This is a genomic window from Marvinbryantia sp. (assembly GCF_047017445.1).
GTDB lineage: Bacteria > Bacillota > Clostridia > Lachnospirales > Lachnospiraceae > Marvinbryantia.
The window spans coordinates 57,672-115,342 of the sequence record NZ_JBKXTT010000011.1; the positions used below are offsets into that span (position 1 = coordinate 57,672).

51 protein-coding genes, 1 tRNA gene and 1 pseudogene (2 of these 53 cut by a window edge) are annotated in these 57,671 nt (G+C 49.5%); 40 read left to right on the plus strand and 13 right to left on the minus strand.

Annotated elements, in window-relative coordinates:
• The 7 genes from ACLU9Q_RS13230 to trmB form a co-directional block, all read left to right on the plus strand.
• Nucleotides 1–336: the 3' end of a DUF4367 domain-containing protein gene (locus ACLU9Q_RS13230; protein ID WP_296840533.1), read on the plus strand. It extends 525 nt beyond the left edge of the window; the window shows 336 of its 861 coding nt (coding positions 526–861); its start codon lies beyond the left edge, outside the window; it ends in the stop codon at nt 334–336.
• A 78-nt stretch (nt 337–414) separates the two neighbouring features.
• On the plus strand, nt 415–891 hold the full coding sequence (locus ACLU9Q_RS13235) for a DUF6147 family protein (RefSeq protein WP_296840530.1): 477 nt from the start codon (nt 415–417) through the stop codon (nt 889–891).
• Nucleotides 892–1,252: 361 nt separating this feature from the next.
• Nucleotides 1,253–2,155, plus strand: a complete 903-nt coding sequence (locus tag ACLU9Q_RS13240; protein WP_296928067.1) for a hypothetical protein — start codon at nt 1,253–1,255, stop codon at nt 2,153–2,155.
• Between the two features lie 255 nt (nt 2,156–2,410).
• On the plus strand, nt 2,411–4,015 hold the full coding sequence (locus ACLU9Q_RS13245) for an MBL fold metallo-hydrolase RNA specificity domain-containing protein (RefSeq protein WP_296832962.1): 1,605 nt from the start codon (nt 2,411–2,413) through the stop codon (nt 4,013–4,015).
• Nucleotides 4,016–4,019: 4 nt separating this feature from the next.
• Nucleotides 4,020–4,904 (plus strand): diacylglycerol/lipid kinase family protein, encoded by an 885-nt coding sequence (locus ACLU9Q_RS13250; protein WP_296832959.1) that lies wholly within the window; start codon nt 4,020–4,022, stop codon nt 4,902–4,904.
• 313 nt (nt 4,905–5,217) lie between these two features.
• A complete protein-coding gene (locus ACLU9Q_RS13255) occupies nt 5,218–7,329 on the plus strand; it encodes a glutamine synthetase III (RefSeq protein WP_296832956.1) in 2,112 nt (703 codons plus the stop codon).
• Nucleotides 7,330–7,821: 492 nt separating this feature from the next.
• Nucleotides 7,822–8,472, plus strand: a complete 651-nt coding sequence (gene trmB / locus ACLU9Q_RS13260; RefSeq protein WP_296832953.1) for a tRNA (guanosine(46)-N7)-methyltransferase TrmB — start codon at nt 7,822–7,824, stop codon at nt 8,470–8,472.
• 13 nt (nt 8,473–8,485) lie between these two features.
• On the opposite strand, the gene ACLU9Q_RS13265 is transcribed toward trmB, so the two are convergent.
• Nucleotides 8,486–9,709, minus strand: a complete 1,224-nt coding sequence (locus tag ACLU9Q_RS13265; protein ID WP_296832951.1) for an ATP-binding protein — start codon at nt 9,707–9,709, stop codon at nt 8,486–8,488.
• A 211-nt stretch (nt 9,710–9,920) separates the two neighbouring features.
• Here ACLU9Q_RS13265 and ACLU9Q_RS13270 point away from each other — a divergent pair.
• Together ACLU9Q_RS13270 and ACLU9Q_RS13275 are read left to right on the plus strand one after the other, a co-directional pair.
• Nucleotides 9,921–10,097 (plus strand): annotated as a pseudogene (locus ACLU9Q_RS13270) (MATE family efflux transporter); the annotation flags it as partial.
• A 305-nt stretch (nt 10,098–10,402) separates the two neighbouring features.
• Nucleotides 10,403–10,537: a hypothetical protein gene (locus tag ACLU9Q_RS13275; protein ID WP_296928065.1), complete on the plus strand. Its 135-nt coding sequence runs from the start codon at nt 10,403–10,405 to the stop codon at nt 10,535–10,537.
• A 12-nt stretch (nt 10,538–10,549) separates the two neighbouring features.
• On the opposite strand, the gene ACLU9Q_RS13280 is transcribed toward ACLU9Q_RS13275, so the two are convergent.
• The 5 genes from ACLU9Q_RS13280 to ACLU9Q_RS13300 all read right to left on the minus strand — a co-directional run bounded on the left by ACLU9Q_RS13280 (nt 10,550) and on the right by ACLU9Q_RS13300 (nt 16,583).
• Nucleotides 10,550–11,776 carry an AI-2E family transporter gene (locus ACLU9Q_RS13280; protein WP_296832948.1) on the minus strand — a complete coding sequence of 409 codons (1,227 nt, stop codon included), beginning with the start codon at nt 11,774–11,776 and terminating at the stop codon, nt 10,550–10,552.
• 104 nt (nt 11,777–11,880) lie between these two features.
• Nucleotides 11,881–12,468: a helix-turn-helix domain-containing protein gene (locus ACLU9Q_RS13285; protein ID WP_296832945.1), complete on the minus strand. Its 588-nt coding sequence runs from the start codon at nt 12,466–12,468 to the stop codon at nt 11,881–11,883.
• A 178-nt stretch (nt 12,469–12,646) separates the two neighbouring features.
• On the minus strand, nt 12,647–14,551 hold the full coding sequence (locus ACLU9Q_RS13290) for an ABC-ATPase domain-containing protein (RefSeq protein WP_296832943.1): 1,905 nt from the start codon (nt 14,549–14,551) through the stop codon (nt 12,647–12,649).
• Between the two features lie 170 nt (nt 14,552–14,721).
• Entirely contained in the window at nt 14,722–15,342 is a 621-nt protein-coding gene (locus ACLU9Q_RS13295; protein ID WP_296832941.1) for a response regulator transcription factor, read from the minus strand.
• A gap of 20 nt (nt 15,343–15,362) precedes the next feature.
• Nucleotides 15,363–16,583, minus strand: a complete 1,221-nt coding sequence (locus ACLU9Q_RS13300) for a sensor histidine kinase (RefSeq protein WP_296928063.1) — start codon at nt 16,581–16,583, stop codon at nt 15,363–15,365.
• A gap of 394 nt (nt 16,584–16,977) precedes the next feature.
• Here ACLU9Q_RS13300 and ACLU9Q_RS13305 point away from each other — a divergent pair, with 394 nt between their 5' ends.
• The 13 genes from ACLU9Q_RS13305 to ACLU9Q_RS13365 all read left to right on the plus strand — a co-directional run bounded on the left by ACLU9Q_RS13305 (nt 16,978) and on the right by ACLU9Q_RS13365 (nt 27,330).
• Entirely contained in the window at nt 16,978–17,253 is a 276-nt protein-coding gene (locus ACLU9Q_RS13305; protein WP_296832937.1) for a metal-sensing transcriptional repressor, read from the plus strand.
• A 290-nt stretch (nt 17,254–17,543) separates the two neighbouring features.
• Nucleotides 17,544–19,430: a heavy metal translocating P-type ATPase gene (locus ACLU9Q_RS13310; protein WP_302592640.1), complete on the plus strand. Its 1,887-nt coding sequence runs from the start codon at nt 17,544–17,546 to the stop codon at nt 19,428–19,430.
• Between the two features lie 155 nt (nt 19,431–19,585).
• Nucleotides 19,586–19,999 carry a MarR family winged helix-turn-helix transcriptional regulator gene (locus tag ACLU9Q_RS13315; RefSeq protein WP_296832932.1) on the plus strand — a complete coding sequence of 138 codons (414 nt, stop codon included), beginning with the start codon at nt 19,586–19,588 and terminating at the stop codon, nt 19,997–19,999.
• Nucleotides 20,000–20,014: 15 nt separating this feature from the next.
• The gene (locus tag ACLU9Q_RS13320; protein WP_412625394.1) at nt 20,015–20,686 is read left to right on the plus strand and encodes an MATE family efflux transporter; all 672 of its coding nucleotides are present in this window, start codon (nt 20,015–20,017) and stop codon (nt 20,684–20,686) included.
• Nucleotides 20,687–20,700: 14 nt separating this feature from the next.
• Entirely contained in the window at nt 20,701–20,940 is a 240-nt protein-coding gene (locus tag ACLU9Q_RS13325; RefSeq protein ID WP_412625396.1) for a DUF3791 domain-containing protein, read from the plus strand.
• On the plus strand, nt 20,937–21,149 hold the full coding sequence (locus ACLU9Q_RS13330; protein WP_296831351.1) for a DUF3990 domain-containing protein: 213 nt from the start codon (nt 20,937–20,939) through the stop codon (nt 21,147–21,149). Before ACLU9Q_RS13325 ends, ACLU9Q_RS13330 begins: the two co-directional genes overlap by 4 nt.
• Nucleotides 21,112–21,324, plus strand: a complete 213-nt coding sequence (locus ACLU9Q_RS13335) for a DUF3791 domain-containing protein (RefSeq protein WP_412625398.1) — start codon at nt 21,112–21,114, stop codon at nt 21,322–21,324. The genes ACLU9Q_RS13330 and ACLU9Q_RS13335 overlap by 38 nt, the downstream gene beginning before the upstream one ends.
• A 266-nt stretch (nt 21,325–21,590) precedes the next feature.
• Nucleotides 21,591–22,523 (plus strand): ATP-binding cassette domain-containing protein, encoded by a 933-nt coding sequence (locus tag ACLU9Q_RS13340; protein ID WP_412625400.1) that lies wholly within the window; start codon nt 21,591–21,593, stop codon nt 22,521–22,523.
• Between the two features lie 10 nt (nt 22,524–22,533).
• A complete protein-coding gene (locus ACLU9Q_RS13345; RefSeq protein WP_412625402.1) occupies nt 22,534–23,640 on the plus strand; it encodes an ABC transporter permease in 1,107 nt (368 codons plus the stop codon).
• Nucleotides 23,627–24,784, plus strand: a complete 1,158-nt coding sequence (locus ACLU9Q_RS13350; protein WP_412625404.1) for an ABC transporter permease — start codon at nt 23,627–23,629, stop codon at nt 24,782–24,784. The genes ACLU9Q_RS13345 and ACLU9Q_RS13350 overlap by 14 nt, the downstream gene beginning before the upstream one ends.
• A gap of 174 nt (nt 24,785–24,958) precedes the next feature.
• Entirely contained in the window at nt 24,959–25,588 is a 630-nt protein-coding gene (locus ACLU9Q_RS13355) for a TetR/AcrR family transcriptional regulator (protein ID WP_296831341.1), read from the plus strand.
• A 1-nt stretch (nt 25,589) separates the two neighbouring features.
• Complete coding sequence (locus tag ACLU9Q_RS13360; protein ID WP_296831339.1) at nt 25,590–26,474, plus strand: ATP-binding cassette domain-containing protein; 885 nt, start codon at nt 25,590–25,592, stop codon at nt 26,472–26,474.
• Nucleotides 26,475–26,544: 70 nt separating this feature from the next.
• Nucleotides 26,545–27,330, plus strand: coding sequence for an ABC transporter permease subunit (locus tag ACLU9Q_RS13365; RefSeq protein WP_296831337.1), 786 nt, complete (start codon nt 26,545–26,547; stop codon nt 27,328–27,330).
• Between the two features lie 396 nt (nt 27,331–27,726).
• On the opposite strand, the gene ybaK is transcribed toward ACLU9Q_RS13365, so the two are convergent.
• Complete coding sequence (gene ybaK, locus ACLU9Q_RS13370; RefSeq protein WP_296831335.1) at nt 27,727–28,206, minus strand: Cys-tRNA(Pro) deacylase; 480 nt, start codon at nt 28,204–28,206, stop codon at nt 27,727–27,729.
• 214 nt (nt 28,207–28,420) lie between these two features.
• On the opposite strand from ybaK, the gene ACLU9Q_RS13375 reads away from it, so the two are divergent.
• The 4 genes from ACLU9Q_RS13375 to ACLU9Q_RS13390 all read left to right on the plus strand — a co-directional run bounded on the left by ACLU9Q_RS13375 (nt 28,421) and on the right by ACLU9Q_RS13390 (nt 35,343).
• Entirely contained in the window at nt 28,421–29,125 is a 705-nt protein-coding gene (locus tag ACLU9Q_RS13375; protein ID WP_298515426.1) for an ABC transporter ATP-binding protein, read from the plus strand.
• 27 nt (nt 29,126–29,152) lie between these two features.
• Nucleotides 29,153–33,508: an ABC transporter permease gene (locus ACLU9Q_RS13380; RefSeq protein WP_296831331.1), complete on the plus strand. Its 4,356-nt coding sequence runs from the start codon at nt 29,153–29,155 to the stop codon at nt 33,506–33,508.
• A 31-nt stretch (nt 33,509–33,539) separates the two neighbouring features.
• Nucleotides 33,540–35,084 carry an RsmF rRNA methyltransferase first C-terminal domain-containing protein gene (locus tag ACLU9Q_RS13385; protein WP_412625407.1) on the plus strand — a complete coding sequence of 515 codons (1,545 nt, stop codon included), beginning with the start codon at nt 33,540–33,542 and terminating at the stop codon, nt 35,082–35,084.
• 185 nt (nt 35,085–35,269) lie between these two features.
• Nucleotides 35,270–35,343: transfer RNA gene (locus tag ACLU9Q_RS13390), tRNA-Pro, on the plus strand.
• Nucleotides 35,344–35,554: 211 nt separating this feature from the next.
• Here ACLU9Q_RS13390 and ACLU9Q_RS13395 read toward each other — a convergent pair.
• The 5 genes from ACLU9Q_RS13395 to ACLU9Q_RS13415 form a co-directional block, all read right to left on the minus strand.
• A complete protein-coding gene (locus tag ACLU9Q_RS13395; RefSeq protein WP_296831327.1) occupies nt 35,555–36,391 on the minus strand; it encodes a MerR family transcriptional regulator in 837 nt (278 codons plus the stop codon).
• 334 nt (nt 36,392–36,725) lie between these two features.
• Complete coding sequence (locus tag ACLU9Q_RS13400) at nt 36,726–37,439, minus strand: ZinT/AdcA family metal-binding protein (protein WP_296831325.1); 714 nt, start codon at nt 37,437–37,439, stop codon at nt 36,726–36,728.
• Nucleotides 37,440–37,932: 493 nt separating this feature from the next.
• Nucleotides 37,933–38,313: a TetR/AcrR family transcriptional regulator gene (locus tag ACLU9Q_RS13405; protein ID WP_296831323.1), complete on the minus strand. Its 381-nt coding sequence runs from the start codon at nt 38,311–38,313 to the stop codon at nt 37,933–37,935.
• A 268-nt stretch (nt 38,314–38,581) separates the two neighbouring features.
• Nucleotides 38,582–39,004: a DUF2115 family protein gene (locus tag ACLU9Q_RS13410; RefSeq protein ID WP_296831322.1), complete on the minus strand. Its 423-nt coding sequence runs from the start codon at nt 39,002–39,004 to the stop codon at nt 38,582–38,584.
• Nucleotides 38,979–39,557: a DUF2284 domain-containing protein gene (locus ACLU9Q_RS13415; RefSeq protein ID WP_296831320.1), complete on the minus strand. Its 579-nt coding sequence runs from the start codon at nt 39,555–39,557 to the stop codon at nt 38,979–38,981. The genes ACLU9Q_RS13410 and ACLU9Q_RS13415 overlap by 26 nt, the downstream gene beginning before the upstream one ends.
• Nucleotides 39,558–40,341: 784 nt before the next feature.
• Here ACLU9Q_RS13415 and ACLU9Q_RS13420 point away from each other — a divergent pair.
• From ACLU9Q_RS13420 to ACLU9Q_RS13480, 13 genes are all read left to right on the plus strand, one after another.
• Nucleotides 40,342–41,235 (plus strand): fumarylacetoacetate hydrolase family protein, encoded by an 894-nt coding sequence (locus tag ACLU9Q_RS13420; protein WP_296906158.1) that lies wholly within the window; start codon nt 40,342–40,344, stop codon nt 41,233–41,235.
• A 243-nt stretch (nt 41,236–41,478) separates the two neighbouring features.
• Nucleotides 41,479–41,847, plus strand: coding sequence for a YbaN family protein (locus ACLU9Q_RS13425; RefSeq protein WP_296831316.1), 369 nt, complete (start codon nt 41,479–41,481; stop codon nt 41,845–41,847).
• Between the two features lie 223 nt (nt 41,848–42,070).
• Nucleotides 42,071–42,955, plus strand: a complete 885-nt coding sequence (locus ACLU9Q_RS13430) for a metallophosphoesterase family protein (protein WP_308593822.1) — start codon at nt 42,071–42,073, stop codon at nt 42,953–42,955.
• Nucleotides 42,956–43,020: 65 nt separating this feature from the next.
• Nucleotides 43,021–43,731, plus strand: coding sequence for a class I SAM-dependent DNA methyltransferase (locus ACLU9Q_RS13435; protein ID WP_296831314.1), 711 nt, complete (start codon nt 43,021–43,023; stop codon nt 43,729–43,731).
• Nucleotides 43,691–44,875 (plus strand): ComEC/Rec2 family competence protein, encoded by a 1,185-nt coding sequence (locus tag ACLU9Q_RS13440; RefSeq protein WP_296906162.1) that lies wholly within the window; start codon nt 43,691–43,693, stop codon nt 44,873–44,875. The genes ACLU9Q_RS13435 and ACLU9Q_RS13440 overlap by 41 nt, the downstream gene beginning before the upstream one ends.
• A gap of 264 nt (nt 44,876–45,139) precedes the next feature.
• Nucleotides 45,140–46,885 (plus strand): hypothetical protein, encoded by a 1,746-nt coding sequence (locus ACLU9Q_RS13445; RefSeq protein WP_412625409.1) that lies wholly within the window; start codon nt 45,140–45,142, stop codon nt 46,883–46,885.
• A gap of 478 nt (nt 46,886–47,363) precedes the next feature.
• Nucleotides 47,364–47,645: a DUF6110 family protein gene (locus tag ACLU9Q_RS13450; RefSeq protein ID WP_296831308.1), complete on the plus strand. Its 282-nt coding sequence runs from the start codon at nt 47,364–47,366 to the stop codon at nt 47,643–47,645.
• Nucleotides 47,646–49,727 carry a heavy metal translocating P-type ATPase gene (locus tag ACLU9Q_RS13455; protein ID WP_296906165.1) on the plus strand — a complete coding sequence of 694 codons (2,082 nt, stop codon included), beginning with the start codon at nt 47,646–47,648 and terminating at the stop codon, nt 49,725–49,727.
• A gap of 367 nt (nt 49,728–50,094) precedes the next feature.
• The gene (locus tag ACLU9Q_RS13460; RefSeq protein ID WP_296831304.1) at nt 50,095–50,382 is read left to right on the plus strand and encodes a DUF2325 domain-containing protein; all 288 of its coding nucleotides are present in this window, start codon (nt 50,095–50,097) and stop codon (nt 50,380–50,382) included.
• Nucleotides 50,383–50,402: 20 nt separating this feature from the next.
• Nucleotides 50,403–50,954 (plus strand): DUF3793 family protein, encoded by a 552-nt coding sequence (locus ACLU9Q_RS13465; RefSeq protein WP_296831302.1) that lies wholly within the window; start codon nt 50,403–50,405, stop codon nt 50,952–50,954.
• A 62-nt stretch (nt 50,955–51,016) separates the two neighbouring features.
• Complete coding sequence (locus ACLU9Q_RS13470) at nt 51,017–51,439, plus strand: flavodoxin (protein ID WP_296831299.1); 423 nt, start codon at nt 51,017–51,019, stop codon at nt 51,437–51,439.
• A gap of 170 nt (nt 51,440–51,609) precedes the next feature.
• The gene (locus ACLU9Q_RS13475; RefSeq protein WP_296831298.1) at nt 51,610–53,220 is read left to right on the plus strand and encodes an Ig-like domain-containing protein; all 1,611 of its coding nucleotides are present in this window, start codon (nt 51,610–51,612) and stop codon (nt 53,218–53,220) included.
• 6 nt (nt 53,221–53,226) lie between these two features.
• Entirely contained in the window at nt 53,227–55,653 is a 2,427-nt protein-coding gene (locus ACLU9Q_RS13480; RefSeq protein WP_296906168.1) for a glycoside hydrolase family 3 protein, read from the plus strand.
• Here the strand turns inward: ACLU9Q_RS13480 and ACLU9Q_RS13485 are convergent, their stop codons facing one another.
• Complete coding sequence (locus tag ACLU9Q_RS13485; protein WP_296831294.1) at nt 55,654–57,252, minus strand: DEAD/DEAH box helicase; 1,599 nt, start codon at nt 57,250–57,252, stop codon at nt 55,654–55,656.
• A gap of 217 nt (nt 57,253–57,469) precedes the next feature.
• Here ACLU9Q_RS13485 and ACLU9Q_RS13490 point away from each other — a divergent pair, with 217 nt between their 5' ends.
• Nucleotides 57,470–57,671 carry the 5' portion of a hypothetical protein gene (locus tag ACLU9Q_RS13490; protein WP_296906174.1) on the plus strand. 566 nt of this gene lie beyond the right edge of the window, so 202 of the gene's 768 nt are visible here — the first part of the coding sequence; it begins with the start codon at nt 57,470–57,472; its stop codon lies beyond the right edge, outside the window.

Consider the following 57,671-nt stretch of genomic DNA (forward strand, 5'->3'; position numbering starts at 1 on the left):
TATGTTCCGAAAGGAATGCAATTCACTAATTATGTAGTAAATGAGACATTAAAGAGCGCAAAGATATTTTATCAATATGAAGATACTCTGGTTACGATTAGCATGGAAAAAGAATCGGAAACAACGAAAATCGGTAAAATTTTTGATGGAGAAGTAACAGATAGTTTTGAAACAGAAACAAAATTTGGTCCAGTAGAAATAAAAAAGATCATGACGCCAGAAGGGGAAGAAGACTACGTAGCTCAGATTGCATATGATAATTGCCAATATGTGATTTACGGTGTACTTCCACAAAATGAATTTAAACAAATGATACAAATGATAAATTTTTATTAATTATGCGTCACATTGATTTTTGGGTTTCGTATATATAAATGTAGTGTAAAATACCAGTGAAGAAGAAGGGAGGGACTAATGATAGGAAAGAGAAAAATTCGCATTGCATTAATTGCATGCTTAATGTTGAGCTTATACTTTGGAAATTCAGCTCTGGCAGTATGTATTCCTTTTGATGTACATACATCGTTGGAGCCGATTCAGATAAAGTCGGGAGAGAGTGGAATCCAGCCATATGGAACTTATCTTGCAGAGGGCACATGCACAATTACAGAAATCGGCACAGGCATGGTTCGTATTAGCGCAGAGACATCTTGCTATAGAGTATCTGACGTAGTTACTGCGGATGTGTATTTGGAAAGCAAGGAAGGCGGATCGTGGTGGACGCTCACGTATAAGCAGGGAACTGGATATAATACAAACTATGTGTGTACCTCGAAGGATTATGCGGTTGCAAGAGGGCAGTATTACCGGGTTGAAGGCTCTCATACAGCTCAGAAAGGTAGCGCGATAGAGACGGCAGTAAGCTTATCTGGCAACATGTACATTGACTAGCACCAAATTTTTTACGGTTTTCTATTCTTATATTCAAGCTATACCAGTATAAACTAATGCCCGCCCAGGCTTTTGTCTATGTTTTATTATGCCCGTCAGGGCAGCGATACAGTTTAATAATGCCCGCCAAGGCGAACACGAGAAGAATAGAAAAAAGATAAAGGCAGGTTTGCGGCTCGGCGAATCTGCAAATTGGCGGCACCGCCAGTCGGTAAATGTCAGATTTATATAGAAAATAAAAATCCGGATATTTTACATTACCTTTTACCGGCTGTGCGGCTTGCCGTCACAGAAGCTTCGGCGGGGAGCCGGAGAAATTTTATTTTAGTTTATTAATTACAAGATAAGGGGGAGACCAGAAATGAACGCAAAATATTATCGTGTTCTTTATCATCCTGTGTCAGAGGGAGTATGCTTCAGCGCAAGTGTAGGCGCAGAAAAAGGAAAGGACGGCGCGCAGATCCTGTATCTGAGTGCTGACGGAGAGGGCGCAGATGGGGAATTGTGCCCGGCATCCGCAAAAACAGAGCATTTGCAGCTTTTGATACTCGCAGATTTAAAACCGCTTACCATAAAGAGGGCAGAGGATATCTGCAAAACGGCAGCCGTGGATACGGTTCTGATGCCGTCTGGCAAAGAGCGCACAACGTTGTCGGAGGCGCTGCTGCAGAAGGCGGATATTTACGAGGTGGACGAAAGGTTTGAGACAAGCCTTGCCGGATTTACCGTGAAGGTGTTTGCTGTCGGCGAAGAAGGGGCGCGTGTGCTTCTGATGTACCTTGGCAGCAAAGGCATAAAGCCGCAGACAGACGAATGCGTGATGAACGTTAAGCGGTGCCTGTCGGAGCTTCCATGCCGTCTTACAGTGGACGCGGCGAACTTAAACTGCGAGATGCACTGTATGCTCTGCAGCGATTTTACACAGTGCAAGAAGCATAATCGAAGGGACGAAACATATTTTGTTGACGGACATCTGCTGCTTGCAGCGGCTAAGCTGTCTGAATATATGCCGGAGCTAAAAGAATATCTGGCAGAAGAGTGGAAACGCATACGTTTTATCGGACTGCCGCGGGAAATTGACGATGCCCAGCTTGGGGAGCTGTCCGGCATCGGCACGCCGGGGCATCAGCGATATTATATCGGCTGCGCAGACACAGCAGCTTCCGTTGTAAAGGCGGCGGAGTGTGAGGATCCGTTTGGAACGTTCATATCTGTATGCGGCAGAGCCGGACTATGCGTATCCGGCTGCTACGCCAAAAGATGAAAAATTTATAAACTGTCACAAAATACTGTCATAACAGTGGAAGATGGGGTATACTAAGAAAAAGTATGCCCCGTTTTCTATTTTGATAGGATTGCGGGAGCGCTGTAAGCGCGGAGCAATTCGTGGGCTCCCATGTGTGGTGGGGAGTCTGCGCCAGCAGGCCAATTTGCGAATATTGGCGGCGCAGCGGGGATGCACAAAACATATTTCATGCTCTGGAAATAAATATTCGGGCAAAAGGGGGATGTGTAAATTTTGAAGCTTACATTTATCGGCGCTACCCATGAGGTTACCGGGAGCTGTTTTTTTCTGGAAGCCTGTGGGAAAAATATACTGATTGACTGCGGCATGGAGCAGGGGACAAATTATTTCGAAAATGTTCCGCTGCCGGTCGCTGAGGCGGATATTGACATGGTGTTTCTGACACACGCGCATATTGACCACTCCGGGAAGCTGCCGCTTCTTTACAAAAACGGGTTCCGCGGGCAGATTTTTTCTACCTGTGCGACGGAACGCCTGTGCGAGATCATGTTGCGTGACAGCGCAAACATCCAGATGTTTGAGGCGGAGTGGCGCAACCGTAAGGCAAAGCGCGCCGGAAAAGCAGAGTATATCCCGCTGTACACCGTGGAGGACGCGGAGGGCGTTTTGAAATGCTTTGTCGGGCACGAATACGAGGAGATCATACATGTGGCGGACGGCATAACCATTCGGTTTGTGGACGCCGGACATCTGCTCGGTTCCTCGTCGGTGGAGATCTGGATTTCCGAGGCGGGTATTGACAAAAAGCTTGTATTCTCCGGCGATATCGGAAATGTGAACCAGCCGATCATCCGCGATCCGCATTACATCAAAGAGGCCGACTACGTGGTGATGGAATCCACCTACGGGGATCGCAGCCACGGACCGCGCCCCGATTATATTTCTGATCTGGCGGCGATCATCCAGCGGACGTTCGACCGCGGCGGAAACGTGGTCATCCCGGCGTTTGCCGTCGGCAGAACGCAGGAGATGCTTTATTTCATCCGCCAGATCAAAGAAGAAAAGCGTGTAAAAAATCACGATAATTTTGAGGTTTACGTGGACAGTCCGCTTGCTGTGGAGGCGACAAAGATATTCATGGAACGGATGCACGAGGACTTTGACGAGGAGGCTTCCGAGCTGATCGACAGGGGCGTCAATCCCATCAGTTTCCCGGGGCTGAAAACGGCGGTTACGAGTGACGACTCCAAAGCGATCAATTTTAATGAGAGACCAAAGGTGATTATTTCCGCCAGCGGCATGTGTGATGCCGGGCGTATTAAACATCACTTAAAGCATAATCTCTGGCGGCCGGAAAGCACCATTTTGTTTGTAGGCTATCAGTCTGTGGGCACGCTGGGGCGCGCGCTTGTGGAGGGCGCGCAGAAGGTGAAGCTGTTTGGAGAGGAAATTGAGGTGCGCGCGGAAATCCGTGTGCTTGCCGGGGTGAGCGGTCACGCTGATAAGGACAGTCTGCTTACCTGGATCTCCGCGTTTGAACAGAAGCCGCGGCAGGTGTTTGTCGTACATGGGGAGGATTCGTCGTGTACGTTATTTTCCGAGCGCGTCAAAAAAGAGCTTGGCATCGAGGCGATGGCGCCCTACAGCGGCACGGTTTATGATCTTGCCTCCGGCAGACTTCTCAGGGAAGCGCCGCCGGTGCGGATACAGAAGAAGGCTGCTGCGTCCGGAAGCCGTCAGAATACGGTATTCGACCGGCTGCTTGCGGCGGGACAGCGTCTGCTTGCGGTTATCCGGCACAATGAGGGCGGAGCAAATAAAGATCTGGCGAAATTTGCCGATCAGATTGATGCATTATGTGATAAATGGGAGAGATAAGCTTATGACAAGACTTTTGTTGATTATAAATCCGAAATCCGGAAAGGGAACGATCCGCAGCAGCCTTTTAGAGATAACAGATGTCTTTATCAAGGAAGGCTATGACGTGACCATTTATATTTCACAGAAGGTCGGAGACGCCAGAGAAAAGGTAAAAAAAGCGGCAAGGTACTACGATCTGGTGATCTGCAGCGGCGGCGACGGCACGCTCGACGAGGTAGTCAGCGGCATGATGGAATCGGAGCGGAAATGTCCGATCGGCTATATTCCGGCAGGGAGTACAAACGACTTTGCGGACAGTCTGAAATTGCCGAAGGATATGGTGGCAGCCGCGAAACGGATCACCGAATTTAACGAATTCCCCTGCGATATCGGATGCTTTAACGACGACTATTTTGTTTATGTTGCGGCGTTTGGGCTGTTTACTGATGTCTCATATGAGACGAGTCAGGATCTGAAAAATGCGCTTGGCCACATGGCGTACCTGCTGGAGGGCGCGAAAAAGCTGACCAATATTAAGTCATATCACATGACGGCCAGGGTCGACGATGAGCTGGAGGTCAGTGGGGAGTACATCTATGGAATGGTCACAAATTCCACGTCCGTAGGCGGTTTCAAAAATATTACCGGAAAAGACGTCAAGCTGGACGACGGCATGTTTGAGCTGACGCTTGTGAAGATGCCGAAAAATCTTGTGGAGCTGCAGGCGATCATAGGCGCGATGCTGACGCAGACGCCGGACGACAAATATTTCTTCCAGACACGCGGGCGTGAAATCGAGCTGATATCGGAAGAGCCGGTTCCATGGGCGCTCGACGGGGAATACGGCGGCGAGCACACGGATATATTCGTCCGGGACGTGGAAAAAGCACTGACGCTGCTTGTTTAAGACACAGCAGGAAAGCCGGAGTATGGTTAGTGTTTACTTCGTTCACGGCAACGGAGTTTGCTCCGTCTGACATGGCAACGGGGATTGCATTCGAAAAATTGATAAGACGTATGTATTAATTCCATAAACAAATCATAAAAAACCTCTTGCATTTTTTGCGGAAGTAGAGTAAGGTTATGGTGTTCTAAATAAAACGGATCGAGGACAAGGGCGTTCACAGAAGATGTGGACGCCTTTTTTATGTTGCGGGACATTTCCTGTTACATAAAGTGTTCCGCGGGATATGTTTTCTGGAAATGAGGAGGATATGATTATGAGTGAAGTGACAAATGTAGCTGCAATTTTCGGCGAAGATGTCTTCAACGACAAGGTGATGCAGGAGCGTCTGCCGAAGAAGGTTTACAAAGAACTGAAAAAGACAATTATGGAAGGGAAAGCGCTTGATCCGACGGTTGCGGATGTGATCGCCGAGGCAATGAAGAACTGGGCGGTAGAAAAAGGCGCGACCCATTACACCCATATTTTCCAGCCGCTCACCGGTGTGACGGCGGAGAAGCACGATTCCTTCATCACTGCTCCGAGAGAGGACGGCACGGTGCTGATGGAGTTTTCCGGCAAGGAGCTGATCCAGGGCGAGCCGGATGCATCTTCTTTCCCGTCGGGCGGTCTGCGCGCCACCTTTGAGGCGAGAGGCTATACAGCATGGGACTGCACGTCTCCGGCTTATGTGAGAAAGGATGCGGCTGGTGCGATTCTGTGCATCCCGACCGCGTTCTGCTCCTACACGGGCGAAGCGCTTGATAAAAAGACACCGCTGCTGCGCTCCATGCAGGCGATCAATGAGCAGTCACTCAGACTTCTCCGTCTGTTCGGCAATACGACCTCAAAGAAAGTAACGCCGTCGGTTGGACCGGAGCAGGAATATTTCCTGGTTGATAAGCAGAAATATTTAAAGAGAAAAGACCTGATTTTTACCGGCCGTACCCTGTTTGGCGCGATGCCGCCGAAGGGACAGGAGCTGGATGACCATTATTTCGGAACGATCCGTCAGAGAATCGCCGCTTTCATGAAGGATGTAAACGAGGAGCTGTGGAAGCTGGGCGTAACGGCGAAAACGCAGCACAACGAGGTTGCTCCGGCACAGCACGAGCTGGCGGCGATCTACTCCGAGGCAAATATTGCGGTAGATCACAATCAGATGATTATGAAGACGCTGAAAAAGGTAGCGTGCCAGCACGGTCTGCAGTGCCTGCTTCACGAGAAGCCGTTTGCAGGCGTGAATGGTTCCGGTAAGCATAATAACTGGTCGATCACCACGGACGACGGCATTAACCTGCTCGACCCTGGCAAAACACCGCACGAGAATATCCAGTTCCTGTTGGTACTGACCTGTATTCTGAAGGCGGTTGACGAGCATGCAGATCTGCTGCGCGAATCGGCTGCCGACGTTGGAAACGACCACAGACTTGGTGCAAACGAGGCGCCGCCTGCAATCATCTCCATCTTCCTTGGCGATCAGCTTGAGGATGTGATCGAGCAGCTTGTAAATACAGGAAGCGCAACGCACAGCAAGACGGGCGATAAGCTGAGCACCGGTGTAAAGACTTTGCCGGAGTTCTCCCGCGATGCGACAGACAGAAACAGAACGTCACCGTTTGCGTTTACCGGAAATAAATTTGAGTTCCGTATGGTTGGATCCAGAGACTCCATCGCATCCCCGAACATCGTGCTGAACACGATCGTTGCGGAGGCATTCTCCGACGCATGCGACGAGCTGGAGAAAGCGGAGGATTTCGATACCTGCGTACATGATCTGATCAAGAAATATGCGACCGAGCACCAGAGAATCATTTTCAACGGCAACGGCTACTCCGACGAGTGGGTAGAAGAGGCGGCAAAGAGAGGTCTGCCGAATCTGAAATCCATGGTGGATGCAATTCCGGCGCTGGTTACGGACAAAGCAATCGGCATGTTCGGCAAGTTTGGCGTGTACAGTGAGGTCGAGCTGCGGGCGCGCGCTGAAATTCAGTATGAGACATATGCGAAGGCAATCAACATCGAGGCAAAGACTATGATCGACATTGCCGGAAAGCAGATCATTCCGGCGGTGATCGGATACACGAAGAGCCTGGCAGATACCATCAACGCAGTTACCGCTGCAGGCGGCAAGGCAAAGGTACAGGTCGGACTGCTTGACGAAGTGAGCGATCTTCTGGAAGAGGCAAAGGCAGCGCTTGGCAGGCTGATCGAGGCGGACAAAGCCGCAGAATCCGTGGAAGAGGGCGAGAAGCTCGCAAGATACTTCCATGATACCGTTGTTCCGGCAATGGCAGAGCTGAGAGCGCCGGTGGATAAGCTGGAAATGATCGTGGATAAAGAGGTATGGCCGATGCCGTCCTACGGCGATCTGCTGTTCGAAGTATAAGAGAACCTGGCGGCGTATCCGCCGCGCGGGTAATCCGTTTGAGACGGTTACTTCATTAGTAACACAATGTTCATATATCCTTAAATCCGGGAGACTCCCTGCAAAGGGAGTCTCTCAAATTTTACAGAATTATGTCACTCGACAAAATGAACAAAATTTGTCGAACCGTGTATTTTTTTGCGTACACCGGGAGAAGAGTTATCCCAAGTTATCCACATTTGCCTGGATGAAAAATCCATTAAAATGGACTTATACACGAAGTTATCCACGTTATCCACATAAATCACGGTGGATTGTGTGGTTTACATAGTTTTTTTCAAGAACAAACGTTTTGGACAGGTCTAACAAAAATCACATTTTGCGGGCTTTCGCGGACATGCGGATGTGACATTACTCGTCAAGGCATGGATGTCACACAGTTGACAAAAGTTACAATTTATTATAGAATTGTTACAAATATGTGACTGCTGGCGCGGAAAGGAACGAAATCATATGAGACTTAGAAATATACCGAGGGCGGGTGAGGTAATTGCGAACAGTCCGCTGGTAGTGCAGGAGCCGAAAGAGTGCCGCGGAAGGTGGCAGGAGCTTTTCGGGAACGATCATCCCGTCCACATCGAGGTGGGGATGGGAAAAGGGCAGTTTTTGACACAGCTTGCCAGACTGCACCCGGAGATCAATTACGTGGGGATCGAGCGCTACACGAGCGTGCTCCTTCGCGCGGTGGAAAAGCTGGAGCGACAGGAGGAAAAGCCGGAAAATCTTCTGTTTATCTGCATGGATGCGCGGGAGCTGCCGGAGGTGTTCGCGGAGAGTGAGGTTGCAAAGCTTTATCTGAATTTCTCCGATCCGTGGCCGAAGGACCGCCATGCAAACCGCAGACTCACGTCCAGACAGTTTCTAGAGCGGTACGAAAAGATCCTGACAGCGGACGGCAGGGTGGAGTTTAAGACAGACAACCGCGGCCTATTCGATTTCTCTTTGGGGGAGATCGAGCCTGCAGGCTGGAAGCTGGAGCTATCCACATACGATCTGCATGCGGATGCAAAACTGATGCAGGGGAATGTAATGACGGAATACGAGGAAAAATTCTCCGCAAAGGGAAATCCGATCTGCAAAATGGTGATATATAAGGAACGATAAAAAGCGGCAGCTTCTATGAATGGGAAGCTGCCGTATTTTTCTCTTCTTGCAATAACCAATCAACGATATTATAAATCTCAATACCCTCATAACTATATTTCGGGTGCCTGGTTCGAGCAATAATTTTTTTGGGATAAGCATCCCGGATTTGCAGTAATGGCAAACATTCTCTTTCAAGAGTATTCTGATCCATAATATTGTCGCTAACCTGGATATAGATTTTCTCGCTCCCTTTTTGCGCTACAAAATCAATTTCCTTCTGATATAGCTTCCCGACATACACATCATATCCCCGGCGGAGCAGTTCAATACAGACCATATTCTCATATATTCTGCCGTAATCCATATTCCTGCTTCCCAGAATGGCATATCGAATACCTGTATCACATAAATAGAATTTCTCAGAGCTTTCCAAATACTTTTTTCCGCGAATATCATAGCGTTTTATGTCGTAAAAAACAAAGGCATTGCACAAATATTTAATATACCTGCCAACTGTCACATGATTGGTTACTGTCTTGTTCTCTGTCAAAAGCTGGCTGACCTTGTTCGGAGAAGTAAGATTGCTGATGTTATCCATAAGGAATTCGCTTAATCTCTGTAAGACCAGCGTATCCGGCAAAGAATATTTCTGCACAAGATCTCTTGCAACAATCGTTTCATAAACTTCCTTAATATAATTTATTCTATCTATTTCCGTTCTGTAGACGTAAGAACCTGCCAGTCCTCCCTTTATGGAATATTCATCAAAGAGCTTTTCCTTGTCGACGGTCTCTTCATAATACTGGCAGTATTCCTGAAAACTGAATGGGAACACATGAATCTCTATATAACGTCCGGTAAAAAGAGTCGCCAGATCAGCGCTCAATAAAAAGGCATTGGAGCCTGTGATATAAATATCATATTTTCCTTTGGAGTAAAGACTGTTGATTGCCAATTCAAATTTTGGACACATCTGAACTTCATCCACAAAAAGATAGTTTGTTTTTTCCTCTTGATAATGTTCCTCTACATAAGCATGAAGCGCATGATATTCTTTGAGTTCTTCATATGCAAGATCCATAAAATCAATAAAAATAATATTGATATTTTTATAATTACTTTTCAGATACGCAATGTATGACTGCATTAATTTTGACTTTCCTGAACGACGAATGCCTGTAATGATTTTGATATCAGGGGTTTGGTTCAACGCGATTATCCTATTCAGATACTTTGTTCTTGTTATTGTCTTCATATAATCACTCGCTTTCAAAAAATAAATTTTTTTACTTTTTTGAAACTGCATTACAATCCTATTATATCAATATAAAATAGTATATGCAAGGGATCGGTTTCAAAACATAAAAATATTTATTTTTTTGAAAGCATCTGTTTATGGCAGTGATATTCCTCTTGACTACGTAGGTGTCATTTCTAAAGTGAATGTTTTGTTCATGGTATTTGTTTTAGGAATTGCGATGTCTCTGACACGCCAGATTATTTTTCTCCTGCCCCTGATTTTGATTTTACCTGTATTCTGGGGAATTGATGGGGTGATGTATGCCGGTCCGATTGCCGACGCTGCGGCGGTAGTTCTGACCGCTTACTTTGCATGGCATGAAATGAAGAAAATGCAGAATTAAAAGAATTGTGCTATTTTTTTGGAGAAACGGGCAAGCAGAAACGTGTTCTTAATGCAATAATATTCTTGAACAATCATATATGGGTTTGCGGTATCTGGAAGGATAAGCTCTTTTTGACAATAACAATAGATATCAATATATGGTATTGCTGTCGTGGTTTTCTCATTAAGGCGCAAATACGGTTTAATAGTGGTATGTAAATTTTGAATTTTATTTATCATGGTAATTTGATCCTTTAAATGGCTTTGCTGCATATACTAAAGTATGATGTCAGGGACAAAAATCAGAAACAGGAGAGCCTGCGTATGAAATCAAGAATAAAACGAAGCCTGGGTGTGTTTTTATACGACAGACAGATTGGCAGCAAACAACTGAACAATTTTCGGAAATCTTTTCAGGAAGTGTCGAAAACATTACAGGGAGAGCGGAGGAAAAAGTAACCTCCGCTCGAATTATATGGTTATGTGACGTTTTTCAAGCCGGTATTCGAGGTACAGGTTCAGCAGATAACGCAGAACCGCGACCACCGGAACGCTGAGAAACATGCCGAGCACTCCTGCCACACTGCCGCCGACAGTGATGGAAACGATGATCCAAAGGGGTTTCAGACCGACCGTGTCGCCGAGAATCTTCGGACCAAGATACAGACCGTCAAACTGCTGCAGCAGAAAGATCAGTACCACAAAGCCGAGCGCCGTCAGCGGATCAATGATCAGCAGGATAATAGCGCCGGGCACAGCTCCGATAAACGGTCCGAAATACGGGATCATATTTGTGATGCCGACGATCACACTGATCAGCAGTGCGTACGGCATACTGAAAATGTTCATCAGTATAAAACAGAGAACGCCGATAATGGTCGAGTCAATCGCTTTTCCCACAATAAAGTTTGTAAAAATACTGTTGCACTCGGAAAGAATCTCCAGCGTCTTATCGATGTAATCTACCGGCACAAAGCAGTACAGCATCCGTGTCATGGAGCGCTGCAGATCCTTTTTGTCCGTCAGCATATAAACAGAAACAATAATGGCAATTACAAAATTTACCAGACCCTTTGCAATGGAAACGGACATATTGTAAACGGCAGGAACCAGGCCGCTGACAAAGTTTTTCAGGGTATTGACGAAATCCGGCAGGATATCGTCGACGATTTTCTGAAGCTCGGAAACATCCGCGTTCGGAAAGCGGTCCTGCAGATTATCAAAAAAATCGTATGTCATTTCATAGAGCTTCGGAATATTGGCAACAATTTCTGTGAGACTGACAAGGACCTGCGGAACAATATAAAGAATGCAGACTACGATAACGCCAAGCACCAGCAGATAGGCAAGGATGATGGCGGTAAATTTGCATACCTTCTGACTTTTGATCCGGCATGGACCGGAAAGTATTTTAACCATCCATTTAATCAGCGGATTCAGAATAAATGCAATCAGAATACCCAGAAGAAACGGCATCAGAATATTTACAATGTCGTTTACGGTGCTCGACACCGCGTGCGGCGTCATGACGACGCGGACAATCAGCGCGCTGACTGCCACAACAACAAGCGCGTAAATACATATCGTAAAATACTGGTCGTTCGCCAGGAATTTTTTCTGCTTTCCGCCAGTCTTCTTCGAAACCCCGTCGCTTACCGGTTTTTCCGGCGCCGGACTCCCTTCAAATGAATCTTTCATGAAACACCTCCAGACCACAATACATTCAGTATAAAAGGTTTTGGAAATACTTTCAAGACGTTCTGCCAATCTTCACAGAAAATTTAGAAACAGAAGCACGTATTTTAGCCCGCCAGTGGAGCGAGAAAATGCATCATAAGATAGACAACTACAAAAGCGGCAAGAGCGACTGAAATCACCAGAATGACTTTCTGATAAGGATATTTTGCCTTTTCGCAGCGTTTTTCCAGCTCGCTCAGACCGCGCCCTTCTGAAAACGCGACAATCTCCTTGTAGGTTTGGATATCATGGGCTTTTTTCTGCTTCTCAATCCGGTGTGCATAGAACATGGTAACGGCATAGATGCCTGCCCAGATGACAATACCGGCAATGTGCAGGAACAGAAACAGCGGGGCTATGGACAATACGGTTATAAAAAGCAGAACGGCATAAATTTTTCCATCATTGTTCAGCCTCCGGATATCCTCCTCATTAATTTTTTCTTTCATTTCTTCTATATCTCCCTTCACAAGAATGTCCAGAGAAATGTTGAAGAGAGAACTCAGCAGTAAGAGACTTTTTACATCGGGGTAGTTTCTGCCGTTTTCCCAGTTGGAGATAGTCTGGCGCGTGACATATATTTTTTCCGCCAGCTCCTCCTGGGACAGTTCCGATGCCAGTCTGTATTTTTTGATTTGCGTGCCGATTTCCATTTCACATTCCTCCTGGCCGCATTCTATAATACGGAGCATATAAATTCTATCAAAAGTGTTTTCCATTGCCGCTTTTGCGCTGTCAAAACTGTTTTGCATGGTGTATCAGCAGGGGTTCTGACGGCTTTGCGCCGTCGATTGTGGAGAAAACGCGCCGTCAGCGTCCGGAGATACGTATTTATCCACGGAAGCGGTTGAAGCACGCAAAGAGCTCCTGCGCCCGCGGAACGGCAAGACCGCAGGGGATATAGGAGCTGCAAAATGCCGACCAGCCCTTTTCCCGAAGCGTGTCCATGATAAGCTGTACGGTTTCCTGCACGGTTTTCCTGCCGCTCTGAATCTGCTCAAGACCGAACCGCATCAGATAGGCGAGCGCCGTTACCTGCTCGTTGTCGGTGAGCTGCTCAAGATAGCGCACGTTTACCGTTTCCTTGTCAAGCGAGAAGGATTCCAGCCCGGAGGACTTTACTTTCATGTGCTCGTATTTTCCGGCGAAGGAATTGCCGTGTCCTGCGTTTCCGTGTCCTGCATTTCCGCGTCCGCTGCGCTGCGAATGATCCGAACGGCGGTATTCCGGGAGAACACGATTGAAGCGGATCTGCGGGAGCGTGCCTGTCTGCTCTGCATTCGAGGCACCGCCGTTATTGACATTTGCCGCCTGGGCAGTTAGTGTGCCGGCAGTATGAGCATCATCGGAGCGTGCGCCTGCGGAAACAGCAGTCTGCGTACCGGCGCTCAGGCACAGGGCTTCCGGGAAATGGGGAGCCTGTGTTTCCGGCGCTTTGCGCTGCGCGCAGAGCGCCTTTACGGACGCCGTGATATCGCGGGTATGGTAGCAGTCCATCTGCAGAATGTGATCTGCAACATAAAAAAATGCGCCCGAACTGCCCGCGACCATAATGGTAGAAACACCGGTCTTTTTATAAAGGTCGCCCACCCGTTCAATAAACGGTGTGATCGGCTCTTTTTTCCGGCTGATAACCTGCTGCATAAAATCGTCGCGCACCATGAAATTGGTGGCGGAGGTATCCTCATCGATCAAAAAGAGACGTGCACCTGCTTCAATGCTTTCCACGACGGCAGCAGCCTGCGAGGTACTCCCGCTGGCATCCTCTGTGGAAAATACAGTTGTGTCTTTGCCGTTTGGCAGATCGTTGATAAATAGAGAAATATCGACATTCCGCACGCAGCGTCCGTCTTCGGCGCGCAGCTTTACGGCAGTGTCGTCGGTGATTACATATTCTCTTCCGTCACCGGCAATGTGGTTGTAAATGCCGGACTGGATTGCTTCTAAGAGCGTAGATTTTCCGTGATAACCGCCTCCCACAATCAGTGTGATGCCCTGCGGGATTGCCATGCCGCTAATGCTTCCGTGATGCGGGAGCTGAAGCGTCTGCCGCATGGATTCCGGTGAGGTAAACGGCACGCAGTCCTTCATCGGAAGCTCGGAAATGCCGCTTTTACGTGGAAGGACAGAGCCGTTTGCAAGGAAGGCAACCAGATTTTTCTCTCTTAAAAGCCTGCGGATTTCCGCCTGGTCCTCCGCGAGAAATACCGTCTGCTGCACCTTCTGTTTGTCCAGCTTTTGATAAAAAAGGCTGTTTTCCATGCAGCGGGGCAGAAATTCGAACAGGATTTTTTCCAGCTCTCCGGCGTTGATGGTTCGTCCGAAAGCCGGGAAACCGACATGGAAGCGCACGATCAGCTTATCTGCTGTTATCTGGCAGGCACTGCGTTCCAAGACCTCCTGTCCGCAGCGGCTGATGGATAAAAGACCACTTTTGCCGGAACCCTTCGCCTTGAAATTATAGGTCTCAAATTGTTTTGCAAGCTGCCGGGTGAGAAAATCCTGCAGCGCAATACGCATGCAATCCTTTTTATAGTATGCTTCGGGAAATCCTGCGCGTGCCAGCGGGATTTCTGTGTGCAGAGCGGACGGCGATGCGAAAGGATCGCCCTGCACGTGGTCGATGACAAGCGTATAAAGCGGAAACTGCCAGCTTCCGCCAAGTGATTTATACGCCGGGTAGCTTTTGTGATCAACTGAGCGCAGCAAAGTGCGCAGATCATTTGAAGATTTCATGTGATATTCCTCCTGTTAATATGAGTAATGTTGCTTTTCAGGCAGTGTGAGTGGACAAAGCGTTTATTTCCGCGGGCAACGAGCCGGGCGGACATGCTTGCATCGGGGTATTTGACTCGAGCGGGCAACGATCCAGGTCATGCCTGTGGTTTGCTGCGGGGTATTTGACTTTATATGTGTCGGTAATAGAATATGGCGAGCTGTGTGCGGTCGCGCAGACCCAGCTTGTCAAGAATAACGCTTAAATAGTTGCGTACGGTACCCTCGCTCAGAAACAGGGCGTCTGCGATTTCCCGGTTGGAGCAGCCGTTGGCGACCGCTTTGATGATTTCAAATTCTTTTGGCAGAATCCCGTATTTCTCATAATCGAAGGGATTTTTACGCTGCAGAAGATCCGGGATCCGGTGGATGATCTCGCTGCCGAAAACGGTCTGCCCATTGCAGACCGCACGGATCGCCGGAAGAATGCTTGCGTAGTCCTGCTTCAGAAGATACCCTTTTGTGCCGGTTTTTAAGGCGCGAATGATGTATTCGTCGTCGGAAAAGGTGGTAAGGAGCAGGATTTTTGCCTGCGGAAAGTTACTTAATATTTTCGCGGAAGCGTCAAGCCCGTCCATATCCTTCATGCGGATATCCATCAGAAGAAGATCGGGCTGCAGCCGGGCATACAGCGCAATTGCTTCCTGTCCGCTGCTTCCTGTTCCGATAACTTTTATTTCCTCGTCTGTTTCCAGAATCGTTTTTAATGCTGCAGTGACGAGTGCATCATCGTCGATCAATAAAATATCCATTTTTTGTCAGATCCTTTTTGTTACTTATTATATTGGGAAATCGGAATCGTAATAAAAACACAAAAACCATGATCCCGAAAAATCTGCATGGTTCCCTTTAGGGACGCCACACGGTTCTGCATATTAAAAAGCCCGATGCCGCCGCGAACGGAAGTGTCACCGATGTTTCCACGGAAAAAAGAATTCCCCCTGCTAAATTCGCTGTCAGAAGATGAGAAGCTTACGCCGCCTGCCCCGGTTCCATTATCGGAAATGGAGAGCCGGTAGAAAGCCGGGTGTTCCTGTGCCGTAATACTGGCTCTGGTCGCATTGCTGTGCCGCGAAATATTCACCAGCGCCTCTTTGACAACGGCGATAAAGCAGTATTTTATATCTGCCGGAACGTTGGCGGACATATCATATTCAAGCGAGACGGGGCAGAATGTGAAATCATCTGCCAGGGCGCGCAGCGAGCTTTCCAGATTTACGGAGCGGTCATGAAGGTCGTGAACGCTCTCGCGAATGCTGTTCATTGCCAGATTTAGTGTTTCGTCAAGCTGGCAGATCGATTCGGATAACGCAGCGTCTTTGTTGACTGCTTTCAGCGCTCCGACCATTAAAATGGAGCGTGTCAGCATATGACCGACATTGTCGTGGATTTCCCGCGCGATGCGGTTGCGTTCCCCAAGGGTTGCCGCATAGATCTCATAATTCTGTTTTTCCAGAAGAGACTGGTTTTTCTCCTGCAGAAGCAGCTTTATCTCCGTGTCGTCGTCGTGGGTTTTTCGGTAGGTAGCGGACAGCGTTTCGTAGGAATCCGTTTTCTGACGCAGCAGGACGGAGAGAATACAGCCCGTGCAAATGAAAAACAATACCTGTGGTTTGCGGGCAGGATCCGTCTGGAATAAAAGTCCTGCAATAGCAGTCAATCCGGGGAGGTATGCCGCCGCTGCCGCAAACATACCGGAGAAGCGATCTGCACGCCAAATAGAAAGACCGACGTGTGGTTTTTCCTGCCACGGAAAGTAAAAGGAATACAATACCAGCGGCAAAAACAGCACAAGCGGCGAAAAGAAAAAGAGTGCCGCTGCAAACCCTATGGTGACGGCGCACCGCACCCAGGGATCGGGATATACATATAAAAACATACTGACGCTGATCGCCAGAAAAAAGGCGGACACAAAGGCTGTTTCCAGTGGAAGAAAAAGCAGGCTGCACAGACAGTACAGCAGCAGAATACAGCGGTCGGTCAGATATTTCATGTGATGTTCCTTTCTGCGGATACCCCGTATGCTTGCGTCGGGGTATTTGACTTTACCGGGAGAAATACGGTACAGCAGGATAAAGTTCTGCAGAGCTGTGCGGGTAAGCCGTGCGGATATCCTGCTCTCAAAGTGTAGCACATTTTACAGCAAAATGTAAACCGTCATTCAGGAGAAGGGCAAAATAACACGAGGAGAAAACGAAGCGCATAAAAAGCAGGCAGGGACGGATGGAGCCGGATATTCTTAATGCCGAGATGAAGCAGGGGCAGTATTCCTTCAAGGAATTGTCTATATACAACGAAAATCAAGAGAAGTTATAATTGACAGGAAACCGGGCGGCAAATATAATATCCATATACTCCTTTGGGTATAAGCACGGAGGTAAAAAATTATGAGACAATGTATGGATTCAGATAATCTGCATCGCAGACTGAAAAAAATTATAGGACAGGTGCAGGCGATTGACAGAATGATCGATGAAGATGTTCCCTGTGAAGATATTCTGTCACAGATCAATGCCGCAAAATCAGCCTTGCATGGCTGCGGTAAAGTTGTCTTAGAAGGACATATCAAACACTGTGTAAGGGAAGGAATCGAACACGGTGATGCAGATAAAACGATTGACAATTTTACAAAGGCTGTGGAACGGTTCGCAAATATGACGTAACTGTTCAAAAAGGCGGGAAAACAGGCGAAGAAGCTGTGTCAGGCTTGCCTGTAAACAGTCACAATATAATCTGGCTTAACGAATCTATCAGAAAAATAAGAAGCTCATGTATGGCAGTTTGCCGCGCATGAGCTTCTTATTTTTTGCCGCGAGGAGGCTTGGTACCGCTTCACGCGGAGTTAAGATTTCTTATATGCATGAAGTTTCTACTTGACAAACATATACCCCCATAGGTATAATGAGCGCAAACAATACATATACCCCGTATGGTATAAGGAAGGAGCGTTTTTATGAAAAGCTTTATTGGAAAAGTAGAAGATGCATTGGAGTTTGGAGGCGTCAAAAAAGATATTGCCCTGTTGGTCATTTCCGGCATCGCTTTGATTATCAGCCTGTTTGATTTACTGCCGCTGCCCTTCCATGCGGCATGGGTGGCGATCATCCTTTGCGGAGTTCCCATTATTTTAGAGGCCGTGATCGGGCTTGTAACTGCCTTTGATATTAAGGCCGACGTACTGGTGTCCCTGGCGCTTGTCGCTTCCGTTTGTATCGGGGAGGATTTTGCAGCCGGGGAAATTGCATTCATTATGCAGCTTGGCGCACTTCTGGAGGACCTTACGGTTGCGAAAGCCCGCGCCGGAATTGAAAAACTGGTGCATTTAACGCCGCAGACAGCAAGAGTGATCAATGACGGAGAGGAAAAAATGATCGCTGCAAAGCGGGTGCAGGTTGGTGATCTGCTGCGCGTACTCCCCGGTGAAACGGTGCCGGTGGACGGAACGATCACATCAGGGCAGACTTCCGTTAATCAGGCAGTTATGACCGGTGAATCTCTGCCGGTGGATAAAGGTGTCGGCGACACCGTTTCCTCCGGTACGGTCAATCAGTTTGGTATTTTTGAGATGGAGGCGACAAAGGTTGGCGAGGACAGTTCTATCCAGAGAATGATCCGGCTGGTACAGTCGGCTGACGCGGGCAAGGCAAAAATTGTAGGTCTTGCTGACCGGTGGGCCACATGGATCGTCGTAACCGCTCTGGCAGCTGCTGCGCTTACCTGGCTGATTTCAGGGGAGATTATTCGTGCCGTTACCATTCTTGTCGTATTTTGCCCCTGCGCTCTGGTCTTAGCAACTCCTACGGCGATCATGGCTGCCATTGGAAATGCGACCAAACACGGGTTCCTTGTCCGGGAGGGGGACGCCCTGGAGCGTCTGGCGAAGGTATCGAAGATCACATTTGATAAAACAGGTACGCTTACCTTTGGAACGCCGAAGGTCATTGCGGTAGAAAGCGTATCTGCTTTCGGAAAAGACGATATTTTTGCATTGACGGCTGCTGCGGAGCAATTTTCAGAACATCCTCTTGGAAAAGCGATTGTGAAATGCTATGGCAGGAAACTGCAGGCCGCAGCGGAATTTCGCATGATTCCCGGTGAAGGAGTTACCGCAAAAGCAGACGGTAAACGGATAAAAGCCGGAAATCTGAGGATGATTACCGGAAACGGGGACATTTCTTTTTCTCCTTCTCTTGTTTCCGGGACCGAAAGATATCTGAACGAAGGAAGCACGGTAATCTATGTAGCGGTGGATGAGGAACTTGCGGGATATATTGTACTTTCTGATACGGTCAGGGAAGAAAGTGCGTCGATGATCGAAGCGCTGGGGAAAATCGGCGTGGAGCCGGTTCTTCTTACCGGGGACAATCAAAATGCCGCTTCTGCCATTGCCGGGCAGCTGCATATCGAGAAGGTTCACGCAAACTGCCTGCCGGAAGATAAACTGAAATGGATTCGCTTTTATCAGGAAAAGAAAGAAGCTGTCTGCATGATCGGGGATGGCGTAAATGATGCGCCCGCACTGAAAATGGCGGATGTGGGAATTGCCATGGGCGGCGTTGGGAGCGATATTGCTGTGGATACGGCAGACATTGCACTGGTAGATGATGAGGTAAAAGAAATTCCTCATCTGCTGGCGCTCTCCAAACGGATGATGGCAACGATCAAATGGAATCTTACCTTTTCCATGGCACTTAATTTTCTTGCGATTGCCCTTGCCATTACCGGTATTCTGAACCCTGTGATCGGCGCACTTGTACACAATGCGGGTTCCGTTTTTGTGATTATCAACTCGTCATTGCTGCTGGGATGGAAAGGAAAAAGCGCGGCAGCTCGGCTATAATGCAATTCGTCTGGATACATGGGAGGGTAACCACCCGGCAGCTTCCATGTATGAATGCTCATGTACGTTAAAGAGGTATAAACAAAATTACTCTTGACAATTTATGCGGTCTTCTATATAGTATGTATAACATATTATATAGGAGGTCGTGCTTCGTGTACTCAATAAAAGAGACGATTTGTTTTAAGCTTATGCGTGCCCGTGACAGGGTTCACGAGTATACCAAACCATATTTCCAGGAAATCGGTATAACCTATGGAAATTATGTGACGCTATTGTTTTTGTATGAGAATCCGGGAATTACACAAATAAGGCTTGCGGAACTCAATCACAAAGACAGGAATGTTATGGTTCAAACGATTGACAAGTTTGAAAAAAAGAATTATGTGAAACGTATACGCTCGGAAAATGACAGACGTGCCTATACTTTGTATTTAACGGAACAAGGGGAAGAAATTGTCAGGAAATATTGGGACATCGTGATTGATGCTGAAAAATTTTTGTTTAAAGATATCTCTGATGCGGAACTGGCGATTTTTCAATCTATCCTTGACAGAGTGTGTGATTAAAGGAGGAGGCACTGTATGGAAAACCAAAAAGTGATTTCAGAAAACCCAATGGGCTATAAGCCTGTTTCTAAACTTTTATTTTCCCTTGCCGTACCTGCGGTTATTGCAAATATAGTAAATGCGCTTTATAACATTGTTGACCAGATTTTTATCGGGCAGGGGGTCGGCTATTTAGGAAATGCTGCTACGAACATAGCTTTTCCGATCACTACAGTTTGTATGGCGATCGGGCTTATGACAGGCTTGGGTTCTGCCGCGACATTCAATCTGGAATTGGGGCGCAATAATTCTGATAATGCAAAAAAGAGTGCCGGTACCGCCGTTACGATGCTTATCGCATGCGGACTTTTTATCTGTATTATTGTAAGAAGCTGTTTGAAGCCTCTTATGATTGCTTTTGGAGCAACTGACCGGATTCTCGATTATTCTATGGAATATGCCGATATTACATCCTTTGGCATTCCATTTCTTCTGCTCTCTACAGGTATAAACCCTTTGGTACGGGCAGATGGAAACGCAGCGTATTCCATGATGGCAGTTATAACGGGAGCTGTTTTGAATACGATTCTGGACCCTTTGTTCATTTTTGTGTTTCACATGGGGATTTCCGGCGCGGCATGCCCTAAAGGACCAGCCCTTGCAGGGCGTCGCAGGCATGTCCGCATGGCTTGTTGCTCGCGGGAATAAAGGAGGGACTGCTTATGATGCCGGACAAGAAAATTAAAAATTTCAGAGAGCTTGAATTTGCTGTGTTCTGCATTGAAAATGTGGCCGCAAAACTTGGTGTAGGTGCAGAGCGTGTCTATCAGGCATTTACTGAAAAAAGTGATATTCTGAACGGCTACATCGTGCCGGAGTATGAAGTGCTGCACACTCAGAGCCGGGAATATATCGTAGACGACATCCTTGCTGTGATGAAAGAAAGGGGTGTGGAAGTATGATCCTCTATCATGGTTCCTATCTGCAAATCGGGGAACCGGACTTGATTCATTCCCGACCCAATGTGGATTTTGGTCGTGGATTCTATGTCACGCCGCTGTATGAGCAGGCGGTGAAGTGGTGCGGCAAGTTTAAACGTCGGGGCTTCTGCGTTTTGAAGGGAGTGAACAGGTATGAATGCAAACCCGATTTTGCTTCAAAAAAAATATAGTCGTGTGATCGAGTATTTTGCAAAACAGCAAGGGATCTCGTTGGATGCTGCACTGGACTTTTTTTACCATTCCGAAGTCTATCAGCTAATCCGGGACGGGGTATCGGATATGCACTGTATGAGCGATGCGTACCTGGCAGAAGAACTGGAACAGGAATACAGCCAGAAAGAATAACGCCAATGGCGTTAATGCTGCAGGAAAAGCCTGCAAAATCGAGGGCACAGAAAAAGTCTGATTCTATGCAAAAAGAATCAGGCTTTTTGAATTTACGACAGAATTTATGACAAATGTCATGCGGATTGCTGACGCAAGACACTTTTGCGGTGCCAGGGATAAGGGTATAATCAGAGATGTAAAAGGTATTTTGGGGCTGTCAGTTCAATGAGAAGATGCATAGCATCTTTAGGCAAAGAACAGGGGGCGCAGCAAGGGAGGCAAACATGATACACATTGAAAATCTGGTAAAACGATATGGGGATCTGGTGGCGCTGGATCATTTTAACCTGGATATCCGCGAGGGCGAAGTGTTTGGCCTGCTGGGACCGAATGGCTCCGGCAAGACGACGGCGATCAACTGCCTGCTGGCGCTGCTGAAATATGACAAGGGGACTGTCACCGTGTTTGGAGAAGAGATGCATCCGGATAGCTACGAGCTCAAACGGCAGATCGGGGTGGTCCCGCAGCATGTTGCTGTGTTTGAACAGATGACGGTCTGGGAAAATATTGACTATTTCTGCGGGCTGTATGTGAAGGATAAGATGGAGCGGAAGCGCCTGACGGAAGAGGCAATCGCGTTTGTCGGTCTGGAGGATTATCGGAAAATGTTTCCGAGAAAGCTCTCCGGCGGTCTGCTGCGCAGGCTGAACATTGCCTGCGGGATCGCGCACCAGCCGCGTCTTATCATCATGGATGAGCCGACGGTGGCGGTAGATCCGCAGAGCCGCAACAGAATCCTGGAGGGGATCCTGGAACTGAACAAAAAAGGCGCGACGATTATCTACACCTCTCATTATATGGAAGAGGTGGAGCAGATCTGCAGCAGGATCATGATTATGGATCACGGGCGCAGCATCGCGGCGGGGACGTCCGAGGAACTGAAGCGCATGATTAAGACGGGAGAAACGATCATAATAGAAGGGATTGTGCTGACGGAGGCGCAGCTTAAAGAGATTGCAGAGCTGCCGCATGTGTTTGCAACAGATTATAATGAGGAGCGCACATTAAAAGTGAAATGCACCAGCGCAAAGCATAATCTTGTGAGACTTCTTAATTATCTGCAGGAGCAGGAGGTGGCGTTTGGCAGAGTGCTTTCGGAACTGCCGACTTTGAACGACGTATTTCTGGAAATTACCGGAAAGGAACTGAGGGACTAGGAGGATGGATATGGGACGATTATATATCAGCAGTCTGAAACGGAATATCCGCAGCAAAGAGGAAATTTTCTGGTCGATCCTGTTTCCACTAATTATGGCAACATTTTTTTATGTGACATTTGGCAGCGGAATTGATGTTGAGCAGATGCAGAAAATTCCGGTAGCGCTTGTCTCAGAAAATAATACTGCGTTTGAGACATTTCTTGACGCGCTGGACGGCGACATGCTTGTTCTCACGCAAATGGAGAGCGCGCAGGCGGAGGAAGCGCTGAAAAACGGCGTGGTGAAGGGAATTTTTTACAGCAGAAAGGAGCCGGAGCTGACGGTCTCCGCTTCCAATATGAATGAGAGCATTCTGGAGGCGCTGCTGGAGGGGTATCTGGAAAATGAGCAGATGCTGACAGATATCGGGAAAAATAATCCTCTGAAGCTTCCGGCGGCGGTTGCGGCAATGACGGATTACCGGGAAATGACTCAGTCTGTGAACATGCTTGGGGAGACGACGGACGATAATATAGCATACTTTTTTGCGCTGGTCGGAATGACCTGCCTGTTTGGAGGTTTTCTGGGAATGGTGGCCGCTATCGATATGCGCGCGGACCAGTCGCCGCTGGCGGCAAGAAGAAGCGCTGCTCCGACGGACCGCCTGCAAATGCTTCTGGCGGAGACGCTGGCATGTTTTACGGTACAGTTTTTCTGTGTCTGCATTCTGCTTCTGTATATGTATGCACTTGGCATTTCCTTCGGGAAAAAATGGATGCTTCTGCTGCCGGTCTGCGTGCTGGGGAGTCTGACCGGAGTGGCGTACGGAATGTTTCTCGGCGGAAGACGTATGGCGGAGGGCTTTAAGATTGCGATTCTGGTGGTTTCCTCTTTGCTGATGAGTTTTCTTGCCGGGCTGATGATGGGAAACATGAAGGATATCGTGGAGCATCACTGCCCTGTTATAAACCGCATCAATCCGGCGGCGTTGATTGCGGATGCGTTTTACAGCGTGTCGGTGTACGACAACCCGGCGAGGTACCGCACGAATCTGCTGCTTCTGGCGGCAATCACTGTGCTTCTGCTGGCGGCGGCATGGCTGACACTGAGGAGGGAACGCTATGAGAGTATTTAAGGGGTATGGAAATATCATAAAGCGCAATATCGGCATCATGGTAATGTATGTCTGCATTTTTATAGGCATTTCCGTAGCGATTCAGAAAAGTCTCGGCGATACGGGCGTGACGGGGAATTTTGCGGCGGTAAAGCTGGCGGTGGCGGTAATTGACCGCGAGGGCGGCGCCCTGGGGGACACATTAAAAAGTTACATTCAGCGGGAGCAGAAGCTGGTGGAGATTGCGGATGATGAGCAGACGATACAGGAGGAGCTGTTTTACCGCAACATCAGTTATGTGCTGATTGTGCCGCAGGGAACGCAGGCGGCGTTTGAAAATGGTGAGGCTGAAGTACAGACAATAAAGGTGCCCGGATCTTCTGCAGGATTTTATCTGGATGCCAAAATCAATTCCCTGCTGAACCAGATACGGGTTTACCAGACGGGTGGATTTTCCTTTGAAGAATCCTGCGAAAAGGCGCTGGCACTTTCGGAAAAGAAAGGACAGGTAACGCTGCTTGACATTAACGGAAACGGCGGGCAGCGTGCGGACTATAATTATTATTTTGCTTATCTTCCGTATGCAATGCTTACCGGAATTATTATGTGTTTAAGCTCTGTGGTCATGACGTTTAAGAAGAAAGAAATAAGGCGCCGCATGACCTGTTCGTCAGTGTCGCTGCTCAGACAGAATATGGCGGCAACCGCGTCCTTCCTGCTGGTGGGAATGGCAGTGTGGGGGATCTGCGTGGCGGTGCAGGCGGCTCTGTACCGGGGCGGCGCATTCACCTCGCCGAACTGCTTCTGGTATCTGCTGAACAGCTTTGCCTGCATGGTAGTGGCGATGACGCTGGCGTATCTCTGCGGAACGGTGGTAAACTCGGTAAACGCACTAAACGGTATCAATAATGTGGTATCTCTGGGACTCTGCTTTATCGGAGGAATCTTTGTTCCGATTGAAATGCTTGGCAATGGGGTGAAAATGGCTGCCGGTTTCACGCCGACATACTGGTACTCCAGGATTAACGGCATTCTGGGAGATTATGAGCATCTGACCGCAGAAATGCGGCAGAATATCCTGCAGGGGCTTGCAATTCAGCTTTTGTTTGCTGCGGCGTGCTTCTGCGTGACGCTGGCGGTCAGCAAAGCAAGGCAGCGGGAGTGATATTTCACATATTGTGCCCGGCAGCGGTCGGGAAGGGCATGCCCTTAGACGTCTGCCTTCCGGGAGACTGGGGAAAATCTTTCCGCGGAAATTTCGGGAAAGGTCTTCCCCAAAACGGTCAATACTGTTAGAATGACAGCAGAGAACGGAAGGAGAAACGCAGAGGGCAGGACGATGAATGAAAAATTTTATATGCTTTCCGAAGAAAAACAGCAGAGGATCATTCGTGCCGGATGGAAGGTTTTTTCGCGGGATATCTACCGAAAATGCGCGGTGGGCGAGATTGCGAAGGAAGCGGATATCAGCAAGTCTCTGCTGTTCCATTATTTTAAAAATAAGAAGGAACTGTATCTGTTTCTGCTTGGGGAAGCGATGCGCGCCGCGCAGGAAATGATCGACGTGCAGAAGGTGCTGCAGAAAAAGGATTTTTTTGAAATTCTGGAGAGCGGGATGGAGCTGAAGCTGAGAATGATGAAGGAGCAGCCGGAGCTTTCGGGCTTTGTCCTTCTTGCGTATTATGAGAAGGATGAGGAAGTGGCGAAGGATGTGCAGGAATGGGCGCAGAAGGTTCTGGAGCAGTATAATGAACCACTGTTTGCCGGGATTGACATTGCACAGTTTGCACCGGGGCTGGATCTTGAAATGATGTACCTGGAGATGTTCTGGGCATCGGACGGATGTGTGCGCGCGATGCTGCAGGCAGGGGAGGTCGACCTGGACAGGGCGCAGCTGGTTTTCCGGAAGCTGGTTGATTTCTGGAGAAGCGTATACCAGCGGAAGGATTATTGTGGAAAGAGGGATTGAGATGGGTGAAATCATAAGGCTCTGTAATCTGACGAAATATTATGGGAAGCACCGGGGGATTGAGAATCTGTCTTTAGAGGTGCACGAGGGAGAAATATTCGGCTTTATCGGTCCGAACGGCGCCGGGAAGAGCACGACCATCCGCACCATGCTGGGACTTTTAAAGCCCGATAGCGGAACGGCGGAGCTGTTTGGAAAATCCATACAGACAAATAAGATTGAGATTTTGCGCCGGGTTGGTTATCTGCCGTCGGAGCCTGCCTTTTACAATGGGATGAAGGTGCGCGAGGCGCTGCAGTTTGCCGCTTCTTTTTATGGAGAGGACTGCCGGAGTGCGGCGGAGGCGCTTTGCGAGAGGTTTAAGCTGGATACCGAAAAGCGTGTGCAGGAGCTTTCCCTGGGAAACCGGAAAAAGGTGAGCATTGTGTGCGCATTCCAGCATGCGGCGGCGCTCTACATACTTGACGAGCCGACCAGCGGACTTGACCCGCTGATGCAGAAGGAATTTTTTGCGCTGCTGCAGGAGAAGAACCGGGAGGGTGCTTCTATTTTTCTGTCGTCGCATGTGCTCAGTGAGATACAGAGATACTGCAGCCGGGCGGCGGTGATCCGGGACGGCAGCCTGGTGGTGTGCGATGATGTGACAAATATCTGCAGCTCGGCATTTAAGCGGGTGACGATACATGGCGTGGACGAGATAAAGGAGCTTGCGGTGCGGAACCTGCAGAAAACCGGGGACGGCGTTTCGTTCCTCTACAGCGGTTCGGCGCAGGAGCTGATCGCGGCTCTTCAGGGGCTGCCGGTGACGGATCTGACGATCACGGAGCCGCCGCTGGAGGATGTTTTTCTGCATTTTTATGATGCAAAGAATACTGCATCGGTGTGAAAAAGATGGAATATCCGGCAGGCATTTTTGCTTTTGTAAGAGCGAAAGTGTCGGAGAGGGAGGTTGGCATATGTTTTTGTTGAAACACGAATTGAAACAGGGATGGAAGGCAATGCTGCTCTGGAGCTTTGCGGTGGGAATCATGATTGTTTTCTGCCTGATGCTGTTTCCGGAGCTGAAAACGCAGATGGCACCGATTCAGGCGATGATGCAGGGGCTTGGCGGGCTCGCCGCCGCATTTGGAATGGACCGGCTGAACTACGGGGAACTTATAGGATTTTATGGGATATATGCAGGGTTTATGCTTGGCATCGGCGGGATGTTTTATGCGGCAATTCTGGGATGTGGAATGCTTTCCAAAGAAGAGGCGCAGCACACGGCAGAGACACTGCTTACGTATCCGGTTGGCAGAGGCAGCATATGCATCTGGAAGCTTGGGGCGGCGGCTGCGCTGCTGCTTTGCTTTAATGTGCTTGTTGTGCTATTTTCCCTGGCGGCGTTTGCTATCATCGGGGAATTTCCCCAGTGGAAACCCTTTGCGCTCTATCATCTGGCACAGCTTACCATGCAGCTTGAAATTGCCGGAATCTGCTTCGGAATATCTGCATTTTTAAGGAAAGGGAGCGGAACCATTGGGATGGCAATCGCATTTGTGCTGTATTTTCTCGGCATAGCCGGAAATATTACAGAAAAAGCAGGTTTTGTCAGATACATCACACCGTATGCCTATGCAGATGGGGCATCTATCATTTCCAAAGGCGCGCTGGACGGCGGACTGGTTGCACTGGGGATAGTATATATGGTCGTGGGAATTATTGCCGGATTCTGGAAATATAAAAAGAAAGATATATTATAGAAGGAAATAGATTCTAAAAACACAAAAAGACAAGCGTACTATGTAAATATTGCAACAAAATAATTTTATAAAACACTTGAAAAAGCAGAAAAATGTGTTATAATAATTATGACATGAAGAAATGTGGTTAAGAACTCTATAGAATTCCAAACGAAAAACCGGAGAGTGGCGGCTCTCCGGTTTTTCTGTTACTTAGGCCGGTTACCGTTAATTTTGCCATCCAGCCATTTGCAGATGAGGTGACATGTCACACCTGCCGCAACAGCAATTATGAAGGTAATTAAGAACCCCATATGAATTCCCTCCTTCCTGTTGCCAGTATAGGGACGGTAACAAAGCCATTATAGAATGATTTCATATAATTTGAAACATTTATTTTGCGAAAACAATGAAAAATTATAATGAGATGAAATCTGCATATTCCGCCCGCGTTACTTTCACAAAATCCTGCGGCGCAAGCTTTATGGTTGCGCCGATTTTTCCGCCGCTCACATAAATCTGGTCGAAATTTTGGGCGCATTCCTGCAGGAATACAGGAAACTGTTTTTTCATGCCGATAGCGGTGCAGCCGCCGCGCACATATCCGGTGATCGGTGTGATGTCCTTTACGTGGATCATCTCCATAGATTTTTCGCCGGCCGCTTTTGCCGCTTTCTTTAAATCGACTTCCTCTGCGATTGGCAGGACAAAGACGTAGTACGCCCTGCTTTTTCCCTGGGCGACAAGCGTCTTAAAGGAAGCTTCCACCGGAGCGCCGGTCAGAGCAGCCGAGTGCAGACCGTCGATAAATTCGTCGCACTCATAGGTGAGCAGCTCGTAGGGGATTTTATTTTTTTCAAGAATGCGCATTGCATTCGTCTTTACTTCTTTTGCCATAATGATTCCTCCTGGCTTTTTATTATATACCCAATTTGCGGGACTGTCATTATTTTCTAAAGAAAAGACGTCGAACAATTTAAAATTCATCAATTTTTTAGAGAAATTAGTACAAAAGTATGATAAGATATTTTCAGATATTCCGGTGATTCTGTCAGTCGGCAGGCGTCGGGAAAATGATGGAAGAACTGAAATGGCGGAAAGGAACCGGGGCATGGAGAATTTTGTACAGTTAAAAAACGTATCGAAGGTCTACAAAATGGGCGAGGTGGAGATCCGTGCGGTGGACGGCATAGAGTTTTCCATTTCCAAAGGGGAATTTGTCGTTATCGTCGGACCGAGCGGCGCCGGGAAAACCACGGTTCTGAACATTCTCGGCGGTATGGACACCGCGACGAAGGGACAGGTGCTGGTGGACGGCGACGACATTGCAAAATACTCGCCGCGCAAGCTGACGGGGTACAGGCGGGATGACATCGGCTTCGTGTTCCAGTTTTACAACCTGATCCCGAATCTTACCGCGCTGGAAAACGTGGAGCTTGCACTGCAGATCTGCAAGCATCCCTTAAAGGCGCAGGACGTGCTGGAGGAGGTCGGGCTTGGAAACCGTCTGAAAAACTTTCCGGCGCAGCTTTCCGGCGGCGAGCAGCAGCGTGTGTCGATCGCGCGCGCACTGGCGAAGAATCCAAAGCTTCTGCTCTGCGACGAGCCGACCGGCGCTCTGGATTACCAGACCGGAAAGGCGATCCTGAAATTATTGCAGGATATGTGCAGGGAAAAGGGCATGACGGTCATTGTCATCACGCACAACTCGGCGATCGCGCCGATGGCGGACCGCGTGATACATATTAAAAATGGAAAAGTGGCACAGATGAAGATGAATGAAACCCCGATGTCTGTGGCGGATATTGAGTGGTAGGATAAGGACGGCAGGACGGAAGATTTTATGAAGAAAAGGGCACTGAGAAAAGATTTTTATATGGAAATCCGCAAGAGTCTCAACCGCTTTCTCTCAATCCTGCTCATTGTAGCGCTTGGCGTGGCGTTTTATTCCGGGATCCAGTCGGCAGCGCCCGACATGCGGTACTCCGGCGATGAGTATTTTGACGAGCACAAGCTGATGGATCTGAAGGTGATCGGAACGCTGGGACTGACGGATAGCGATATAGAGGCATTGTCACAAATTGAGGGCATTGCCAAGGCGGAGCCAGGCTATCTGGCGGACGTGCTCTGCGGTGAGGAGACGCAGAAGGTGCTGCGCCTGGAGTCTGTCACGCCGACCTTAAATAAGCTTACACCGACGGAGGGACGGCTTCCGGAAAAATCCGGGGAGTGTTTTGTGGACGTGGAGTTTCTGGACTCCTCCGAATACGAGATCGGCGACACCATCACATTTTATCTGACGGATGAGGATGACGAGCTGCCGCTGAAAAGAGATACCTTTACCATTGTGGGCGCAGGCAGCAGTCCGCTTTATATCGCCTTCAGCCGTGGAAATACAACGCTTGGAAACGGAGAGCTTTCCGGCGCAGGTTACATTTTGCCGGAGGACTTTGATTACGAGGTCTACACACAGGCTTACCTGGAGGTGAGCGGCGCGCGTGATTTGACAGCGTACACTGACGCCTACGACACGCTGATCGCGAAGGTGATGGACCGTGTTGAGGAAATTGAGGGAGCGCGCTGCGAAATCCGTTATCAGGAAGTAATGGACGAGGCAGAGGAAGCGCTTGCGGACGCTAAAAAGGAATTAGAGGACGGAAGAAAAGAGGGCGAGAGCGAGCTTGCCGAGGCGGAGAGCGAGATCGCGGACGGGGAAAAAGAGCTTGCCGACGGCAAGAAGGAACTGGAGGAAGCAAAAAAGGAACTTGCGGACGGCGAGAAAGAGATTGCGGACGGCGAAAAGGAGCTTTCAGACAGCAGGGCGACGCTTGCGGAAAAGGAACAGGAGCTTGCGGATGCAAAGGCACAGCTTGCCGACGGATGGTCGCAGCTTGAAAGCGGAAAACAGGAGCTTGCTTCTCAGGAAGCTTCCTTTAATAAACAGTATAAATCTGCGATGAAGGAGATTACGTCCGGCGAACAGCAGCTTGCAGATGCAAAGACGCAGCTCGCTTCCGGCAGGGAGGAGTACGAAGCCGGGCTTGCACAATACGAGGCTGGAAAGCAGGAGTATGAAAGCGGTGAGCAGCAGTATGCGCAGGGACTCTCCGAGCTGGAGGCACAGGAGGCGGCATGGCCGGCGCAGAAGCAGGAGCTGGAGGCACAGAGGGCGGAGCTTGCCGAGAATCAGACCGCGCTGGAAGCGGCGCTGCCGCAGATGGACGCGAAGCTGACAGAATTGCAGACGCAGCAATCTGAGGCGCAGGCGCAGCGCGATTCTCTCGGGACGCAGCAGGCGGAAGCACAGGCGCAGCGGGACAGTCTGCAGGCGCAGCTTGATGAGCTGAATGGACAGATTACGTCGCTGCAGCAGGCGGAGGCGGGGCTTCAGGCGGAGCAGAGCGGACTGCAGGATAGCATTGGATCGCTGAACAGTCAGATCGAGAGCTGTAATGTAAAGGTCAGCGAGCTGAATGCAAAAGTCAGCTCACTGGATGGGGAGATTTCCACCCTGAACAGCCAGATCGATTCGTTAAACGCGCAGATCGCGGCGGAAAAAGCGCAGGAGACGCCGGATACGGAGAAAATCAAGGCGTGGGAGACAGAGCTGGCGGGAGTGCAGAGCACTCTTGACGGCAAAAACGCGGAGCGCGCAAATGCAAAGGGCGAGCTGGATAGCGCGAATGCAGAGCTGGCGGGAGCGCAGAGCAGCCTTTCCGATGCACAGAACCGCCTGAACGCAATACCGGGAGAGCTTGCGGCAGCGCAGGAAATGCTTGCGCAGTGTCAGGCAGGTGTGGAGCCGCTTGCGGGCGGCATTGCACAGGCGGATGCGGGGCTTTCGCAGTTAAAGGATGGCATTGCGCAGGCGGATGCGGGTCTGTCACAGTTAAAGGACGGCATTGCGGCTCTGCAGGCGGAGATCACTACGCAGACCGGCAACCTGGAACAGGTAAAGGCGGGCATTTCCCAGATCGACAGCGGTATTGCGCAGGCGGAGGATGGCTTTGCGGCAGGAAAACAGCAGCTTTCGGAGAGCCGCGCACAGCTTGACGCGGCAAAGAAGCAGCTCGATGAGACGCTTCCGCAGCTCAATGCAGCGAAAGCGGAGCTGGAATCCGGAGAAAAGGAAATTGCTGCGAATGAACAGAAGTTAAAAAGCGCACGCAAACAGCTTGCGGACGGAAAAGCGCAGATTGCCAGCGCAAAGCAGACGATCGCGGAAAATGAACAGACTCTGATCGATTCGCAGGCGCAGCTCGCGGACGGCGAAAGTCAGCTTGCCGACGGGAAGCAGCAGCTTGCGGACGCGGAAAAAGAGCTTGCCGATGCGAAGCAGGAGATAGAAGACGGGAAAAAGGAAATCGCAGACGCCGAAAAAGAAATTGAAGATGCGGAAAAAGAGCTTGCCGACGGCAAAAAGGAGTATGAGGACGGCAAGAAGGAATTTGAGGGGGAGATCGCCGACGCGGAGCAGAAAATAGCCGATGCGGAGGCAGATATTGCCGATATTGAGATGCCGGAGTGGACCATCAGCGACCGCAGTGATCTGCCGGACAACATCGGATACGGCGAAAATGCGGATCGTATGCGCAATATCGGGCAGGTGTTCCCGGTGCTGTTTTTCCTGGTGGCGGCGCTCATCAGTCTGACGACCATGACGCGCATGGTCGAGGAGGAACGCACGCAGATCGGTACCTTAAAGGCGCTCGGTTATGGAAAAATGGCGATTGCGTCCAAGTATCTCGGCTATGCGCTGATCGCAACGCTCGTGGGCAGCGTGCTCGGCGTATTGCTTGGCGAAAAATTCCTGCCGTATGTCATTGTGATGGCATATAAGATCATGTATCATCATATGCCGAACGTGGTGCTTCCTTATAATATGAAATATGCGCTGATCGCGACAGGTGCGGCGCTGTTTTCCACGCTGTTCGCAACCTTCGCGTCCTGCTATCGGGCGCTTGCGGATGCTCCGGCGGTGCTGATGCGCCCGCCTGCACCGAAGGAAGGAAAGCGCGTGCTGCTGGAGCGTATCCCGTTTTTGTGGAAGCATCTCAGCTTTTCCTGGAAGTCTACCGTGCGTAATCTTTTCCGCTACAAGAAGCGCTTCCTTATGACGATTTTCGGCATTGGCGGCTGTATGGCGCTGATGATCGTGGGGTTTGGTCTGCGCGATTCGATCATGGATATTGCCACACTGCAGTTTAAGGAGCTGCAGGTTTACGATGGTATGGTGATCCTGGATACGGACGAACCGCAGGAAGAGCAGGAGGCGCTTGAGACGGCGGTTATGCAGGATGCGCGGGTGGAGGATTACACGAAGGCAATGATGCGCAAGGATATCGTGCAGATCGGCAAGAAGCGCTGGGATCTGTATCTGATGGTGCCGGAGAATCTGGAAAGCTTCCGTGAGTTTGTGAACTTCCGTGACCGCACCTCCGGTGAGGAATATGAGCTGACGGACGAGGGCGCGATCATTACAGAAAAGATCGCGAAGGAGATGGATCTGAAGCCGGGCGACACGGTTGCGATTGAAAATGAGGATTACGGGACGGTGGAGGTGCCGGTGGCGGCGATCACAGAGAACTATCTGCACCATTATATTTACCTCACACCGGCACTGTATGAGCAGTGCTACGGGGAAGAGCCGCAGTATGACCAGATCCTCTACCGTGCAAAAGAAGGAAATATCGAGAATATCATGGAGATCGGCGAGGACTTTATGACGTATAAGGCGGCGCTGAGCATCAGCTACACGCAGACGATGATGGATCAGCTTGACTATATGCTGTCGGCGCTTGATTCGGTAATTATCGTACTGATCACCTCGGCGGGACTGCTGGCGTTTGTAGTGCTGTACAATCTGAACAATATTAACATCAACGAACGCAAGCGAGAGCTTGCCACCATCAAGGTGCTCGGTTTCTATGACGGCGAGGTGGATGCCTATGTGTACCGCGAAAATATCCTGCTGACCATCATCGGCGTCTTCGTGGGCGTCGCGCTTGGAATCGTGCTGCACCGCTTTGTCATCGTCACCGTTGAAGTGGATTACTGTATGTTCGGGCGCAACATCAACCTGCCGAGCTTCCTGATCGCGGCGGCATTTACGGCGGTGTTCTCGATTTTCGTGAACTTTGTAATGCATTTTAAGCTAAAGAAAATTGATATGGTGGAAAGTCTGAAGAGTGTGGAGTAGGAGCAACACCTGAATCCGGACAGGAGATTATATGGCGAAGTTACCACAGGAATTTCTGGAGAAAATGAAAAAGCTGCTCGGCAAACAGTATGAGGCATTTCTTGCCTCATACGAACAGCCGCGCCAGTTCGGGCTGCGTGTAAATACGGCCCAAATATCTACGGAGGAGTTTGAGCGGCTTGTGCCGTTTCATTTGAAAAAAATTCCCTGGGTGGAGAACGGTTATTTTTATGAGGAGCAGGACGCTCCGGCGAGACATCCGTTTTACTATGCGGGGTTATATTATCTGCAGGAGCCGAGTGCAATGACTCCGGCTTCGATCCTGCCAGTCAGGCCGGGCGACCGGGTGCTGGATCTCTGTGCGGCGCCGGGCGGAAAGGCAACGGAGCTTGGAGCGCGGCTTCGCGGCGAAGGACTTCTGGCAGCGAACGACATCAGTGCTTCCCGTGCAAAGGCGCTTTTGAAAAATATCGAGGTATTCGGCATTCCCAATGCTTTTGTGACAAATGAGGTCCCCGCGAAGCTGGCGGAGCAGTTTCCGGAATTTTTTGATAAGATTCTCGTGGATGCCCCCTGCTCCGGGGAAGGTATGTTCCGCAAGGATCCTGCTGCGGCTAGGGCGTGGGACGCCCGGAAGCCTTTTGCGTGCGCAAAGCAGCAGAAAGAAATCATTACCCGCGCCGCGCAGATGCTTGCGCCGGGCGGACAGCTTTTGTATTCCACCTGCACATTTTCGCCGGAGGAAAACGAGCAGGTCATCGCTTATCTTCTGGATACGCAGGACGATATGGAGCTGCTGGAGATCCCGCAGTATGAGGGCTTTTCATCGGGCATACCGACTGTGGCAGAAGAGGATTGGATGGAGGCTGCCAGAGCGGGCAAAGGGGAAAGATCGGCAGCATCCGGCAAGCGGGACGAAAAATATACGGATTTGAGAAAATGTGTGCGTATCTTTCCGCACAAGATGCCCGGCGAGGGGCATTTTCTGGCGCTGCTGCGTAAAAAGAAGCCGACGGACGCTTTGGATGGCGGCCAGGACGGGGCGGCGAAACGGATAGAGGACCGGACCATCTGTTTAAATAGCGAAAGACGTGCGGAATACCGGAAATCTGTGCCGGGCGGACTGCAGGGAAAAGCGGCTGCATCAAAAGCGGAGATGGAAATATTGCAGGAATTTCTGCGGGACGTTTCCATGCCGATGGATATATCACGTTTGGAAATCCGCAAGGGGCAGGCGTATTATGTGCCAAAAGAGACAAAAGAAAACCGGGGTCTTGTTTTTCTGCGCAACGGGCTTTATCTTGGAGAGGTGAAAAAAGACCGCTTCGAGCCGAGCCAGTCCTTTGCAATGGCGCTGAAAAAGGAAGAATACGCCGCTGCGATCGATTTAAGCTGCGGCGATGAACGTGTGGTAAAATATTTGAAGGGCGAAACGATAGAAGTGGACGACCTCGCGGAAGCAAAAGGAAAGGGCTGGCAGCTTGTCTGCGTGAACGGTTATCCACTGGGCTGGGGGAAACTGGCGAACGGTACGCTGAAAAATAAATATCATCCCGGCTGGAGGATGAAATATTGACGCTGAAAATGCCGGAAACAGGACACCGGCATTTTGATGTATTAATGGCGATAGTATGATAATGCTAACACAAAGAATAAAAAGATTAAAAAAATTAAAGATCAAAAAATCAAAAAAAATTAAAAAAACACTTGATTTTGTAAAAAGAAAATGCTATACTTACAAAGCTTGATTGAGAAAGCAATCGATGCGTGGCTCAGCTTGGTAGAGCGCTGCGTTCGGGACGCAGAGGTCGCAGGTTCAAATCCTGTCGCATCGACTCTTGGCAGGGGCGCCGGAAATACTGATAAATACAGTATTTCCGGTATTTTTTTGTTTTTAACAAATGCTCCTAAATGGAGCGCCAGGTTCCAATTTTTCGTTTGTTCTAACACTTATTCTAACACTTTAATAATTTTTTAAAATCCGTCAATAACGCGATTCTCGATCAAGCATACGAAAAACCTTGAATTTAAAGGTATTTCAGACGATTAGAATATCAAAGAATCCATTTTAGTGATCCCGACAATCAATGTGCCAATAAGTACAACTGTGTCTATAAGCAGAACGCTTACGATACTTTTAACCAAATCATATACAAACAGTATAGAAAATAACTCAACGGACAACGCAATAAAACATAGATAGTTTGTCAGATATTCTGTTATGAGTTCCCCATGAAGGTAATTCATCAGTAGCCTTGCATGTATAACCGGCCGTAAAAAAAGGCGGATAATAATGCAGGCTAATGGATAGGTGAAAATAAAAGCTTTATCTACAAGCGAAGTTGCATTTCCGTTACTCCACTGAACAGGGATTTCCGGCGGCAGTTTCGTATATGATACGAATCCGATTATCAAACATAGTGAAGCGATAATTGTCCATGTAATAAAGCTTCCCCATATATACAGAAAGCTGACCGAATCCAGTTTGATAACAGTTTTATTATCATTCCAATAAGTCTGTAAATCTGTCACATATTTTTCCACTTGCATTTCATCAAAGCTGATATTTCCGGCAGCAAGCATTTTTTCGCACATAATCTTTGCTTTGTTTAAGTCCGCGATCTGTGTTTGAAGCGTCGCTGTCTGCTTTTCTATCACGTCCATTAAAGGTACTTTATTGGACATGATGTACCGAATATCTTCAATGGAGATTTCCAATGTACGCAGATAAGCAATTTTCTTGATATTTTCAATATCTCGTTCGGAATAATCCCTATATCCGTTTTTATCATTCCTCGCTGGCTCAATAAGCTTTTCCTTTTCATAAAAACGTATATTGGAACGTGCTAATCCTGTTCTTTCTTCAACCTCTTTTATTGTCATATATCGTGCCCTCCTGCTGTAAATAATAAGGTATCAACAAGGTTTACAGTCAAGTCTTTTTTCAAATTTTTTAAAACAAGAGCTTCTGATGATTGTAAAACGAAATCAGATAGAAAAATGATGGATATGTCGATAGTAAGGATGAGATCACTGGATTAGCCGCATGTAATGGATGCTGCAGGTTATAGATGTGTGAGCGGAATGCGGTGATAGATGCACATTCCGCTCTTAGGGGAGGGACGGTCAGTAAGCCCGTCCGAACCGATGCCGCCGCTGCTCATGTGTAAGGTTAGCCTGAAGCGGAGCGCTATGGACACTCCCACTGCAGTTTAAATTATCGATTCGGCTCCTGTGCGCCGTACACCACGCGGATTGTATAATCCACATCCTCTATCGGAGCATCAGCATCGATCACAACGCCTGCGCTGCCTTCATAAGTATCTGTCGCTAAAGCCTCATAATCATCTGCGGCATGACGAATGTTAAAGCTCTGGATAACGCCGCCTTCCTCTGTTGCTATATTAGGAAGCGTCAGGCAGAGATATGTGAATTCCTCTGCACCAGCATTGTCCGTCTTGTAGATATACGCATTTTCGCCCTCAATGGCATTTTCAATGGTTTCTACAAAACTGTACTGATAAGAGAATACCTTGTCGCCCTCGCTGTCCAGTGCAGTCATGGAATCGTCTGTGAATGTGAAAGAGGAAATATCATCCTCAAATCCTGCCGCCTGGATTTGCAGGGCTTTCAGGCCCTCACCGTCCAGATCATCCATGCCGATCGCAGGGCCAAAGGCTTCCGCCGCCGCTTCATAGGCATCATCCAAATCCGGATTTTGTGTAAAGGTGTAAAAGGCCGTCCAACCAGCGTCATTTTTCCAGTCAGCAAGCGTTTCTCCGGTTGCTTCTTCTTGAGAGGTTTCTTCCTGCTGAGATGTTTCGCTTTCCGCAGCGACGAAGCTATTTTCGCTGTTGTCTGCGGAAATTCCGTAACCGCCAAGAGAAAGTGACAGCATAGCCGCCAGGATAAGTGATAAAAGTTTTTTCATGAGTATAGATCTCCTTTTAATTTATTTTCTAACCCTCGGTGGATGTCTGCAAATTCCATAGCTTTGCATATAGTCCATTTTGGGTAAGAAGCTGTTTATGGGTTCCTTCTCTACGATCTGTCCTTCATCCAGAACAAGGATGGTATCTGTGCCTGCAACGTTTTTTGACCGGTGAGCGATCACGACAACTGTACGCTGGCTTTCTTCTTACAGACAGAATTCGTTCTGTACCCCTAAAACGCCGCAACGGAAATGCCCCTTGCGGAACATTCCCGTTGTGTTTGTTATATATGAAATTATCTGCACGCTATGGCGAATAGAATAGTTGGTCGGTGATTTCCAATATGTTCTTCAGATCATAAGAATCACCGTTCCCGGTAAACTTGCTGTTATAAATCATGCCCCATGCTCCATACAGCACAAAAGTAGCGAAGGCTTCTGCATTGTCCTCCGTGATATGGAAACGATTGTTAAGCCGTTTTTCCCGGATGCCTTACAAAATAAACCTGGAATAGGGAACAACCATGCAGTCTAACATATGTACCAGATCATAGAGCTTGTAGGAAGTATCGGAGATGGATGCGTCACAGCGCGGCGCAAAATTTTCCATATAGCCCTGTATATCTTCCTCAACCATGCTGCGAAATATCGGCAATTTTTCTTCAAAAGAAACTGCCTCATCCTCAAGAATCCTGCATTTTCGTTTTAAACGCTTTGCAATATATTGTTCCATAGAGGCAAGGTAGATGTCCTGCTTAGACTTGAAATAGTAGTAGAACATCCCTGGTGCTCCGTTTACTACATTCAAAATATCCCGGACGGAAACCGCTTCATAACCTTTTTCAGCGAAAAGAGCAGATGCAGCATCGATCAATTCCTGCCGTCTGACCTCCGGCTTTTTACTGTTCTTTTTCAGATCATGCACCTCCTTGTTACTAGTTAGAACAAACTAACCCGCTATTCTAATAAACGCCCGTCCGTTTACAGAACGAGCGTCTATCTAAATAATACTCAGCAGCTTACCGCTTGTCAAGAGATAAACACCAATTCGGACAAAATTTCCTGTGGATCTCTTGTGGAGAAATTCCAAGATGGCAATGCCCTTTTGGCACAGGACTTTGCTAATTCCCGGTAAACAGGACTTAACTACTTGCAGCGCTATGGCAAACACAGTAGGAACAAACACTATTTGCCTCTGTATCCTTACATGGGCAGACATATTCCGGTTTTTCAGAAACAGAAAGGCATTTCCAGTGTGTTGCCTGCTGTGGGTGCATAGGACGTTTCTGCACAAAAGCGAGGTAAATACTTGCAAGAATAATCCATTTATGCCCTATGGAGCAGTCTGCCATATAGATATCCAGGTATCGCTGAAGTGCTTCGTATAAATTACGGACAGATTTTGTATCTATCTCAAAATTTTCAACAGGCGTATTTCTCATAGAGAGCAAAACGTCTCTGTTAAAAGAGCTGATTACCAGAGACGGATCAGCGTGTTCCAGTCTGTCCCATTCATCGGCGGTTATAGCTTCGATTAGTTTATTCAGTAATTCCTGTACCTGCATTTTTTGCTCCCTTCTTTCCAAAAAGCAATCCACCGAAAAATGTTACCGTATTTTCGCCATTGTTGTACTGTATCCCGGCGGCTTTTGCAAGTTCATAAATATTAAAACCATAACCTTCTATGGAGTGATGTAAATACTCTGGAAAGCGGCAGGGAGAATCAGGGTAAGTGCATTTGGTACATTTTCCGCACCCTTCATTGGAAAGCAATAAGTAATCCAATAAAAACACCTTGAGTTTTTCATCGAAAATATCCACGCTGCCCTTAAAGCAAAGCAAGGCATTATGCATACCCTCAATATCAAACGAATGCTCCAAGTCATATTTTATAGAGAACAAGAGCATTTTCTCGTATTGCAGGACTCGCTTTTTACATTCATCTATCTTGCCGATTGCAGGCGGACAAGCCCAGGTCGCGCCGTAATTGTGGCAAGAATTTTCTTTACAGATTTCCCGTATCACCGGGTAAAACAACAAATCCTTTGTATTGATAAAATCTGCTTGCCATATACCACTCTGTATGGCAGTCTCTTTGATTTTTTCGCAAATATCCATTTTTACATCCCCTGCATTTCCCTAAATTATAAATGTTAGGATTCTTAAAATCTATTTCAATACTTCTTGCAAATATTTTATTTTCCCGCCTGCTCAAGCATCTTTTTCACCAACTGCTGAAATTGTTCGCTGGTTTCATTGTCCGGCGGCAAGATCTTTTTAATCTGTTCCGCAGCTAACGTTGTCCACATCATCAATGGGATATGATTCCGGCTTTGACTCCTGCGCGGCGATCATTCCCGTCACAGGTTCCTGAATCCCCTGACTTGCTCCCTCGGACACCCCGGTTCCTTTTGCGGGATATGCCGCCCGCTGCAAAGGGCCAAAATCCGCTGTCCGGGAGTTCCGGGTAAAGCCCTGGATACGCACATTTTCCGTATGTTTTCATTATACAGAATAATTGCAGAAATGCAATTTCAAAAGAAGGAATATCCAGGCGGGAAAAGCACTGCAGCGAGCCAACCTCAGGACAAAATGTCCCAAAGTCCGGGGAGCGTGTTCGTCTCAAAATCTTATGAGACGATTCCCAACTCCGCCTTCAGGAAATCTCGGGAAATTATTTCGTCAAATGTCGGAAAATATTTGTAAAATACAGGAATATGACGTATGATATAGACAATGTAAGCGCAAACGAGGTGTTTTGAATGCAAAACCGCCCCAAAATTGCAGATGACATTCTAAAACGTAAATTTGGAAGGCAAAGGAGCGGTTTGGTTTTGATTACGGGACTTAAGCAGTGCGGAAAAACCACAACCGCCGAACAGTACGAGAAGGAGTGTATCATATGAAATTAGTGACATTTACAATAAGTGAAAAAGAACAGGTCGGCATTTTAAATTCTGCCGAAACCCATATCTACCCGGTTTCGGCTTTCCATCTTCCCTATGAAACAATGAACGAGCTAATTCAAAGGCTTTCCCCGGAGGAAAAGGAAATTCTTGCATCTTCCGCTGCGAAAGCGCCGGAGGAGGTGGCTGGCGCGGTTGAGAAAAGCAGCGTCCGTCTGCTGGCGCCGATCCCCTGCCCGATGCAGGATGTGATATGTCTCGGGATCAATTATATGGCGCATGCGGAGGAATCCGCCCGTTATAAGAAGGAAGCGTTTGGCGGCGAGCGTCCCTACGCGATTTATTTCTCCAAGCGGGTGAACCGGGCGGTGGCGAACGGGGAGCCGATCCTTGCGCACGCCGATCTGGTAGACAGCCTTGACTATGAAGCGGAGCTGGCGGTGATCATCGGCAGGGATGCAAAGGACGTGGCAGAGGAAGATGCGGAAAAGTATGTGTTTGGCTATACGGTACTTAATGACGTGAGTGCCCGGAACGTTCAGACGCGCCATAAACAGTGGTATTTTGGAAAGAGCCTCGATGGTTTCACGCCGATGGGACCGTGCATTTTGACGGCGGACGAGGTTGCATTTCCGCCAAGGCTGAACATCCGGTCGCGGGTAAACGGCGAGCTGCGCCAGAACAGCAATACGGACCTGCTTATCTTTGGAATTCCACATATTATCAGTGAGCTTTCCCAGGGAATGACTCTGAAAGCGGGAACGATTATCGCCACCGGCACGCCGGCCGGAGTCGGCATGGGCTTTCAGCCTCCGGTGTTCTTAAAAGACGGAGACGTTGTGGAATGCAGCATTGAAGGAATCGGAAGCATTACGAACCCGGTGCGGTAATGTGTGATATCAGGCAAGATGAGCCTGGTCTATTTTCTGTTTTGAAAACCATTCAAATCATTTTCCGAAGCTGCGGACTATCAGGTAAGCGAAGAAGGCGGGGACAATGACGATTATTTTTCTTGACAAAGAGATAACGTATGTTGTATAGTAAGACAAGTTAGCGGCTTCTAACAAAGGCTGCTTTTCTTGTGACAATTGGTTAGCAATAGCTAACTAAACAATAAGTGATGGGAGGCAAACATGAAAAAGACTTTATATGTGATTTTGGGATGTGTTGGCTTAGTACTTGGCGCGGTGGGAGCCGTTCTGCCGCTTATCCCTTCGGTTCCGTTTCTGCTTCTTGCAGCATATTGTTTTGCAAAAAGCTCGGAGCGTCTGCATAACTGGTTTATCGGAACAAAGCTGTACAAGGACAATCTGGAGAGCTACGTGGCGGGAAAAGGAATGACAAAGAAAACAAAGATTCGGATTATGGCTACGGTGACAATCCTGATGGCGATCGGATTTATTATGATGCATCAGGTTCCGGTGGGACGGATCGTGCTCGCCTGCGTGTGGGTATTTCACATAGTATATTTTGTGATGGGCGTGAAGACAATTCCGCAGTAAACAGGTTACTTTCCACTGCGTTCACGGCAGGTGTTTGGGGCTGGCGTGAACAGCAACGTAAACAGAACGTCCTGAATATAAATTTTATTTTACGCGTTGCGCACTCATTGTTAATGTATTATGATGAGTATGCAGCGCGTATTTTTTGCGGGCGAGAGAGCGTTTATCCGCGAACTGCTATAGAAAAAGAAATCAGGATGACAAGAGGCAGGTGAAAGGCATTATGGAGGGAAAACATCGGATCGGGGTGCTGTCGGATACCCACGGACTTTTGCGGCCGGAGGTGCTGGAGTATCTGCAGGGATGCGAGGTGATTCTTCACGGCGGAGATATTAATCGGCAGGAAATTCTGGACAGGCTGGCGGAGATTGCTCCTGTTTATGTGGTGCGTGGAAACAATGATAAGGAGTGGGCGGAAAAGCTGCCGGAGACGCTGCGGCTGGAGCTTTACGGTGTGAGGATTTTTATGATTCACAACAAAAAGCAGGCGCCGAAGAATCTGGACGATGTGGATGTGATGATTTACGGTCACTCTCATAAATATGAGGAAAAGCGGGAGGGTGGACGGCTATTGCTGAATCCGGGAAGCTGCGGACCGAGACGGTTTTCGCAGCCGATTACCATGGCGGTGCTGGAGATTGCGGATAATGGAGAGGTTTTCGCAGAGCGGTATGATATCCCGCACAGAACGGAAGCCGGAAATGACACGAAAAGAATGAGTGATGCTAAAAACGGCGTGGCAGGAAATGCCTTGAAAGAAACTGGTGATTCCGGGAATGGTATGCAGAGAAATGCCGCAAAAGAAACTGGCGATTCCGGAAATGGTATGCAAGGAAATGCTGCGAAAGAAACTGGTGATTCCGGGAATGACATGCAGAGAAATGCCGCAAAAGAAAATGTGATGTTTCGGAAAGCAGCAGCCGGGGAAGTCAGCGATCTGCGCCGGGTGATCGAGATAATCATGAGAGACACGCAAAGGGGCAGGTCGGTGCAGGAAATGTCACATAAGCTTCAGATTTCGGAAGAACTGGCGGAGCAGATCTGCCGCCTGTATCTGACACATCCGGGCGTGGATGCGGACGGGATCATGACAAAAATGGGACTATGATGCAGATAGGATTTTACGCCGAGAATATGACAAAAATGGGGCTATGAAGCGGAGGGATGCTATCTATGTACAGTGATGCATTTTGTAAGGTATATAATGAATTTGGCTGGAATTATTTCCCGGAGGCGTTTGGGGAACAGCTCCTTGAGTGGATAAGGCAAAAGGGTGTGAAGGTGGAGAAAAGTCTGGATCTTGCCTGCGGTACCGGAGTGCTGTGCGAGATTCTTTATCAGCAGGGAATCGCGGCGCATGGCATGGATTTTTCAGAGGGGATGATCGAAATTGCCAGGAAAAACAATCCACATATTATATATGAGGTGGCGGACATGATTCAGTACCGCCCGTCAGCGAGCTTTGATCTTGTCACCTGTACCGGGGACGCTTTAAATCATATTCTTAATATAAGAGACGTGGAGCAGATTTTCCGCAACGTTTATGGCTATCTGCGCGAGGGCGGCTTTTTTATTTTTGATATCCTCAATGAGCGTGAAGTGTCGCCTGGCGAACCGATCTGGCTGGATTTCAGTGACGAGGTGAAGGCACAGTTTACGATCTCACGCGATGCACAGGGGATTATAACATTAAAGACGACGGTATTTGAAAACGGGGAGCAGACGTTTGAGGAAAGGATTACCGAAAAGGTTCATGAACCTCAAATGATATGTGATCTTTTGCGCAGGACAGGATTTCAGAATGTGACATGTTCAGATCGGCTGCTGGAGAATGCTGAAAATCATGGGACAACGTGGTTTGTGGTCGCGCAGAAGCGGGGGTGAGAAGCAGATGAAAAAATACTGCAGAAAACTGCGGTTCCGGGAAATAGCAATATTTTTTGTAACATTATTTTTTATGATGCTTCCCGGTATGCCTGCAAAAGCAGGGGAAGCTCCTTTTGCATTTCATATGCTGGATGTCGGGCAGGGGCAGAGCGTGCTGGTGGAGGCGGATGGACATTACATGCTGATTGATGGCGGAGGAAGGTCTTCTTCTTCTTTTGTGGTGAGTTATCTGCAGCAGCAGGGTGTGGAGAAGCTGGATTATATTGTGGCGTCACATTATGATGAGGATCATATCAGCGGCATTGTCGGCGCGCTGCATGTTTTTGAATGCGAAACGATACTTGCGCCGGATTATTATGCCGATACCGAAATTTATGCGTCGTATCTGACTGCAGCGGAGGCGTCCGGGGCGGAAATTATCTATCCGCAGCAGGGAGAGACATACGCGCTTGGCGATGCGGTTATCACGGTGGTCGGTCCGGCCTCTTATGAAAATACACTGGAAAATGATCGCTCTGTGGCAGTGCGGATTACTTACGGTATCACCAGCTATCTCATCTGTGGGGATGCGCAGGCGCAGGAGGAAGAGGATATTTTAAATTCCGGTCTGGAGCTGGCGTCGGATGTTTATGTTGTAAACCATCACGGAAGCGCGGAGTCCAGCGGGCTATATTTTTTGAATCAGATTCAGCCGATTTATGCACTGATCAGTTGTTCTGCGGACAACGCCTACGGGCATCCGTCAGCAGAGACAATGCAGCGATTAGATAACGAGGGTGTTTCTCTATACCGGACAGACAGGCAGGGAACGGTGACGGCGTACTCAGATGGCACCGGGCTGTGGTTTGACCAGGAGCCGTGCGATGATTTTTCTTCGCGGCAGGTGGATGGACAAGGCGCTGTGAATTCCGATATTTCCGGGCAGAATGAATCAGGGCAGAATGAATTGGGACAGCAGGAGGCTTCTGACTCCGGAAACCGGGGAACAACGTATGTGTGCAATCTGAATACAAAAAAATTTCATTATACTTATTGCGACAGTGTAAATAAAATGAAGGAGTCGAACAAGAAATTTACGGACGAGAGCAGAGAAAGCCTGATTGCGCAGGGGTATGATCCGTGTAAGAATTGTAATCCTTAACCTGTTTTGTCCATATTCCATATGATTGTGTGCATGGACGGTTTTTGTGATGAAATTATATAATGATGCCAGGATTTTCGGATACCGGATATGCCGCCTGCGGATGGCGGGCGCGGGAACATGCGAATCCTGGCATCATGTGATTTTTCACATACATAAAGGTTTCCCACATAAATCATACTTTATCCCCAGAGTGTTCACATAGACGACATATATAGGAGGTATACTGCCTGTGAATCGATAAAGGAACACGGAGGGTAAATAATGATGAGAGGAAAGTATTTTGCGATGATGATGGGTATGACGCTTGCGGCAGCGTCGGTGACGGCACAGGCGGAAGCGGCGGCAAATATGAGCAGAGGAATCACGGCAGCGGCGGCGTCAGTGAAGGAGCAGACGACGGAGAGCACAGAGACAGCGGATGAAGAAACGACGGATGGAGAGGAGCCGCCGGAAAAGCCGGACGGAGAAGCAATGAGTGACGGAGGGCAGCCGTCGGCAAAACAGGACAGAGAAACAATGAGTGACGGAGAGCAGCCGCCGGAAAAACCAGACGGAGAAACAATGAGTGATGGAGAGGAGCCGCCGGAAAAAGCGGACGGAGAAACAATGAGTGACGGAGGGCAGCCGCCGGAAAAGCCGGACGGAGAAGCAATGGGAGACGGTGGAGCGCCGGGTGGACAGGGCGATCCCGGAGGCATGGGGCAGCAGGGCGTTGAGAGCTACGACGCGGTAAACACCTATGAGGAAGCCGTGACTGTTTCCGGCGAGACGATCGAATCCACGGGAATCGATGAAAATGCGGTGCATGTGACGAACGGGGCGACGGTCACGCTGGATAATGTGACGGTAAACCGCACGTCGGCGGACAGCACGGGCGGCGACAATTCTAGTTTTTACGGTGTCGGCGCGGCGATCCTTGCCACAGACGGCACGGCGGTTGTCAAAAACAGCAGCATTACCACGGACGCGGCGGGCGGAGCGGGGGTGTTTGCCTACGGTGACGGCGTGACTTATGTGGAGGATACGACGATCGAAACGCAGCAGGATACGTCGGGCGGACTTCATGTGGCAGGCGGCGGTACCCTGTATGCGTGGGACGTCACAGCGGTGACGAACGGCGGCTCGGCAGCGGCGGTCCGCAGCGACCGGGGCGGAGGTACCATGGTGATCGACGGCGGCTCCTACACCTCAAACGGGTTTGGCTCCCCGGCTGTTTACTGCACGGCGGATATTTCCATTAATAACGCACAGCTCACGGCGACCGGCTCAGAGGCAGTGTGCATCGAGGGCTTAAATACGCTGCGCCTGTATGACAGCGAGCTGTCCGGCAGCATGATCGACGATGATCAGAATGATAATACCTGGACGGTGATCGTGTACCAGAGTATGTCCGGGGATTCCGAGGTGGGCAACGGCACCTTCCAGATGACGGGCGGTTCCTTAACCTCCGGCAATGGCGGTATATTTTACACGACAAACACGGAATCCACGATCACGCTGGAGGATGTGGAAATAAATTATGCGGACGACAGTGAATTTTTCCTGCAGTGCACAGGAAACAGCAATGCGCGCGGCTGGGGCAACGCCGGCGATAACGGCGCGGACTGTCTCTTTACCGGAATCGCCCAGCAGATGCAGGGAGATGTGATCTGGGACAGCATCAGCGAGCTTGATTTCTATATGACCGGTGGAAGCGTGCTCGCCGGCGCGATCGTGCAGGATGAAACCTGGGCGGGTGAGGGCGGCGACGGCTACTGCAATGTCGTTGTCAGCGATGATTCGGAGTGGATCGTTACCGGAGACAGCCGGGTGAGCGCGCTGTCCGCGGGCGGCAGCATTATTGATGAAACCGGAGCAACAGTTACCATCCAGGGAGCAGACGGTACCGTTTATGTGGAGGGCGACAGCGCCTACACCATCACCGTCGACAGCTACAGCGATACGGCGGACACCTCCGCGGCAGGAACCGTGGACGGTTGGGAAGCACATGCGGCAGAGAGGGTGTAACGAAGGAAAACACGTTGTATTTTCTGGATGAGCCGAAAAACAAACTAACACGTTACTGCTTGCGCCGGCCTCAAACACCGGCTGCGATGCGAAGCGAGTCCTGTGGGTTTGAGGCGTGAGAACGTGATTCAGGCGTGAGCATATCCCATTCGCGGAGCGAATTTTAAATGGATTTGCGGAGGCTGCTGTGAACGGAGCGAACAGTAAAAAAACACCGGCGGAAATTATTCTGCCGGTGTTGCGTTATGAAAAAAAATAGCGTATACTATTAACCGTTAGGGATTTCTAACTGCACGCGGATAAGCAAAGCGGGAAGAGGCGGATACAAAATCCGCCGGAACGGTGGCAGAACTGCCGGAAGGGGAGGTGATTTCCATGAAGCAGCACAGATTTTGGGCATGTGCGATGGTTGTATGCCTCGTAATGCTATTCTACACCGGAAAAAAACACAAATAAAGAATCAAGGGAGGAAATGAAAATGGATATTTTTAAATTAAAAAATCTTGGAATTTTTGCAGGCGGCGTTTTATTTGGAACAGCAGGGATCAAGCTGCTCTCCGGGCGCGACGCGAAAAAATGTTACACAAACTGCACGGCGGCGGTCCTGCGCATGAAGGATAGTGTTATGAAGACTGCGGCTACCGTACAGGAGAATGCGGAGGATATTCTTGCGGAAGCAAAGCAGATCAATGAGCAGCGCGCCGCTGAGGAGGAAGCCGCAGAGGTAAGCGGGGAAGAGAGCCAGGAAGAAGGGGCATAAGTGAATTTTGTAATTAAACATGAAATTCCGGGGAGAATCCGCGTGCACATGAAGCAGAAGCATATGAGCTGCCTGGAGGCGGACACGCTTCTGTATTATCTGAACAATCTGCAGGGCGTCACGCAGGCGAAGGTATATGAAAGAACGGCGGACGCCAGCATATGCTATACCGGGGGACGGGCGGAGCTGATAGCGGCGCTGAAGAAATTCTGCTACGCTTCTGTTGAGCTGCCGGATACGGTACGGGAAAATTCCGGAAGGGAGCTTAGCCGTACCTATCAGGAAAAGCTGGCGTTCCGGGTTATCCGGCACTATGCGGGAAAGCTGTTTCTGCCGTTTCCGGTGCGCGCCGCCTGGATTGCGGTAAGCTCTCTGAAATACATCAAAAAAGGTCTGCAAAGCCTGGCGGAAAGAAAGCTGGAGGTTTCCGTGCTGGATGCGGCGGCGGTCGGCGTATCCGTGCTGCGCGGGGATTTTGATACGGCGGGTTCCGTTATCTTCCTGCTCGGAATCGGGGAGACGCTGGAGGAGTGGACACATAAAAAATCGGTCGGCGATCTTGCGCGCAGCATGTCCCTGAATAACAGCAGGGTGTGGCTGCAGGCGGACGGACAGGAGGTCCTGGTGGACGCCCGTACCATTAAAAAGGATGACCATGTGGTTGTCTATATGGGCAGCGTGATTCCGTTTGACGGCGTGGTAGTGTCCGGCGACGGAATGGTAAATCAGTCATCTCTCACCGGGGAACCGCTTCCGGTGCATCGCAAAGCAAACGAGTATGTATATGCGGGCAGCGTGCTGGAGGAGGGCGGACTGACGATCGCCGTAAAAAATGTTTCCGGTTCTTCACGCTATGAGAAGATCGTAACGATGATCGAGGAATCAGAAAAGCTGAAATCCTCTGTGGAAGGCAAGGCGGAGCGGCTGGCGGACAGGCTGGTTCCGGTGACGCTGGCAGGAACGGCGGGCGTATGGCTTCTCACACGGAATGTCACAAAAGCGTTGTCTGTGCTGATGGTTGACTTTTCCTGTGCGCTGAAGCTTTCGATGCCGATTGCCGTGCTTTCCGCTATCCGCGAGGCGGGCAATTACCGCATCACGGTGAAGGGCGGAAAGTACCTGGAGGCGGTCGCGGAGGCGGAGACGATTGTCTTCGACAAGACCGGTACGCTCACAAAGGCAAAGCCGGTGGTGAAGCAGGTGGTGCCGTTCTGCAATATGCCGGAGGCGGAGCTTCTGCGCCTGGCGGCATGTCTGGAGGAGCATTTTCCGCATTCGATGGCGAAAGCGGTGGTGAACGCTGCAAAGAAGCGCGGACTGGACCATGAGGAAATGCACACAAAGGTGGAATATATCGTCGCCCACGGCATTTCGTCCACGGTTTCCGAAAAAAAAGTAATTATCGGAAGCTATCATTTTGTGTTTGACGATGAAAAGAGCACGGTTCCGGAGGCGTACCGGCAGCAGTTTGAGACATTGCCGGAGGAATACTCGCACCTGTATATGGCGGTGGACAATGTGCTTGCGGCGGTCATCTGCATAGAAGACCCGCTGCGACCGGAAAGCGCGGAGGTGATAACAGAGCTGCGCAGGGCGGGCTTTTCCAAGATCGTGATGATGACCGGGGACAGCGAGCGCACGGCGGCAGCGGTTGCGGCGCACGTTGGCGTGGACGAGTATTACGCGGAAGTGCTGCCGGAGGATAAGGCAAAGTTTGTGAAGCAGGAAAAGCAGGCGGGACATCGGGTTCTGATGGTGGGAGACGGGATCAACGATTCTCCGGCGCTGTCGGAGGCGGATGCAGGAATCGCCGTGAGCGACGGCTCGGAGCTGGCGCGCGAGATTGCGGATATCACGATTGCAGCGGACGACCTTTATGAGATAGTACGCCTGAAATATTTAAGCAGGGCACTGATGAAGCGGATTCATGGCAACTATGCCAAAATCGTCAGCTTCAACACCGGACTGATTCTTTGCGGCGTGAGCGGAATCCTGCAGCCGCCGACATCGGCGCTGCTGCACAATCTTTCCACGCTGTTCATTAGCCTGCAGAGCATGAAAAATCTGTTGGATGAAAAGTAAAAGCTTCTTTATGATGCTTTCTGCGTCCTGCCCGGAGCATGGGTTGCTGTAAACGGAGCAAACAGCAATCCCGGCTCCGGGGAATTTTTATAACATAATTTTTATAACCAATCAAATTTTATAAATTTTTATAACCAATCAAATTTTATCTTGACATCTTTATACAGATATGGTATTTTATAAATGGTTAGTCAAACCTAACCAAAGAAGGAACAGTGCAGTCTATGCGGCTGTATTTTTTAAAACAAGTAGTTAGATGAAACTAACTAAAAGCATCTCAGGCATATGGTTATTCTGTGATTTTCCGTATTCGTAAACTTCGAAAACCACAGAAACTGATGTATATTTTCCAGGGAAAGGAGACAAAATGAGCGTAGTAATCATTGGCGGAAACGAGAGAATGGAATGTCAGTATTCGGATATTTGCAGGCGTTACGGCTGTAAGGCGAAGATTTTTACCAAGGAAAGCGGATCGATCAGGAAAAAGCTGGGCTGTCCGGATCTGCTGATTTTGTTTACCAACACCGTTTCACACAAAATGGTGATCAGTGCGTCGCAGGAGGCAAAGCGCAATAATATTCCGATCGCGCGCACGCATACGAGCAGTGCGACGGCGCTGCACGGGATATTATCCGAGCATTTCGGGGCAAGATAATTTTGGAAGGAATGAAAAGAATGCTGGAAAAATATTTGATCGAGCATTGCTCGCCCACTTTAGCGTCACTGAAAACGGCGAATTTGTTTACTTACGCGTATTCTTCGGATGAGGAGCTGACGCGCGACGTATTCCGGTGGAACAACCAGCTCGCGGATAAGGGAATAGAGCTGATCGTTCTGCGAAAAATGAAGAGTACGGCGTTGGTCTATGTCTGTCGCACTTCTCATCTGAAGCGGGATTTAAGTCAGCCCGGGGTCGCATATTTTTTGCGGAAATATGGATACCGGAGTGTTGAACCGGCGTATGCGCTGCTGCAGCTGCGCCAAAGGCTGGCGGAAAGCGAAGAATTTCCGCACGAGATCGGCGTTTTCCTCGGATATCCGTTGGGTGATGTGATCGGATTTATTGAGAACGCTGGCAGAAGCAGCAAATGCAGCGGATGCTGGAAGGTATACTGCAACGAATGCGAGGCGGTAAAAACCTTTGCGAAATACAAAAAATGCCGGGAAATTTATGTCCGTCTGTGGAAGGATGGCAGAAGTGTGCGTCAGCTTACGGTAGCTGCATGACAGAAGCGAGCGTCAGCTTACCGCAGCTGTATGACAGATTATTATAGAGGAGGAGCTAAAAAATGAGCAAGGTAGCAGTAATTTACTGGAGCGGTACCGGAAATACCGAGATGATGGCGAATAAAGTAGGAGAGGGTGCAAAGGCTGCAGGCGCGGAGACGGAAGTATTTTCCTGCGATCAGTTTTCTGCGGATAAACTGGACGATTACGACGCGGCGGCGTTCGGGTGCCCGGCGATGGGCGACGAGGTTTTAGAGGAGACGGAGTTTGAGCCGTTTTTCGAGGAATGTAAATCGAAGCTGAGCGGCAAGAAGATCGCCCTGTTTGGTTCCTACGGCTGGGGCGACGGCGAATGGATGCGGAACTGGGAGGAAACCTGCAAAGAAGCGGGAGCTGTGCTGGCGTGCGAGAGCGTGATCTGCGCGGATGCGCCGGACGATGATGCGCAGGCGGCGTGCGAGGCGCTTGGCAAGGCACTTGCTTAAAGCGGACAGTCTGGATGAACTGTTACAAGCGACAAAAAGGGGATGAAAATATCCCCTTTTTTATTTGCATTATTCTGGCATTTGTAATATAGTATAAATAGGGAAGTTATGAGTACACTTCAACGTAAACAATTGTTTTGGAATAAGAGCAAAAAAGTAAGGGGTTATAAATGAAACGAAAAATCAGAAGGATATTGTTGCCGGTGATGATCCTGTTCCTTGTTATATTTGGCGCGGTGTCTGCGCAGGCATCAATGTGGGATTTCTTTGGAGCGCTGCCGAATACGCAGGCAAAAGCCGTTAAAAAGAACCCGAAGATACTGTTTGTAGGAAACAGTCATACGTATATGAACAATGTCCCGGGAATGGTGAAAAGACTGTGTGAAAAAAATGGAATTTCTCCGCAGATTACGACGGTGGTTCATGGCACCTATTCCCTTTATGATTATGCATATCCTGACAAAAATGATGCCGAGCAGGTTAAGCTGAGCAAGAAGCTGAAATTGCTTCTGAATAATAAAAAATGGGATTATGTTATCCTGCAGGATCGCAGATATGAGGGAGTGACAAATACCTCCCGTGCAAAAAAGGCGGTGCAGGCGCTGCGCCCGCTGATCAAAAAATCCGGAGCGCAGATGGTATTTTGCCTTGGCTGGGCACCGGAAAAAGGGCATTCGGACTACAGCAATGGCTGGGCATCTTCTCCGGCAGATTATCTCTCGAAGAAGGCGGATCTCTACTATGCGCTTGCGGATAAGTATAACGCGGCGCTTGCGCCGAGCGGGATCGCTTTCCAGCGTGCAAGTACGCTATTCCCGGAATTGAAGCTTTACAGCGCGGATAAAAACCATGCGAGTGTTGCAGGCAGCTACCTGTCTGCATGCGTGATCTACAGTACCCTGTTTAACAAGAGTCCGGAAGGAACTGCATATTATCGGGCACTGGACGGGATGTCCCGCGCACAGAGCATTCAGGTCTGCAAAAAGCTGCAGGCACTTGCGGCGGACGTTACCGTGCGCGGAAGCAGTCAGGACAACGCAAGACTGAGATTTTCGAAATCGCAGGTTTCCGTGAAGAGCGGATCGAAAACAACGTTTTCTTATAAGATCGTTTCCGGAAATAAGAGCAGCCGCGTTGTTTACTGGAAGTCCAGCGACCCGAAGGTGGCGTCGGTAAGTCAGTCCGGAAAAGTGACTGCCCATAAAGCGGGGAAGGTAACGATCACAGCACGGCTGAGCAACAATAAAACCGGCTCCTGCACTGTTGTGGTGAAGGGCAGCAGCGGAGGAACGAATGCAAACCAGCTTACGCTGGGCAGCAGTCAGCTGTTGATGTATGTTGGAAAGACAAAGACGCTGCAGACAAGTATAGATGCGAAAAACCTGACATTCACATCCAGCAATCCGAAAGCTGTAGCGGTAAACGCAAAAGGAGAGCTTACGGCGAAAAAAGCCGGAAAAGCGCGCATTACGGTGACGGCGAAGAATGGAAAGAAAGCGTTCTGTGACGTCACATCGATCATTCCGGTAAAGAAGATCGCGTTCAGCAATGTGAAATCGGGTATGAAGATTAAGAAAGGCCAGACGCAGAAGCTTTCCGTGACGATTACACCGGGCAATGCATCTGTGAAAACGCTGAAGTGGAACTCGAACAACACAAATGTGCTGCAGGTTTCGCAGACAGGTAAGATCAAAGCGGTTTCAAAAGGGACGGCGGTCATCACGGCAGTGACGACGGACGGAACCAGCCGCAAGATACAAATAAAAATAAAGGTGGTTTAATGTGAGATGAGGAAATGGGCGAGATTTTTTTATCAGCCCTGTCTTCCGCTCGGAGAAGACGGGCGCAGAGTGACAGGACAGAGGGCGCACATTGAATTGTCGAGAAAAGCTGCGGCGGAAGGTATGGTTCTGCTGAAAAATGAGGACGGCGTTCTGCCGTTCTCTTTTGGCAAAAGGGTGGCTGTTTTCGGCAAGGCATGTGCAGACTACGTAAAAGGCGGAGGCGGCAGCGGCGATGTGACGGTAGCGTATACCAGAAGCCTTCTGGACGGGCTTCGCGCAAAGGAGCAGGAGGGCAAGGTAAAGCTGCTGGCGGAGCTTGGCGATTTCTATGAGGAAAACGTGCGGCAGCAATACGCGCAGGGCGTCCAGCCTGGCATGACGGCGGAGCCGGAGGTGCCGGAGGCATTGCTTTCGCGCGCTGAAAAATTTACGGATACCGCGATCGTTACGATCTGCCGTTTTTCCGGCGAGGGCTGGGACCGCACGATCGTTAATGAAAGCGGGCAGAAGGACAATGGCATGGAGCATGTGCCGGAGGACTGCGATGAGATACTTCGCCGCTGTATGCAGGTTTTTGAGCGGGGAGATTTTTATCTTTCCAATGCGGAGCAGCGTATGATAGAGACGGTGCAGGCGCATTTTGCGCATGTAGTTGCCGTGCTGAATGTGGGCGGTATGGTGGACACTGTGTGGATCAAAAACAGCGAGCGCATCCAGGGTGCGCTTCTGGCATGGCAGGGCGGTATAGAGGGCGGTATGGCTGCGGCGGATATCCTCTGCGGCGACGTAAATCCGTCCGGAAAGCTGGCGGACACCTTTGCCGGAAAACTGACGGATTATCCGTCGTCGGCAAATTTCCATGAGTCGGAAAATTACGTGGAATATACGGAAGATATTTATGTGGGCTATCGTTACTTTGAGACGCTTGCGCAGGAAGCGGTGGTGTATCCGTTTGGCTTCGGGCTTTCCTACACTGATTTTGAGATTGCCTTTCAGAAGGCGGAGGAATCGGAAGACCAGATCAGCGTGGACGCGATCGTTACCAATGTCGGGGCGAGGGAAGGCAAAGAGGTGGTGCAGCTCTATGTGAGAGCGCCGCAGGGCAGGCTTGGAAAGCCGGAAAGAGAGCTGAAGGCGTTTGCAAAGACAAGGCTTTTAAAGCCGGGCGAGATGCAGCTTGTGCGCCTGACAGTGAAGAAGAGCGCGCTTGCCTCCTACGATGACAGCGGAAAAGTGGAGAAAAACGCCTGGGTGCTGGAAGCGGGCACGTATTGCTTCCATCTTGGAAATTCTGTGCGCAGCGCAGAGGAGATTCCTTATCAGTACATCTGCGAGGCGGATGCTGTGCTGGAGAAAACGGGCAGCAAGTGTGCGCCGGTTCTGCTGCATGAGCGGATGCTGGCGGACGGAAGCATGGAGACTTTGGAAACGCATCCCGAACAGCAGCCGGATCTGTCCTACGATGCGGAGGCGCTCGGACCGTTTGCGCCCGGCGCTCAGGCACAGGAGCCGAAGCTGCTCTGGGGCGGTTTGCAGGAGGAGCCGGTGATCTCTCTGGAGGATGTATACGAAAAGCGCGCGACTCTGGAGGAATTTATGGCGCAGCTCACCGACGAGGAGCTGGTGCGCCTGCTGTGCGGACAGCCGAACACCGGCGTGGCAAACACGTTTGGGATGGGCAATCTTCCCAAATACGGCGTGCCGAACGTGATGACGGAGGACGGTCCGGCGGGCGTGCGCATCAACCGTGAGTGCGGCGTCTGCACGACGGCATTTCCGTGTGCGACACTGCTTGCCTGCACCTGGAATGAAGAACTGGCAGCGCAGGTCGGCGAGGCAGGCGCGCGGGAAGCAAAGGAAAATAATATCGGCATCTGGCTGACACCGGCGATGAATATTCACCGCAGTCCGCTCTGCGGAAGAAACTTTGAATACTACTCGGAGGATCCGCTGGTTGCCGGAAAGATGGGAGCGGCGATGGTGCGCGGCATCCAGTCGCAGGGAATCGCGGCGTCGGCGAAGCATTTCGCCTGCAACAATAAAGAGACGAACCGTAAGGACAGTGATTCGCGCGTTTCGGAGCGGGCGCTGCGCGAGATTTACCTGAAGGGCTTCGAGATCATGGTAAAAGAGTCCGATCCGTGGACGATCATGACCTCCTACAACATCATTAATGGACACCGCGCTTCCGCAAACAGGGAGCTTCTCACCGGAATCCTGCGCGGCGAGTGGGGCTTCCGTGGAATGATTACCACCGACTGGTGGAACTACGCGGAGCAGCACGAGGAAATCAAGGCGGGCAATGACGTCAAGATGGGCTGTGGCTTCCCGGAACGGACCATGGCGGCGCTGCAGCGAGGAGAGCTTACCAGAGAGGATGTAAAAGCGTGTGCGAAGCGCGTGCTGGAAATGATCATGAAGGTTGGATGATCACAGCTCCCGCATTTTTTTCATGCAGATCCAGTAGTTTTTATCGCTGACATATTTTGCGGCTTTTATTTTTTCATCCGGATCGCCGCGTCCGGGCAGCCAGTCGGAGCGGACGATTCCAAGGCGCAGGCAGCGCCGGGCTTCTGCAAGCGTCTTTTCGCCCGCACCGGCGCGCCGCATATCTGCCAGCAATTTTTCTGCCGTCTTATCATAGGGCGGATTGTAAAATTCCTTCGTATCTGAAAAATATTCCAGATCAAATATCTGGTTTTCGGATGTCTCCGGGAGAAAACAATTGTCCTCAGCCGTGTCCTCCAGATGCAGATAATACAGGGAGGCGCGCTCCTTTCCGTCCGCCTTGCGCAGGATGCGTCCGAGGCGCTGGATGCGCTGGCGCTGCACGGAGGTGCCGGAGAGGATGATGCCAATTGATGCGTCGGGCACGTCAAGCCCCTCGTCAATCGCTTTGCAGGCGATTAGAATCCGGGCGCTTCCGTCGCGGAAGCGGTTCAGCGCGTTTCTGTTTGCAAGCTGCCCCATCTGGGAGTGATATCTGCTCACCTTTCCGGGATGCTTTGCCTGCAAAAGAGCATACAGCTCCTCCGCCTGGCGGATGCGCTCACCGAAGATGATGATCTTTTCTGATGAGGGAAGTCTTTCCAGCAGCTCACAGGCGCAGGAAATGCGTGCGGACGCCAGACAGACAAGGCTTTTTCGCTTAAAGGAGAGATTCATATACGTGGAAGCGGCCCGGGCTGTTTTTTGATTTTTATCGCTGGCGAGCAGCCGCAGCAGGTCATATTTTTCTTTGACAGACATAGCCTTCAGATAAGGATGGGCCTGCAGGAGCCTGCCAAACAGATAATTCATCTGTTCGGTGATAGAAAGATAAGCGTCCTGTTCCTCCGGCAGAAAGGACAGACCAATGTGGTAAACGTCGTATTTGCAGATGGTCCGCATGGACGCCGCCTGCTTCATCCCGTAATGATAGATTTTGCGGCCAAGAACAGAGGCAAGATAATTCTGCGCCTGCCCGGAGGGAAGGGTGGCGGACAGTCCAAGGGAGAAAAAGCGGTCTTTGTATGGCTTTGTATATGGAAGAAATTCAAAAATGAGTCTGTTCTGCTCACTCTCGTAGCGATGGCATTCGTCGGCGATCAGAAGGACGGCCGCGTCGTCTTTTAAATCAGCAAGAATCTGCCGTGCAAGCTCATAGCGCGCGGAGTTGATCACGTAAATCATATATGGGCAGTCTGAAGGCGATTTCCAGCCGGCGCCGCGCAGCCCGATCTTCTGTCCGGCAGCCGCAGGTCTTTGCATTGGAGCGTCAGATTTTTGCATTGATTCTGCTTCGGCGGCGTCTGCCAGAAAGATTTTCAGGGCATGGTGCCACTGGCGCATCAGCGCGCCGGTGGGAACAACGATTTTCACGCGCAGCTCCTGCGGTAGCTTTTTGCGGAGACGCTCCGCCGCTGTCAGCGCGAGCAGCGTCTTGCCGGAACCGGTAACGGCCTGCACCATTCCTCTGCCATCATTTGCAAACCATTTTTTCAGACAATCCTCCTGCCATGGGTAGAGATCATGTTTCACCTGCGGCATGCTCCTTTCCGATATCCGTCCGCACAGAAAAGGAAATTCAATCCTGATGGGCGTTCTTAAATATAGTCTATCATATCGCAGTCATTTTTGAAACAATCTATTGAAAAGCGGAGGCATTTCAGATATACTTTTCGTAAGGTAATACGCGATGCCCGGAGCTATCTGCATTTTGCGGTTTTAGCGTCGGGCAAATAAAAATTATGCAAAGGATGAAACCATGAATTACGAGGAATTTTACGCAGCGCTGCAGCCACAGGAAAAAGAGGTGAAGGACCGTCTTGCGTCTCTGCAGAAGCTTTTTAAGGCAGTGGGAAAAGAGACGGAGAGCGGAGACGTGAAAGGGCTTTCGCGCGATCTGAGCGCGATGGCGGAGGCGGCGGAGCTGCTTTTGGCTGCGCTGAAGGAGATGGATGGCACGG

What these genes read in the sequence shown, in the direction of transcription:
- ACLU9Q_RS13450 (WP_296831308.1), top strand. Translation starts at nt 47,364, where the DNA reads ATGGATATTTTTAAATTAAAAAATCTTGGAATTTTTGCAGGCGGCGTT.
- ACLU9Q_RS13430 (WP_308593822.1), top strand. Translation starts at nt 42,071, where the DNA reads ATGGAGGGAAAACATCGGATCGGGGTGCTGTCGGATACCCACGGACTT.
- ACLU9Q_RS13265 (WP_296832951.1), bottom strand. Translation starts at nt 9,709, where the DNA reads ATGAAGACAATAACAAGAACAAAGTATCTGAATAGGATAATCGCGTTG.
- ACLU9Q_RS13485 (WP_296831294.1), bottom strand. Translation starts at nt 57,252, where the DNA reads ATGCCGCAGGTGAAACATGATCTCTACCCATGGCAGGAGGATTGTCTG.
- ACLU9Q_RS13480 (WP_296906168.1), top strand. Translation starts at nt 53,227, where the DNA reads ATGAGGAAATGGGCGAGATTTTTTTATCAGCCCTGTCTTCCGCTCGGA.
- ACLU9Q_RS13325 (WP_412625396.1), top strand. Translation starts at nt 20,701, where the DNA reads ATGATGCCGGACAAGAAAATTAAAAATTTCAGAGAGCTTGAATTTGCT.
- ACLU9Q_RS13425 (WP_296831316.1), top strand. Translation starts at nt 41,479, where the DNA reads ATGAAAAAGACTTTATATGTGATTTTGGGATGTGTTGGCTTAGTACTT.
- ACLU9Q_RS13420 (WP_296906158.1), top strand. Translation starts at nt 40,342, where the DNA reads ATGAAATTAGTGACATTTACAATAAGTGAAAAAGAACAGGTCGGCATT.
- ACLU9Q_RS13310 (WP_302592640.1), top strand. Translation starts at nt 17,544, where the DNA reads ATGAAAAGCTTTATTGGAAAAGTAGAAGATGCATTGGAGTTTGGAGGC.
- ACLU9Q_RS13415 (WP_296831320.1), bottom strand. Translation starts at nt 39,557, where the DNA reads ATGGATATTTGCGAAAAAATCAAAGAGACTGCCATACAGAGTGGTATA.
- ACLU9Q_RS13360 (WP_296831339.1), top strand. Translation starts at nt 25,590, where the DNA reads ATGGGTGAAATCATAAGGCTCTGTAATCTGACGAAATATTATGGGAAG.
- ACLU9Q_RS13340 (WP_412625400.1), top strand. Translation starts at nt 21,591, where the DNA reads ATGATACACATTGAAAATCTGGTAAAACGATATGGGGATCTGGTGGCG.
- ACLU9Q_RS13470 (WP_296831299.1), top strand. Translation starts at nt 51,017, where the DNA reads ATGAGCAAGGTAGCAGTAATTTACTGGAGCGGTACCGGAAATACCGAG.
- ACLU9Q_RS13475 (WP_296831298.1), top strand. Translation starts at nt 51,610, where the DNA reads ATGAAACGAAAAATCAGAAGGATATTGTTGCCGGTGATGATCCTGTTC.
- ACLU9Q_RS13285 (WP_296832945.1), bottom strand. Translation starts at nt 12,468, where the DNA reads ATGGAAATCGGCACGCAAATCAAAAAATACAGACTGGCATCGGAACTG.
- ACLU9Q_RS13445 (WP_412625409.1), top strand. Translation starts at nt 45,140, where the DNA reads ATGATGAGAGGAAAGTATTTTGCGATGATGATGGGTATGACGCTTGCG.
- ACLU9Q_RS13380 (WP_296831331.1), top strand. Translation starts at nt 29,153, where the DNA reads ATGAAGAAAAGGGCACTGAGAAAAGATTTTTATATGGAAATCCGCAAG.
- ACLU9Q_RS13350 (WP_412625404.1), top strand. Translation starts at nt 23,627, where the DNA reads ATGAGAGTATTTAAGGGGTATGGAAATATCATAAAGCGCAATATCGGC.
- ybaK (WP_296831335.1), bottom strand. Translation starts at nt 28,206, where the DNA reads ATGGCAAAAGAAGTAAAGACGAATGCAATGCGCATTCTTGAAAAAAAT.
- ACLU9Q_RS13255 (WP_296832956.1), top strand. Translation starts at nt 5,218, where the DNA reads ATGAGTGAAGTGACAAATGTAGCTGCAATTTTCGGCGAAGATGTCTTC.
- ACLU9Q_RS13345 (WP_412625402.1), top strand. Translation starts at nt 22,534, where the DNA reads ATGGGACGATTATATATCAGCAGTCTGAAACGGAATATCCGCAGCAAA.
- ACLU9Q_RS13460 (WP_296831304.1), top strand. Translation starts at nt 50,095, where the DNA reads ATGAGCGTAGTAATCATTGGCGGAAACGAGAGAATGGAATGTCAGTAT.
- trmB (WP_296832953.1), top strand. Translation starts at nt 7,822, where the DNA reads ATGAGACTTAGAAATATACCGAGGGCGGGTGAGGTAATTGCGAACAGT.
- ACLU9Q_RS13305 (WP_296832937.1), top strand. Translation starts at nt 16,978, where the DNA reads ATGAGACAATGTATGGATTCAGATAATCTGCATCGCAGACTGAAAAAA.
- ACLU9Q_RS13355 (WP_296831341.1), top strand. Translation starts at nt 24,959, where the DNA reads ATGAATGAAAAATTTTATATGCTTTCCGAAGAAAAACAGCAGAGGATC.
- ACLU9Q_RS13465 (WP_296831302.1), top strand. Translation starts at nt 50,403, where the DNA reads ATGCTGGAAAAATATTTGATCGAGCATTGCTCGCCCACTTTAGCGTCA.
- ACLU9Q_RS13300 (WP_296928063.1), bottom strand. Translation starts at nt 16,583, where the DNA reads ATGAAATATCTGACCGACCGCTGTATTCTGCTGCTGTACTGTCTGTGC.
- ACLU9Q_RS13250 (WP_296832959.1), top strand. Translation starts at nt 4,020, where the DNA reads ATGACAAGACTTTTGTTGATTATAAATCCGAAATCCGGAAAGGGAACG.
- ACLU9Q_RS13240 (WP_296928067.1), top strand. Translation starts at nt 1,253, where the DNA reads ATGAACGCAAAATATTATCGTGTTCTTTATCATCCTGTGTCAGAGGGA.
- ACLU9Q_RS13235 (WP_296840530.1), top strand. Translation starts at nt 415, where the DNA reads ATGATAGGAAAGAGAAAAATTCGCATTGCATTAATTGCATGCTTAATG.
- ACLU9Q_RS13330 (WP_296831351.1), top strand. Translation starts at nt 20,937, where the DNA reads ATGATCCTCTATCATGGTTCCTATCTGCAAATCGGGGAACCGGACTTG.
- ACLU9Q_RS13385 (WP_412625407.1), top strand. Translation starts at nt 33,540, where the DNA reads ATGGCGAAGTTACCACAGGAATTTCTGGAGAAAATGAAAAAGCTGCTC.
- ACLU9Q_RS13365 (WP_296831337.1), top strand. Translation starts at nt 26,545, where the DNA reads ATGTTTTTGTTGAAACACGAATTGAAACAGGGATGGAAGGCAATGCTG.
- ACLU9Q_RS13410 (WP_296831322.1), bottom strand. Translation starts at nt 39,004, where the DNA reads ATGCAGGTACAGGAATTACTGAATAAACTAATCGAAGCTATAACCGCC.
- ACLU9Q_RS13295 (WP_296832941.1), bottom strand. Translation starts at nt 15,342, where the DNA reads ATGGATATTTTATTGATCGACGATGATGCACTCGTCACTGCAGCATTA.
- ACLU9Q_RS13395 (WP_296831327.1), bottom strand. Translation starts at nt 36,391, where the DNA reads ATGACAATAAAAGAGGTTGAAGAAAGAACAGGATTAGCACGTTCCAAT.
- ACLU9Q_RS13275 (WP_296928065.1), top strand. Translation starts at nt 10,403, where the DNA reads ATGAAATCAAGAATAAAACGAAGCCTGGGTGTGTTTTTATACGACAGA.
- ACLU9Q_RS13400 (WP_296831325.1), bottom strand. Translation starts at nt 37,439, where the DNA reads ATGAAAAAACTTTTATCACTTATCCTGGCGGCTATGCTGTCACTTTCT.
- ACLU9Q_RS13435 (WP_296831314.1), top strand. Translation starts at nt 43,021, where the DNA reads ATGTACAGTGATGCATTTTGTAAGGTATATAATGAATTTGGCTGGAAT.
- ACLU9Q_RS13280 (WP_296832948.1), bottom strand. Translation starts at nt 11,776, where the DNA reads ATGAAAGATTCATTTGAAGGGAGTCCGGCGCCGGAAAAACCGGTAAGC.
- ACLU9Q_RS13335 (WP_412625398.1), top strand. Translation starts at nt 21,112, where the DNA reads ATGAATGCAAACCCGATTTTGCTTCAAAAAAAATATAGTCGTGTGATC.
- ACLU9Q_RS13320 (WP_412625394.1), top strand. Translation starts at nt 20,015, where the DNA reads ATGGAAAACCAAAAAGTGATTTCAGAAAACCCAATGGGCTATAAGCCT.
- ACLU9Q_RS13290 (WP_296832943.1), bottom strand. Translation starts at nt 14,551, where the DNA reads ATGAAATCTTCAAATGATCTGCGCACTTTGCTGCGCTCAGTTGATCAC.
- ACLU9Q_RS13440 (WP_296906162.1), top strand. Translation starts at nt 43,691, where the DNA reads ATGGGACAACGTGGTTTGTGGTCGCGCAGAAGCGGGGGTGAGAAGCAG.
- ACLU9Q_RS13375 (WP_298515426.1), top strand. Translation starts at nt 28,421, where the DNA reads ATGGAGAATTTTGTACAGTTAAAAAACGTATCGAAGGTCTACAAAATG.